Raw genomic sequence first — 56529 nt, 5'->3', positions numbered from 1 at the left:
TCGTGGCGCTGCAGAACGGCGTGGAGCACGTGGAGCGGGTCGCGCCGTACGCGAACGACGCGCACGTGCTGCCGGCCATCGTCTGGATCAGCGCCGAGCCGACCGGTCCGGGCGAGATCACGGTCCGCAACAACATCTCCTCGATGATCCAGGTCCCGGCGGGCCCGGACGGCGAGGAGTTCGCGCGGCTGCTGGAGGGGGCGCCGGCGGTCGAGATCGAGCTGGTCGCGGACTTCGCCACCGCGGCTTGGCGCAAGCTGACCACGAACGCGATCGCGGGCGTCATGGCGGCCACCGGGCGCCGGGCCGCGATCTACCAGCGCCCCGACATCAGGGAGCTGGTTCTGGCGCTGGCCCAGGAGACGCTGGCGGTGGCCCGGGCCGAGGGCGCGGCGCTGCCGGAGAGCGAGGCCGAGGCGCTGGTCGGCATCTTCGAGCGGATGGACCCGGACATCGGGTCCTCGATCCTGTTCGACCGGCTCGCGGGCCGGGAGCTGGAGTGGGACGCGCGCAACGGAGTGGTTCGCCGTCTGGGGCGGCGGCACGGGATCCCGACGCCGGTGTCCGACGTTCTGGTCCCGCTGCTCGCCGCCGCCTCAGACGGCTGACGCACCCTTCCTGGTTCCGCCCCGGCGGGCCGGTGGGGGGTTCGGCCGCCGGGTCGGTCTTGCGGCCACCCGGGTCCGGCGCCGGCGCTGACACTTGCTCACGCCGGCGGTCGGATGTGGGGTCCCGGGCTGCCTGGTCGGTACGTCAGTACCAGTCGTGGGCCTGCCAAAAGGCCCACGCGGCGCACGGCGAGCCGTAGCGGCCGGTCATGTACGACAGCGCCCACTTGATCTGGATCAGCGCGCTGTTGCGCCACTCCGAGCCCATCGAGGCCATCTTGTAGCCGGGCAGCGCCTGGCCCAGGCCGTAGGCGCCGGAGGACGGGTTGGTGGCGTGCAGGTCCCAGCTCGACTCGCGCTCGATGATGTTCGAGAAGCACATGAACTGGCTGGACGGCACGATCTGCTCGGCCATCGCCTTGGCCTGCGCCGGCGTGGCGTTGTAGCCCATGTTCGTGCCGGAGCTGGAGGAACTGGACGAGGTCGGCGTCGGCGTCGTGGTCTTCGGCGGCGTCGGCGTGGTCGTCGTGGTCTTCGTCGGCAGCGGGATCGGCGACTTGGTGGTCGTCGGCGCGGGCGGCGTGGTGGTGGTCGACGTCGAGGTGGGCGCCGGAGGCTTGCTGCTGGACGTGGCGGCCGACGTCGGCGCCTGGGACGTGCTCGGCGCGGCGGACGAGGTCTGCGTCAGACTGGGACGCGCCAGGTCGCGGTTCGCGGCCGTGCTCGACCGGGCCGCCAGCGCGTTCGCGGCGGCGATCGCGGCGGAGGTGTTCGCGTCCCCCGACGACGCGGCCTCAGCGCTGTTGCGAAGCCCGTCCTGATGCATGTGGAACGCGGTGGCGACGCCTCCGCTGACCGCCAGCACGCTCGTCACCGCGGCCGCGGTCTTGACCTTGCCCTTGGCGTGGGTCATCGCCCCGGGCTTGGCGTGGCTGGCGACGTGTCTGCCGGAGCCGGATATGCCGGACAAGAGAGGCCTTCCGCCGAACTTCGCCTCCTGTGCGCGGGGTGTGTGGGGTGTTCGTTTCGAACGCCCGCGCGAGGCCTGTCGGGAGAGCAATCTGCCGGAGGTCACGGTCCGGTCTCAATGGAGACGGCCCGAAGATGACCGGGACTTTGCCGAGTCTTGGCACTACATAGCGGAGTGGGAAGGCATGCGCAGAGTGGCCACCATAGCCTTCACCAGCAACGTCTTCGGGCCCGCGCACGCGGCGGACGCACGTGCAGACGGTCGGGCATCGGCGGGATGCAAGTGGCACGCGTGGAGGCTGAATAGGGTTTGAGAGAGGGGGTAACGCTGGCTGAAAATGTGCGTGTGTCGGTTGGACAACACGCGGCGGACGTTTCGTCGAAGAGGAAGTCGGCGAGCGGCGGCCGATCGTCAGGCAGCGCCGGAACCCAGTCCACGACGAGTAGGCGCCCCGGAGCGCGGCCGGCGCCGCCTCCGAAGAGACGACGCCGACCGGCTTGCTACCGCGCACCGCTCCCTACACCAAAGACTCCCGCCAAGCCTGGTGCAGCCCCGCGAAGCGCCCGGTCCCGGCAGCCAGCAGCGCGGCGGGTTCGCCGTCCTCGACGATGCGGCCGTCCTCCATAACCAGGACGCGGTCCGCGATCTCGACGGTCGAGAGGCGGTGCGCGATGATCAGCGCCGTGCGGTCGGCCAGGATGGTGCGGAGCGCGCGCTGGACCATGCGCTCGCTGGGGACGTCCAGGGAGCTTGTGGCCTCGTCCAGGACCAGGACTGCCGGGTCGGCGATGAAGGCTCGGGCGAAGGCGACGAGTTGGCGCTGGCCCGCGGACAGGCGTCCGCCGCGCTTCTTCACGTCCGTGTCGTAGCCGTCCGGCAGGGCCGTGATGAACTCGTGGGCTCCGATGGCCTTGGCCGCCGCCTCGATCTCCTCGCGGGTGGCGTCGGGGCGGCCGAACGCGATGTTGTCCGCGACCGAGCCGGCGAACAGGAAGTTCTCCTGCGTCACCATCACCACCGCGCGGCGGAGGTCGGCGTCGGCCAGGTCGCGCACGTCCACGCCGTCGACGCGCACGGCGCCGTCCTGCGGGTCGTAAAAGCGGCACAGCAGGCGCGCGAGCGTGGACTTGCCCGCGCCGGTCGCGCCGACCAGGGCCAGGGTCTGGCCGGCCGGGATCTGCAGGTCCAGCAGGGGCAGGATCACCTTGCCGCCGGTGCCGATGTCCTCGGCCTCGACGCTGGCCTCGACGCCGGCCTCGACGCCGGACGCCGAGGTCTCGTCCGACTCGCGTTTGGGGTAGGCGAAGGTCACGCCGTCGAACGCGACCCGGCCGGCCAGCGGCGAGGGCAGCGGCTTCGGCTCGGCCGGCTCCGGCAGTTCGTTGGCCTCCGCCAGGACGCCGGACAGCTTCTCCAGCGCGGCCGTCCCGCTCTGGAAGGAGTTGTAGAACATCGCGATGTCCTCCAGCGGGTTGAAGAACCGCCGCAGGTACAGCACGAAGCCCACCAGCACGCCGATCTGGATGTTCCCGTCCATCACCCGCAGCCCGCCGTAGACCACGACGCCCGCCGTGGTGAACGCCGCGATGGTCTTCATCCCGGGGATGAAGATCGCCAGCAGGTTCATCGCGCGCGCGTTGGCCCGGCGGTAGTCGTCGTTCAGCTGCCGGAAGATCTCCTCGTTGCGCGGCTCGCGGCGGAACGCCTTCACCGCGCGGATCCCGTTGCAGGTCTCCACGAAGTGCACGATCAGCGCCGCGATCGTCTCGCGCGTCCGGCGGTAGGCCACCGCCGAGTGCCGCGAGAACCACCGCATCAGCAGCAGCATGGCCGGGAACGCCAGCCCCACCACGAGCGCCAGCGGCACGTCCAGCACCGCCATCATGATGCCGATCGCCGACACCGTCAGCAGCGCGTCCAGCAGCCCGTCCAGGCCGTTGTCGATCAGGTCGTTCAGCGCGTCCGGGTCGGAGGTCAGCCGGCTGATCACGCGCCCGGAGGTGTAGTTCTCGTGGAACGCCAGCGGCAGCGCCTGGAACTTGGCGAACACCATGCGGCGCAGGTTCAGCAGCATGGTCTGGCCGATTCGCCCGACCTTGTTCAGGAAGATGGCGCGCAGCCCCGACGCCAGCACCGCTGAGATCACCATCAGCACGAACACCCAGACGATCGGCGTCCAGTCCCCGCGCCGCAGTGCCGGGATGCCGCGGTCGATGCCGATCGAGACCAGGTAGGGCCCGGCCATGTTGAAGACGGTCTGCACCAACACCATCCCGGTGCAGAACAACAGCTCTCTGCGATGCGGCCGGACGAGTTCGGCGAGCAGCTGCCGGCTCCGCGCCCGCAGCCGGATGCCCCGCTTGTCCGGCAGGTCGTCCTTCTTCTCGACGGCGACGCCCCGCCAGTCAGTGGTCGTCGTGGTCGTCGTGGTCGTCGTGGTCGTCGTGGTCATCGGGACACCTCCACGAGTTCGCTGTCGGAGGTGTCGGGCTCGGACTCCTCCGCCGCGTCGGACAGATCAGAGGTCTGCGAAAGAATGTCGCGATACGCGGGACATGTCTGAAGCAGCTCGTGATGTGTCCCGACGGCCGCGACGGTCGTGCCCTCCGGCCCCGCCGGCGAGAGCAGCACCACCCGGTCGGCCAGCAGCACCGTGGACGGCCGGTGCGCGACCACCAGGCCGGTGGTGCCGCGCAGCACGCTGTGCAGCGCCTCCTCGACCTTGCCCTCGGTGTGGATGTCCAGCGCGGACAGCGGGTCGTCCAGCACCAGGATCGAGGGCCGGCCCAGCACCGCGCGCGCCAGCGCGACGCGCTGCCGCTGCCCGCCGGACAGCGTCAGCCCCTGCTCCCCCACCCGCGTGTCGAGCGCCCAGGGCAGCTCGTTGACGAACTCGGCCTGCGCGACCCCCATCGCCTCGTCGATCTGCTCCCCGGTGGCGTCCGGGACGCCCATGGTGAGGTTCTCGCGCACCGAGGCGGAGAACAGCGTCGGGTCCTCGAAGGCGCACGCGACCTTGCTGCGCAGCTCGGCCAGCGGCAGGTCGCGCACGTCGACGCCGTCGACCAGCACCCGCCCGGCCGTGGTGTCGTACAGCCGCGGCACCAGCGCGGTCAGCGTGGTCTTGCCGCAGCCGGTGGGACCGACCAGCGCGACCGTCTCCCCGGGGGCGACGCGCAGGTCGAACCCGGAGATGACCGGCCGGTCGGAGTTCGGGTAGGTGAAGCTCACGTTCTCGAAGACCAGCTCGCCGGCACTGGCGGGTCGCGGGCGCTGCGTCGTCTCCGCGTCGGCGATGGCCGGCACGATGTCCAGCACTTCCAGGACCCGCTCGGCCGCGGAGTTCGCCTCCTGGCTCTGCGCCATCAGCCAGGCCATGGACTCGATCGGCCACAACAGCGTCAGGTACAGCGAGATGAAGGCGACCAGCGTGCCCAGGGACAGCACGCCGGAGGACACCGCGTAGGCGCCGATCAGCACGCACAGCGAGAGCACCAACTGCGGCTGCGACGCGAAGACCGCCCAGAGCTCCGACAGGGTCCTGATCTTCGTGAGCTCCAGCGTGCGCAGCGTCTGCGCGCGCTCGTCGAAGCGCGCGAACAGCAGGCCCTGGCGGCCGAACGCCTTGACCGCGCGGATGCCCAGAGCGGACTCCTCGACCAGGGTCGCGACGTCCCCGGCCTGGTCCTGGGCGGCCCGGGACTGCCGGTGGTAGCGGCGGTCGGCGAGCCGGCCGTAGAGGATCAAGGGGATCGACGCGGCGTAGATGATCAGGCCCATCACCGGGTGGATGACGACCAGGGCCCCGCCGACCAGCAGGAAGGTGGCGCCGTTGACCACCAGGAAGATCAGCGCGAAGCCGAAGAACCGGCGCAGGCTGTTGATGTCGCCGGACATGCGGGAGACGAGCTGACCGGACTGCCAGGAGTCGTGGAAGGCCACCGGCAGCTTCTGCAGGTGGCGGAAGAAGGCGTTCCGGATGTCGGCCTCGATGCCGAGGGCGGCGCGTTGCAGGAACCACCGGCGGAGCCAGAACAGCGTGGCCTCCGCTATGCCGAACAGGAGGACCAGGCCGCCCAGTGGCCACAGGGCTGCCTTGTCGTGGTGCGCGATCGGCCCGTCGATGAGGTCTTTGGTCAGCAGCGGCACGGCGACACCGACCAGGGTGGCCCCGAGGGCGGCCAGCGTCATCAGGATCATCCGGCCGCGGTAGGGCCGGGCGAAGGGGGCCAGGCGGCGCAGCGAGACGAACGCGCCGCGCCTTGGTTCATCGGGAAGCTCTGTACTGTCTGGAATCTTGGGTTTACTCGTGACAGGTGCTGATGGCGTCGACTCCATAGCTCGGATGGTAGAGAATGCCCGTGACACTTCTCACCTGGTTTTTAAGCGGGAATGTCAGTGGTGGAAAATCACTTGCCTATTACCGGGGGAACCTGGGATCCTAAGGCTTGGGGACGAGTGTGGGTGAGGCCCGTGAGTAGGGTGACGGCACGACGGCGCGTGGTACGCCTGGACGGCTCGGTAGAAGGCCCGATCCGCCGCCGGAGCGGCGAGGAGCACCTGGCCGCCGAGGAGCCGCTGGAGATGCGCATCGGCGGACGACCGTTCACGGTGACCATGCGCACTCCCGGCGACGACTTCGACTTGGTCGCCGGGCACCTGACGGCCGAGGGCGTGCTGGCCGCACCGGACGACGTGGTCCGCATGAAGTTCTGCTCGGCCGACAACGGCTGCTCCTCCACGGCGTACACCGACGGCGAGGCATCGCTGGCGTTCGCCGACGGCGACCCCCTGAACATCGTGGACGTCACCCTGGCCCCCGGCGTCGAACTGCCCGAGGAGCGGCTGCGCCGCTCGTCGTACGTGACCAGCGCCTGCGGGGTGTGCGGGAAGACGTCGATCGACGCGGTGCACGCCGCGGTGCGCTGGCCGGTCGCCGATGACGACGTGAAAGTCCCCGCCGCGACCCTGTTCACCCTGCCGGATCGGATGCGCGAGGCCCAGAAGATCTTCGCCAAGACCGGCGGCCTTCATGCAGCTGCCCTGTTCACCGCCGACGGCGAGCTGGTCTGCCTGCGCGAGGACGTCGGCCGGCACAACGCGGTCGACAAGGTCCTCGGCTGGGCCCAGCGCGCCGGCCGGCTGCCGCTGCGCGAGCACGTGCTGGCGGTGAGCGGCCGGGCCTCGTTCGAGCTGGTGCAGAAGGCCGTGGCCGGCGGGATCCCGGTGCTGGCCGCGGTGTCGGCGCCGTCGTCGCTGGCGGTGAGCCTGGCGGCGGAGTCGGGGCTGACGCTGGTCGGGTTCCTGCGGGGGCGGACGGCGAATGTGTATTGCGGGGCTGAGCGGATCATCGGCTGACGGCGGGCTGGGTCGGCGGTTCGGCAGTTCGGCGTGGTGGTCATTTCATAGGATCAGGGATAAACCACCCCTATCACCTTGTATACCGAACGCCACTGACACGGCAGCCGCTTGCCGCCTCCGCGCACTGCCGGGGCACGCCGCTACCGGAACACCCCGGTGTGCCCCAGTGAGTACCGACCCGGCTGCGGGTACACCGCGAGCCCGTGCGGCCCGCGGCCGACGCGGATGCGAGCCAGTAGCCGGCCGTCCGTCGTGGAGATGGCGTAGACCTCGGCGTTGTAGCGGCCGGACAGCCAGAGCACCTTGCCGTCCGCCGAGACGCCTCCTATGTCCGGCGAGCCGCCGTCCGGCAGCTGCCACTTGGCGCGGGGCTTACCGCTGGCGAAGTCGAGCAGCGTGATGCTGCCCTCGCCGCGGTTGGAGACGTACATCGTCGTCGAGTCGCGGGAGACGTACAGCCCGTGCGCGCCCTTGCCGGTGGGGATCATGCCGGTCAGCTTGAAGGCGTCGCCGTCCACGGTCCACAGGCCGTTGGCGACCATGTCCGCGATGTAGAAGACCTTGCCGTCCGGGGAGATCTTCACGTCCTGCGGCATCGAGCTCTTCTGCGGCAGGTCCAGGACGCCGAGGATCGCGCGGTTCTTCGTGTCCACCTTCAGCAGCTGGCCGGAGAACTCGCAGGACACGATGAAGTACGAGCCGTCGGGCGAGAAGTCCGCGTGGTTCACGCCCTCGCACGGGACCGGCAGCACCTTCTGCACGGCCATGGTGTGCGGTTCGCGGAAGACCAGCTGCATGTCCTTGCTGGCCATCACGACCGCGGACGCGCCGTCCGGCGTGAAGTACAGGTTGTACGGGTCGTGCACCGGGATCGGCGCGCCCGCCTTGCCCGTGAAGGGGTCGATCGGGGTCAGGCTGTTGCCCAGGTCGTTGTTGACCCACAGGGTCTTCAGGTCCCAGGACGGGACCACGTGCTGCGGTTCGTGGCCCACCTTCATCGTCTCGATGATGTGATAGTCCGACGGATCGATCACCGTGACGGTGTCGCTCTCGGTGTTCGGGACGTAGACCCGGGGCAGCGCCGCCGCGATCACCGGCGACACCATGCCCGGGCGGTCGAAGGAGTACAGGTCGGCGGGGTCGTAGGCGGGCATCCCGGACAGGGCGGCGGGTAGCAGAGTCCCGGCGCTCCGCGGTGTTCCGGCGGGGGTCTCGGCCGACGCGCCGGCGGCGTTCGGGCCGGAAGCGGGGCCCTGTCCGGCGCTCGAGTCCATCCCGGTCATGCCGGTCATGCTCGAACCGGAGCCTGAACCCGAGCCGGAACCCTGCGCGGCCGGGCTGCCGTTGTCGTTCCACACAGACCGGTCGGTGGCGAACCACACCCCGGCGCCGATCACTCCGGTCGCGATCAGCGTCGCCGCCGCCCGGCGCATCCGGATGGTGGGCTGCGACGGCCTCGCAGGCCTCGACGGCCGTGCCGACCGTGCCGACCGGGACGACCGCGACGGCTGGGAGCGGCGCCCGTGCGTGCTGCGCGTCACGAGAACAGCTCCGATGCGGTGACGGCGGCCAGGCCGCGGGACTTCAGCCCGGCGAGCACGGCCGGCAGCGCCGCCACCGTGTGCTGGTGGCCCAGGTGCATCGACACCACCGCCCCGGGGTGCACCGCGGCCAGCAGGCGCTCGGAGATCTGCGTGGCCGAGGGGTCCTCGTAGTCCAGCGGGTCGACGTCGTAGGACAGCACCGTGCGATAGCCGGCCTTGCGCGCCTGCTCGATCAGCATGGGGTTGGCGTGCTGGGTCTGCGAGGGCCGGAACCAGATGCCCGGTGAGCCGGTCAGCTTCTGCAGGCGGGCGGCGCACTGCTCGATCTCGGCGAAGGCCGCCGCCGGCGACAGCCGCGAGACGTCGACATGGTTCTCGGTGTGGTTGCCCAGCTCGTGGCCGCCGTCCAGGACCCGCCGCGCCATCTCCGGGTGCGCGCCGAGCCAGCGGCCGACGGCCAGCACGGTGAGCCGGGCCTGGCCGGCCTCGGCCTCCTTGAGCAGGGCCTGGGCCAGCTGGGGGTCGCCGTCGCCGTGGAAGGTCAGGGCGACCTGCGGACGGCCGGACGCGGCGTGGTCGACTTCGGCGAGGGCCTGGGTCCGGCTGGAAGGGGACGCGGGGGACGCGGAGCTTCCGGAGGTTGCGGCGGGCTGGGACGCGCCGAACGAGCCGGTGGCGCCTGCTGTCGAGCCGGCGGCGCCGGTGCCTGAGGCTGAGCCGGCCGAGCCAGTAGCGCCGTTCAAGCCCGCCGAGCCGCGTGCGGTGTCCGCAGCCGGCCCCGCCGCGCCGGCACCCTTCCCGTCCGAGCACGCCGCCAGGCCCGCCGACGCGGCCGAGCCCAACACGGCCAATCCCGCCCGCAGCGCGGTACGTCGGTCCGGTGCCTTCACGCCGCAAGATCCTAGGTCCGGCACCGTCCGTTTTCCGGCGTTTGGTCCGCGTGCCGCCTTAAGTGCGACCGGAGTTTCACCCGATCGGGAGTCATCAACCCTCTTGTACCGGCCGCTACCGGCGAGTAGTTTTCAACGAACCGTCCAATACTCCGTCGTCGGGATCGGGAGCAGCAGCCGTGGGACGCAAGATACTGATCCTCGCCGGAGCCGTGGCGCTGGCCGCCGAGGCGCTGGGGGCGGTGGTCGTGGCCGTCGGCTTCTACGGCTTCGTCTCCTTCGGCAACGGCGTGAAGTTCGGCCCGGCCGGGCCCGGCCTGCTCAAGATCATCGCCCTCGGCCTGAACCTGGGCCTGTTCGCGGTGCTGATGCTGGCCGCAGTCATCCTGGTCCTGGCCGCGTTCGGCATGGTGCTGAACAACTTCATGCAGGGCCTGATGATGGCCATCGCGGCGTTGCAACTGTTCGTGACGATAGTGGTCACCGGCCTGACCGGCTGGACCCAGCTGCTCATCCTCGGCGGGGTGTTCCTGCTGCTGGCCGGCGCGCTCGCGGTGACGATGGTGACGCCGGCCGCGCCCAAGCCCGAGCCCGGCCCGGTGGAGCCGGCCCCGCCGGCGGGTGGCGGCGGCCCCGGGACGCGGCCCGGCAACGGCGCCCCGACCACCGCCTGATCCACCCCCTGATCCACCGTCCGGTCGGCAGCCCGGAGGCGAAGCCTGGTCCGCAGCTGATCGATCGGCTGCTCCGAAGGCGTTCGCGGCGGCCCGGTTAGAGTCGGGGCATGTCCACAACCCCGCCGCCGGTCGTCCTGGCCTCCGCCTCCCCCGCCCGCCTGTCGCTGCTGCGCGACGCCGGCTTCGATCCCCGCGTCCTGGTCAGCGGCGTGGACGAGGACGCCGTCGAGGAAGCGCTCGGCCCGGACGCCACCCCCCGCGAGGTCGCCCTCGCGCTGGCCCAGGCCAAGACCCGCGCCGTCGCCGCGCTCCCGGAGACCGAGGGCGCCCTGGTCATCGGCTGCGACTCGGTCCTGGAGTTCGCGGGCCGGCCGCTCGGCAAGCCGGACACCCCCGAGGAGGCGGTGGCCCGCTGGTACGCCATGCGCGGCCGCTCCGGCGTCCTGCTCACCGGGCACTGGCTGGTCGACCGCGCGACCGGCAAGGAGACCGGCGAGGTCGCCGCGACCGTGGTGCACTTCGCGGAGCCCAGCGACGAGGAGATCATGGCCTACGTCGCCACCGGCGAGCCGGAGCGGGTGGCCGGGGCGTTCACCATCGACGGGCTCGGCGGCGCCTTCGTGGACTCGATCGAGGGCGACCACTCGAACGTGATCGGGCTGTCGAAGCCGTTGCTGCGCAAGCTGATGGCCGAGCTGGGGCTGAACTACACCGCGTACTGGAGCGCCGCGGCGGAATGAGACGACACGGCGGCGGGGAGCCCGTGAGGACTCCCCGCCGTCGGTACATACTCAAGCCCGCGTGCTCAGGCTCGCTCGTTCAAGCCGGTTCAGCCCAGGCCTACAGGCCGCTCCCGAACGCGGACAGCAGCTTCTGCACGTCGACGTTCGTCACGTCGCTCGGCGCGGTGACGCTGCTCGCGCTCTGGGTGAACTTCGCGTCCACCGGCAGGTGGCCGCCGCCGGTCTTGCCCGCCGGCAGGAACTGCGCGAGGTCCACCTGCAGCTCGCTGATCTGCCCGCTCTTGACCCAGATGTCGAACGTGACGTTCTCGCTGTCCGGCACGTTGTTCAGGCCCTCGCGCAGCTTGTCGATGTCGGTCTTCGACTTGCCGGGCACCGTGTTCAGCACCGGGCCGACCGCCTGCAGCACGTCCTGGCCGATGACCTTGACCTTGCCGCTGACCGCGTAGTGGCCGCTGCCCTTGTCGGTGACGTTGGCGTCCTGGGTCAGGGCCTTCATCAGCGCGGTCTCCAGGCCGGAGAGCATCTGCGAGCCGGCGCCGGTCGAGGAGGACGTCGGCGTGGAGCCGAGGTCGCCGGCGCTGCCGCCGAAGCTCTTCAGCATCTGCTCCAGACCCTTCAGGTCCGAGGCGCTGACCCCCACCCACTTGCCGGCCATCAGGGCCTGCAGCGGCGCCTGGAAGTCCGGCGGCACCTGGCCGAGCTGGCTGGTCAGCGAGGACGCGGACTTGCCGGACAGCTGCAGGAACTGCGGCACGTTCAGCTTCGCGTACAGCGCCCCGCCCACGCTGCGGACGTCGACCAGGTCGGTCCCGCCGGCGGTCAGGTCGAACTCGATGTTCGGGCTCTCGCCGGTCTTGAGGTCCTTCAGCGGCTTGTCGGAGCTGGCCGTGAACTTCACGACGATGCCGCCGTTGCTGAACAGGGTCTTGGCGATCGCCGCGGACTGCGGGTCGCTGCTGTCCTTGTTCAGGGCCGTGATCATCGCGTCGTCGGGCTTCAGCGAGAGCTGGAACGACTCCGCGTTGCCGTTGGAGATGTTGTGCACCGCGGCAGCCAGCGCCTCAGTGGGCGTCTTGCCGTTGGTGTTCCCGCTGTCGGTGCTGCCCGAGGAGGAGCACGCGGACAGCGAGAGCCCGGCGACGGCGCCGACAGCGATCGTCATCGTCAGCGCGCGGATCGAGCGGCGCTTTGTGGATATGGACGTCGTCGTTGGCATTGCTGGGTACCCCCACTTTGCGGAGCTATAACTCTTCTTCTAACGCTGTCAACTGTACTCGCCGGTCCCGACGGACCGGATGCGACTTAAGGCGGAATCTGGGAATCCCCCTACAGATGACGTGATCTTGACCGTCTACTCCCTGAGGTGTACGCCGCAGGGATACCAGAGGTCTGAAGTCAGCGCGCTTGCGGGAACGCCGAAGCCCGCCATCCGCCGGGACCGGGGTGCAGTTGCCCGCGCACGTTCCGCTCCCGCGCCATCCAACCGCTGCGCGGACCTGCCCCGCTGCCGTCGTTACTCGATCGTGACGCCGCACTTGCGACGGCCGCGGCGACGACGGCGACCACCACGGCGACTTCCTCAGGCGTGGGATCGCCGTGCAGAACTCTGACCTGTGTTGGTTCTTGAATCTGTGACGCAGCCTGCACCGCGCCGCCCTGCTCCGCGCCGCTCACAGCGGGATGTTCCCGTGCTTCTTGGGCGGCAGCGTCTCGCGCTTGGAACGCAGTGCGCGCAACGCCTTCACGACGTAGGTGCGGGTCTGCGACGGCTCGATCACCGAGTCGACGTAGCCGCGCTCGGCCGCGTCGTAGGGGTTCAGGAGCTCGCCCTCGTACTCCTGGATGAGCCGCGCGCGCTCGGCGGTGGGGTCCTCGGCGGCCGCCAACTCCTTGCGATACAGGATGTTCACCGCGCCCTGAGCGCCCATCACCGCGATCTGCGCGGTGGGCCAGGCGACGTTCAGGTCGGCGCCGAGGTGCTTGCTGCCCATGACGTCGTAGGCGCCGCCGAAGGCCTTGCGCGTGATGATGGTCAGCAGCGGCACCGTGGCCTCGGCGTAGGCGTAGATGAGCTTCGCGCCGCGGCGGATGATGCCGTTCCACTCCTGGTCGGTGCCCGGGAGGAAGCCGGGGACGTCGACGAAGGTGAGGACCGGGACGTTGAAGGCGTCGCAGGTGCGGACGAAGCGCGCGGCCTTCTCGGAGGCGTCGATGTCCAGGCAGCCGGCCAGCTGCATCGGCTGGTTGGCGACGATGCCGACGGTGCGGCCCTCGACCCGGCCGAAGCCGACGACGATGTTCGGCGCGAACAGGGACTGGACTTCCAGGAAGTCGGCGTCGTCCAGGACGTGCTCGATGACCTGGTGGATGTCGTAGGGCTGGTTCGCCGAGTCCGGGACCAGGGTGTCCAGCTCCCGGTCCTCGGGGGTGATCTCCAGGTCGGCCGGCACCTCGTACTCGGGGGCGTCCTCGAGGTTGTTGCTCGGCAGGAAGGACAGCAGGCCCTTGACGTAGTCGACGGCGTCCTTCTCGTCGGCGCCCATGTAGTGCGCGTTGCCCGACTTGGTGTTGTGGGTCCGGGCGCCGCCGAGGTCCTCCATCGAGACGTCCTCGCCGGTGACGGTCTTGATGACGTCCGGGCCGGTGATGAACATCTGCGAGGTCTGGTCGACCATCACCACGAAGTCGGTCAGCGCCGGGGAGTAGACGTGCCCGCCGGCCGCCGCGCCCATGATCAGCGAGATCTGCGGGATGACCCCGGAGGCCAGCACGTTGCGCCGGAAGATCTCCCCGTACAGCCCCAGCGAGACGACACCCTCCTGGATCCGCGCGCCGCCGCCCTCATTGATGCCCACGATCGGGCACCCGAGCTTGAGCGCCAGGTCCAGCACCTTAACGATCTTCTCGCCGTACACCTCGCCGAGCGCCCCGCCGAACAGCGTGACGTCCTGCGAGAACACGCACACCTGCCGACCGTCCACGGTCCCGAACCCGGTGACCACCCCGTCGGTGTAAGGCCGGTTCCGCTCCATACCGAAGCGCGCCGAGCGGTGCACCGCCAGCTCGTCCAGCTCCATGAAGGAGCCGTCGTCGAGCAGATACTCGATCCGCTCACGGGCCGTCATCTTCCCCTTGGCGTGCTGCTTCTCCACCGCCCGCTCGTTCCCGGCGTGAATCGCCGTGTCGAGCCGGGATCGGAGTTCCGCGAGCTTGCCCGCCGTGGTGTGGGGTGCGTCGGTTGAGGGGGCTTCGGCGTCGGTCACGTGGTCACTTTAATGCGTATCAGGCACGATGCCTCGGACGGCGGACCGTGATTCTGTCCACACACGCGGGTCGTCGGCGAGCCGGTAGTCGATCACTCGTTCGGGTTGCCGTCGCGCGAACGTTCGCCACGGTCGCGCTGGACAGCCATAACATCGACCGCATGCGGTTGCGCTACAGGTACCGCCTGTATCCGGACGCCGCGCAGCGCGATGCGCTCGCCAGAGCATTCGGGTGCGCCCGGGTCGTCTACAACGACGGCCTGCGACTGCGGCAGGCGGCGTTTTCGGCCGGGCAGGGATTCATCGACGACGGTGAGCTTCAGAAGCGGGTGATCACGCAAGGCAAACGGACACCGGAACGGGCTTGGCTGTCCGAGGTGTCGTCGGTGGTCCTCATCCAGTCGCTGCGCGACCTGAACCGCGCCTATCGGGCATTTTTCGCAGTACGGCGTGGCGAACGGCGGGCATCGGCTGTCAACCTCCCGCGGATCAAGTCCAAGCGTGACGGACGGCAGGCGATTCGGCTGACGTCGAACGGCTTCACCGTCCGAGACGACGGCAAGCTCTATCTGACAAAGGTCGGCGATGTTGAGGTCGTTTGGTCCAGGCGGCTGCCCGCCGAGCCGTCGTCCGTGACAGTCGTTCGCGACGCCGCCCATCGCTACTGGGCGTCTTTCGTGGTCGAGGTCGAGGAGCAACCGTTGCCCCGTACTGACATCGAGTGTGGCATCGACCTGGGCCTCACCCATTTCGGCGTGACATCGGGCGGAGAAAAGATCGCGGCTCCGCGATTCCTCCGACGGGCAGAGCGAAAGCTCAGACGCCTACACCGCGATTTGTCCCGTAAGCAGAAAGGCTCTGCGAACCGACAGAAGGCCAGACTGAAGCTGGCGCGACAGCACGCGAAGGTCGCCGACAGGCGCCACGACTGGCACCACCAGGAGTCCACCCGCGTCATCCGCGAGAACCAAGCGGTGTTCGTGGAGGACTTGGCCGTGGCCGCTCTCGGGCGGACCAGACTGGCGAAATCAATCCATGACGCCGGTTGGACCCGGTTCGTGGACATGCTGGAGTACAAGGCGGCGTTGTACGGACGGGAGTTCGCCAAGATCGACCGGTTCGCACCGACCACGAAAACCTGCTCGTGCTGCGGTACCCGCGTCGAGCGCATGTCGCTCCGTGTCCGCGAATGGGACTGCCCGTCGTGCGGAATGCGTCATGATCGTGATGTGAACGCCGCCCGCAACATCCTCGCCCTGGGACGCAGGGAGAGGCTAAACGCCTGTGGAGAGGGCGTAAGACCGGAACGCGTTCCGGCAGCCGTCGATGAAGCAGGAACCGACCGAAGCGAAGGAGCTCTGCCGTGACCGGCGCGGAGGATGACGGACGTCAATCGCCTTACACGGATTTGGACCGCCCACCCCTGCGCGAGCTGGCAGTGAACAAGGCGGTCGTCCGCCCCGGCGGCCTGTGGGGGCGCGTCGATGTGGTGCGGGAGACCGGGTCCACCAATGCGGACGTGGCCGAGGCGGCGCGGGCCGGAAAGCCTGAGGGGTACGTGCTCATCGCCGAGGCGCAGAGTGCCGGGCGCGGGCGGTTGGGGCGGACGTGGACGGCGCCGGCGCGGTCGGGGTTGTTCCTGTCGGTGTTACTCCGGCCGGATGACGTGCCCTCGACGCGGTGGGGTTGGTTGCCGTTGCTGGCTGGGACCGCGGTGCGGACGGCGGTGGACACGGTCAGCGAGGTTCCGGTGCGGTTGAAGTGGCCGAACGATCTGATCGTGGTGGACGACTCCGGCGGCCCCGATGAATCTGACGCCCCCGATGGATCCGACAGCCCCAATGAAACCGGCAGTAGTAATAAGGACACCGCCTACGGCGCCGCCCGGAAGCTCGGCGGCATCCTCGTCGAGCGCGTCGAGACGCCGGGCGGCCCGGCCGCGGTGGTCGGTCTGGGGCTCAACGTCTCGTTGCGGCGCGATGAGCTACCCGCCCCGCATGCGACCTCGCTGCTTCTGGAGGACGCCAAGGCCGCCGATCGCGACACGCTGCTGCGGGCGATCCTGCGCGAGCTCGAGCGCTGGTACACGGACTGGAGCGTCACCGGCGGCGATCCGATGGCCTCGGGGTTGCTCTCGGCGTACGCCGCTTCGTGTGCGACTTTCGGGCGGCGGGTGCGGGTGGAGCTGCCCGGCGGGGAGCCTGTGGTCGGGGAGGCTGTGGGGCTGGACGGGGACGGCCGGCTGCTGGTGCGGAACGCCGACGGGGAGCGTGCGTTCGGGGCGGGGGATGTCGTTCATCTCAGATGACAAGACCCTGTCACCGGCAAGTAACTGCCAAGCAGTCCTATTGTCTGCAAGTATGCGTGGCGACAGGACACCTTCGCTTCCTCACAGGGGGGAGGCGCGGAGTTGAGGGAGTAGTGACGGCAATGGGTTACCCCAAGCACCTTCTGGCGCCCGGCGAGCAGATCGACCTCGCGCTGCGTCCGCACTGGAAGGCGCTCATCCTCCCGGTGCTGAACCTGGTCGCCGCGGTCGCCGTGTTCGGCGCCGCGGCCGGGCTGACCAGCGGCAGCACGCAGAAGGTCGCAGCGATCGGAGTCGGCGCGCTGGCGCTGATCGACATCATCGTGTTCACGGTCCGGCCCTGGGTCATCTGGCTGAACAAGAACTACATCGTCACCAACAAGCGGCTGATCATCCGCGAGGGCTTCATCCACCGCGAGGGCCGCGACATGCCCCTGGTGAAGATCAACGACGTGTCGTTCAAGCACAACGGCCTGCTGGACCGCATCCTGGGCTGTGGCACGCTGGTGGTGGAGTCGGCCGGCGAGCACGGCCAGGAGCAGCTGGAGGACATCCCGCACGTGGAGTCCACGCAGCGTGAGCTGACCAACCTGATCAGCAACGTCGGCACCGACGGGACGGCCCAGCTGGCCGAGCCCGAGGAGCAGCACGGCAAGAAGAAGTAGAAGCGGCAGACGCAGCGGCAGAAGCGGCAGACGCAGGCGATTCGACGGCGACCAGGGCAGGAGCTGCGGAACACGATGGCGCGCAGGGTGCCGGGGGACGGTGGCCACGACGCGGCCGGGAAGAACGGCTGCCGGGCGCGCCGGGCCGATTCGGCTGCGTCGGCTGACTCGGCTGACTCGGCTGAGTCGGGCGACTCGGCCGGGGCCGCCCGGGCCGCCGCTTCCGATGCCAGCGCCGGCGCCATCAGAGGTGTCGGTGGCGTCGGCGGCGTGAGCGGCCCCGGCGCCGTCGCCGGAGCCAACGGCGTCTCCGGCGCCGCCAGCACCTCCAGCGCCGCCAAGCGCAAGGCCGCCAACGGCGACGAGCTGGAGGCCCTCCTGCTCGGCGGCGTCCCCCGGCACACCGCCTACGAGGTCTGCAAGGCCGCAGGCATCCCCTACGACGAGGCCCGCCGCTACTGGCGCGCGATGGGCTTCGCCGACGTCGGCCAGGCCCGCGCCTTCACCGACGCCGACGTCGACGCCCTGCTGCGGCTCGGCGGCATGCCGCGCAGCGGGCTGTTCACCGAGGACTTCGCGGTCCAGGTCGCGCGCTCCATGGGACAGACCACGGCCCGGCTCGCCGAATGGCAGGTCGACGTGCTGTTCGACGCCTTCGACACGGCCGGCGTGGGCTCGGAGGAGATGGCCGAGTTCGGCTACCGGATCGGCCGCCGGGTCCTGCCGGAGCTGGAGGAGCTGCTGGTCTACGTCTGGCGCCGGCAGCTCGCCGCGGCCGCCGGCCGGGTCCGGCAGCAGCTCCAGGAGCACGCCGAGGGCCTGCAGGCCGTCGGGTTCGCCGACCTGGTCTCCTTCACCCGGCTCTCGCGCCAGCTGACCGAGGAGGAGCTGGCCCGGCTGGTGTCGGTGTTCGAGGCCAACGCCGCCGACACCGTGGCCTACGGCGGCGGCCGGCTGATCAAGACCCTGGGCGACGAGATCATGTTCGCCGCCGACTCCCCGGCCCGGGCCGCGCGCATCGCGCTGGACCTGCTGGCGTCGATGCGGCGCACCGAGGCGGTGCCCGAGCTGCGGATCGGCGTGGCGTACGGGCACGTCGTGCAGCGCAACGGGGACATCTACGGGACCACGGTCAACCTGGCGGCGCGGCTGACGTCGCTGGCCGAGCCGGACCAGATCGTGGTGGACCCGGAGCTGGCCGACGCGCTGGCCGACGACGCGTCGTTCGCGCTGGAGCCGGTCGGGACGCGGATGGTGCGCGGGCTCGGCGAGATCGCGCTCACGGCGCTGACCGGGGACTGAGCGCGAACTGGTCGCAAGCCGACCGCAGCCCGATCACCCCGAGGTGACAGCCCTCACATTCCAGACTTTGAGACACCGCGACTAGCATCGATCCCATGACCGATATGCCGACAACGTTGTCGCTCCGGGAAGTGGGGCCGCGCGACGGCCTGCAGAACGAGGACCCGGTCTCCACCGAAACCAAGATCGAACTGATCGACCGGCTCTCCCACACCGGCGTCTCCCGCATCGAGGCGGTGTCGTTCGTGCACCCCCGCGCGATCCCGCAGATGGCCGACGCGGCCGAGGTCGCCGCGCAGATGACCCGGGCCGCCGGCATCCGCTACTCGGCCCTGGTGCCGAACCTGAAGGGCGCTGAGCGGGCCCTGGACGCCGGCTTCAACGAGATCGAGGTGGTCGTCTCCGCCTCGGACACGCACAACAAGAAGAACCTGAACCGCAGCACCGCCGAATCCCTCGACGACATCGCCGCGATCATGGACCTGGCGCACGGCCGCGGCGCCACGGTCCAGGTGATCGTCTCCACCGCCTGGGGCTGCCCGTACGAGGGCGAGGTCCCCACCGAGCGCGTGCTCTGGGTGGTCGACACGGCGGTCGCGCACGGCGCCGACTCCCTGTCCTTCGGCGACACCACCGGCATGGCCACCCCGACCCGGGTCACCCGGCTGATCGGCGAGACCCGCTCGGCGCACGCGGACAAGCCGCTGAACCTGCACTTCCACAACACGCGCGGCACCGGCCTGGCGAACGTCCTGGCCGCGCTCCAGCTCGGTGTCACCGACTTCGACGCCTCGGTCGGCGGCCTCGGCGGCTGCCCCTACGCCCCCGGCGCCTCCGGCAACATCGCCACCGAGGAGCTGGTGCACATGGTCGAGGACATGGGCATCGACACCGGCGTGGACCTGGAGGCGCTGCTGGACACGGCGGCCTACGCCGAGCGCGCGGTCGGCCGGACGCTGCCTTCGCAGGTGCTGCGGGCCGGGCCGCGGACACGGCTGGCGCAGAGCTGAGCTGAGCGGCACGGCGCGCGGCGCTACGAACTGAGCCGCGCGCAGCCGAACTCAGCCGAGCCGAGAGCCAAGCTGACCTGACCTGAGCCGAGGCGCAGCACCCGCTACTCCCGCTGCGTCGGCGGCACCGCCTCCCCCGCCTGCGCCAACGCCCGCTCCCAAGCCTCCTCGCCGCGCGTGCGGCGCAGCTGGTCGCGCACGTATTCGGACACGGACACGCCCAACTCGGCGGCCCTTGCGCGGGCGGCGGCCAGGCCGTCGCCGGCCGGGGACGTGGGGTGCTGGGCTCCGGTCACGTCGGGCCACGGTACCGACACCGGGCGTCGATCTGGCGGACCATCGCCCGGACGGGTGAAGTGGCACAGCCGCAGGACATCACCTAGCGTGGTCCCGTGATTTCGTACGGCGGACAACGCGGCCATGTCTAATACAGATCAAGCCTCGATCCGCCTGCGTGCGCTCACCGACCTGGCCCGCGCCCTGGCGCGGGTCCACGGGTTCAGCCAGGTCATCACCGTCGTCGCCGAGGAGTCCCGCAAGGCCCTGGACGCGCGGGTCGTGTCGCTGTCGGAGTACGTGCGCGCCACCGGCTAGCTGCGCGTCCTGATCAACCACGGGGAGCTGCTGCCGTTCGAGGAGCGGTTCCCGGAGGAGGAGTGGTACGCGCCGTCGGACTTCCCGCGCGTCGTCAGCGAGGAGTACCCGCGGCCGTGGACCCTGCGCAGCGACGACGCCGACGCCGACCCCCGGCGCACCGCCTCGCTGCGATTACGCGAGCGGCACAGCGCGCTGATCTCGCCGATCTTCTTCGCCGGGCAGGTCTGGGGCGAGCTGTACGCGGCCCGCACCGCCGACCAGGAGCCCTACACCGACGCCGACCTGGACTTCGCCGCCACCCTCGCGGCCCTGGTCAGTGCGGGTCTGGCGCAGGCCGACCGGCAGGAGTACCTGGAGCGGCTGGCCTACACCGACGAGCTGACCGGCCTGGCCAACCGGCGGGCCATCGAGGTGGGCCTGGACGAGGCGATGGAGCTGCACCGGCTCACCGGGCTGCCGGTGGCGCTGATCATCTGCGACGTGAACGGCCTCAAGCAGGTCAACGACACCTCCGGGCACGACACCGGGGACGCCGTCCTGGAGCAGCTGGCCGGGCACCTCTCGGCGGTGGCCGGCACCGTCAACGGCGCCCTGGCGGCCCGCATAGGCGGCGACGAGTTCAGCGTCCTGGTCGTCGGCCAGCCCTGGTCGACGGTGACCCAGCTGGCCGAGGAGCTGGCCGACCGCGCCGCGAAGCTGGAGGGCATCTCCGGCGCCGCGGTCGGGTACGCCGCCACCGACGGCCCGGCCGGCACGGTCGGCAACCGCGACACCCTCTTCCGGCTCGCGGACGCGGCCCAGTACGAGGCCAAGCGCGAAGGCATCCAGCGTCCCGTCGCCGCCACCACACGGCACGTCATCCAGGTGGAGGAGGCGGCGGCCGACGGCTCCTCAGCCTCCCGCGACCGCCGCCGAATACGCCGCGGCCGCTGACCCCGCGATCCGCATCCGCCATCCGTCATCCGTCATCCGTCAACCGTCAACCGTCAACCGTCAACCGTGATCCGCGATCAACCGGCCTGCGGCCCACAACCACGACCCACTTGACGTATCAGCCCTCGATGTCAAGCTGAAACCCATGGCCACCGACATCGACCTGTCCGACAACAGCTTCTGGTCCCAGCCCTACGACCAGCGCATGGCCGCCTTCGCCGAGCTCCGAGCGCGCCCCGCGGCCCCGCTGTTCGCCGAGCCCCGCTTCCCCCTCATCAAGCCCGGCGCCGGCTACTACGCCCTCACCCGCCACGCCGACGTCGTGGCCGCCAGCCGCCATCCGGAGCTGTTCAGCAGCGAGCCGACCTCCAACAGCATCCCGGACATGCCGCGCTACCTGGCGAGCTACTTCGGCTCGATGATCAACATGGACGATCCCCGGCACGCCCGGCTCCGCCGCATCGTCTCCCGCGCCTTCACCCCGAGGCTGGTCAACGGCCTGAAAGCGAACATCGAGGGCACCTCGACCCACATCGTCGACGACCTCATAGCCCACCGCGCCGGCGATTTCGTCGCCGAGGCGGCCGCGCGCCTGCCGATGCAGGTCATCTGCGACATGATGGGCATCCCCGAGCCCCAGCACCCGATGATCCTCGCGCACACCAACCGCATCCTGGCCGGCAGCGACGAGGAGTACACCGGAGTCCCGGAAGACGCGAGCCCGCTGCGCACCAAGCTCGTCGGTCCCCTGGCGCTCTACCGCCTGATCCGCTCCGGCCGTCAGCTCCACCGCCTGGCCGCGGCCCTGGGCCGCGAACGCCGCCGGCACCCCACCGACGACCTGACCTCCCGCCTGGTGAACGCCGACCTCGACGGCGAAGCCCTCACCGACCAGGAGTTCGGCTCGTTCTTCATCCTTCTGGTGGTAGCCGGCAACGAGACCACGCGCACGGCGCTGTCCCACGGCCTGAAGCTCCTCACCGACCATCCCGACCAGATGGAGATGCTGCGGAACGACTTCGACGGCCACATCGTCGGCGCCCTCGACGAGATCCTGCGCTACGCGACCCCGGTCACGCAGTTCCGCCGCACCCTGACCCAGGACCACGACCTGAACGGCACGCCGCTGAAGAAGGGCGACAAGGTCCTGCTCTTCTACAACGCCGCCAACCGCGACCCGGACGTCTTCGACGACCCCGACCGCTTCGACATCACCCGCTCCCCCAACCCCCACCTCAGCTTCGGCGGCCCGGGCCCGCACTTCTGCCTCGGCGCGCACCTGGCCCGGACCGAGATGACCGCGCTGCTGCGGGAGCTGTTCACGCGGGCGCCGACCATCCGCAGCGTCGGCGAGCCGGACCGGCTGACGTCCAGCTTCATCAACGGGATCAAGCGGCTCCGCTACGAGATCCAATAGCTACGAGATCCAATAGAGGAGCGCTTGTCGGCACCCCCGGCTAGTTTGTTGAAATGAGCACACTCGAAAACCGGCCGAACAAGGCCGTGCTGGTCATCGACGTCCAGAACGGCGTCGTCACCGGCAACCACGAGCGCGACGCCGTCGTGGCCAACATCGACACGGTGGTCGGCAAGGCGCGCGCGGCGGGCGTCCCGGTGGTCTGGATCCAGGACATCGGGGAGAACCGCGAGGCCGGCTCGGAGCCGTGGAAGATCGTGCCGGAACTCGACCCGCGCGAGGACGAGCCGCAGGTGCAGAAGCAGTGGGGCGACTCGTTCGAGGAGACCGGCCTGGAGTCGGTCCTGGCCGATCTCTTGGTCGGCAGCCTCGTGGTGACCGGCGCGCAGACCGACGCCTGCATCCGCTCGACCCTGCACGGCGCCATCACGCGCGGCTACGACGCCCTCCTGGTCAGCGACGCCCACACCACCGAAGACCTCAGCTCCTACGGCGCCCCGGCTCCGGGTGCGGTGATCGCGCACACCAACCTGTACTGGCAGTACCACGAGGCGCCCGGTCGGACCGCCGGAACCGTGACCGCCGCCGAGCTCAGCTTCAACCAGGGCTGAGCCGCTACCAGGGCCGACCCGTTCCGAGACCAGGTCTGACCTGCTGCGAGAACGGGTCTGACCTGCTACGAGACCGGGTCTGACCACTGTTAGGCGTGCGTGGCGCGCCGACGCCGCAGCCGCCGCGCCAGGTCCCGCCGCCGCGAGTGGTACGCGAACATCAACGCCACCGCGGCCGCGACCAGGCCGCCGAAGGCGAACACCAGGTTCGAGTAGGACAGCGGCGCGGACGGCGGCGGGGGGACGATGGTGCCGGCCCCGCGGTGGATCGGCGCCTGCGCGCCGCCGGCCGCCTCCTGGTACTCCCAGGACAGCGACGAGTAGCCGAGCACGACCCGCTCGAACTTCGCCGTCGGGGCCGGAGGCGGAGCCGGCGAGGAGGCCGGCGCCTTGGTCTTCTTGTCCTTGCCGCTGGAGGCCGGGGCGGCCGGGGTCGTCGGCGGGGCGATCGTCGGTTCGGCCGTCTGGAACAGCGAGCCGTCGGCGTTCGCGTCCTGGACGCTGGTCACCGTCGCGTCCTTGAGCGCGTACGAGAGGTATCCGTATCCGCTGCCCGGACCGCCGAACGACTCCACGTGCAGGCAGCCGAACGGCTCCCCGGCCGCCGCGGCCAGCCGCAGCTTCGGCGACACGTTCGCGTCGATCGGCTCCAGCAGCTCGAGGTTCTGATACGGGTGCCGGCCGTCTCCGAGCTGCGGCGGGATCATGCCGCTCGGGCCGACGGACACGATCGGCAGCGAGCCGGCCGCCGGCTCGGTGATCACCGTGGAGCCGTTGTTCGGCGGATGCGCCCCGACCGAGTACGCGGGTATCTGCAGGAAGCCCTTGGCGGCCGACGTCGCGTGCTGGCTCTGGGTGTCGCAGTTCCCGATCGACGTCGGGACCACCTGGCCGGCGAACGGCGGCGCGGTCCAGCCCGGGTAGGGCGTCGTCGAGTTCGACCACGAGGGCGGCGCCGTCGACGTGGGGGCCGTGGGCGTGGTCGGGGTGGTCGGGGTGGTCGGCCCGCCGGTCGTGGACGGCGTGGTGGGCGGCCCGGCGGAGACCGTGAAGGTCGCGTTCGCCGACGCGCTCTGCGCCGCGCCGCTGGCGGCCGCGCTGACCGTGTGCGCACCGGGGTTGGCTGTCGGTGGCACGGTGATCACCGCGGTGGCGGTGCACGCCTGGTCCAGCGCGCCGGAGCCCGCGGGCACGGCGTCGAAGTTGAAGGTGACCTGGCCGCCGAGGCAGCCCGCCGGGCCGTTGCGCGAGTTCATGTGGAAGCTCGCCGTGAACTGCGAGTTCGGGGCGCCGCTGTTCGGGCCCAGCGTCAGGTTCGCCGACGTCCGGGCGGCCTGGGCCGGCGTCGCGGCGAGTACTCCTACCGCCGCCGTGACCAGGCAAGCCCCCGCCACACCCGTGACGACCGACCGTGCTCCGCGTTGTATCCGCACCCCACCCACGCCTCTCGGGAATCACAACCCGAGATCGTCGAGCTCCTTCATAAGGTCCGACCGCGGGCTGCCCGGGAGACTACCGCCCTTGGCCGATTTCCGGCCACCGCCCTTGGCAGGTTGGGACAGGATCTTGGTGTCGGACAGGCCGCCGTCGCCCAGCGGCTCGCGGCCCCCGCCGCCGGCCGCCAGCGCCGCCGCGCCGCGCTCGCGCAGCAGCCAGCCGGCCAGCACGCCGCCGATCGCCCCGCCGAGGTGGCCCAGCCACGACACGTGCGGCACGCCGGGCAGCGCGGCGGTGAGCAGGTAGGCGTAGGACAGCGCCATGACACAGCCGATCAGCACGTCCACCAGGTGCCGGTCGAACAGGCCCTTCACGATGACGTAGGAGAAGTAGCCGTAGACCAGGCCGGAGGCGCCGACTGTGTTCGAGTTGCCTTGCGCGAACCAGACCATCAGACCGCTGCTGAGGGTGATGATCAGCGTCACCATCAGGAACTTGCGGACGCCCCGGTAGGCCGCCAGGAACCCGAAGACGAACAGCGGACCGCTGTTGCTCTCGATGTGCTGCCAGCTGTAGTGCAGGAAGGGGGAGGAGACGATGTCGCCGAGGTGGCCGACGTTGCGCGGGACGATGCCGAAGTGGTTGGACAGCCGGTAGTCGGTCGCCCAGTTCACCACCTGCACCGCCCAGATGAGGGCGATGAAGCCAACCATGACGTACAGCGCTTTGCGCGCCTCGTACAGGACTTCCTCGGCGCTGCGGCCGTCTCCTGGCCCGTCCATCCGGTCCCCCAATTGTGTTCGCGTTGTATCGCGTTACTCCAGGAAAAGCGTAGCGGTCGCCGTCCGAGGACGCATCCACCTTGAGAGGGAGAAAAGAGACGTCGAAAGGCGCATACGGCCGTTACGGGTGGTCCCGGGGGCCCATCGAAGTGGCGCGAACCACGTCCTCATCGTGCGGCCGGTTCACGCCCACGGCTCTAAACTGCGAAACGACTACCCACTGGGAAGGATTGCCGCCGTGCGCAAGGTTCTGATCGCCAATCGTGGCGAGATCGCGGTCCGGGTCGCCCGGGCGTGCCGGGACGCCGGTATCGGCTCCGTCGCGGTCTACGCCGACCCCGACCGGGACGCGCTGCACGTCCGGGTCGCCGATGAGGCGTACGCCCTGGGCGGCTCCACCCCCGGCGACTCGTACCTGGTCATCCCCAAGCTGCTGAAGGCCGCCGCCGACTCCGGCGCGGACGCGGTGCACCCCGGCTACGGCTTCCTGTCCGAGAACGCCGAGTTCGCGCAGGCGGTCATGGACGCCGGCCTGACCTGGATCGGCCCGCCGCCGGCGGCGATCAGCTCGCTCGGCGACAAGGTCTCGGCCCGGCACATCGCGCAGCGCGCCGGCGCCCCGCTGGTGGCCGGCACCCCGGACCCGGTGACCGGCGCCGGCGAGGTGGTGGCCTTCGCCCGCGAGCACGGCCTGCCGGTGGCGATCAAGGCGGCGTTCGGCGGCGGCGGCCGCGGCCTGAAGGTCGCGCGGACGCTGGAGGAGATCCCCGAGCTGTACGAGTCGGCGGTGCGCGAGGCGGTCACCGCCTTCGGCCGCGGCGAGTGCTTCGTCGAGCGCTACCTGGACCGGCCGCGGCACGTGGAGACCCAGTGCCTGGCCGACCAGCACGGCAACGTCGTGGTGGTGTCCACCCGCGACTGCTCGCTGCAGCGCCGGCACCAGAAGCTGGTCGAGGAGGCCCCGGCGCCGTACCTGAGCCAGGAGCAGGTCGCGGAGCTGTACCGGGCCTCCAAGGCGATCCTGAAGGAGGCCGGCTACTACGGCGCGGGGACGTGCGAGTTCCTGGTCGGCCAGGACGGCACCATCTCCTTCCTGGAGGTGAACACCCGCCTGCAGGTCGAGCACCCGGTCAGCGAGGAGGTCACCGGCCTGGACCTGGTCCGCGAGATGTTCCGGATCGCCGACGGCGAGGAGCTGGGCTACGGCGACCCGGAGGTCCGCGGTCACTCGTTCGAGTTCCGGATCAACGGCGAGGACCCGGGCCGCAACTTCCTGCCGGCCCCCGGCGTGGTCACCACCTGGCGGCCGCCGTCGGGCCCGGGCGTGCGCCTGGACTCCGGCATCGAGCAGGGCGCGGAGATCGGCCAGAACTTCGACTCGCTGCTGGCCAAGCTGATCGTCTCGGGCCGGGACCGCAAGCAGGCCGTGGAACGCGCGCGCCGGGCGCTGGCCGAGTTCGAGATCGACGGGATGCCCACCGCGCTGCCGTTCCACGTCGCGGTGATGGACGACCCGGCCTTCACGCCGGAGGAGGGCCCGTTCCACGTCCACACGCGGTGGATCGAGACGGAGTTCGACAACACGATCCCGGCTTATGCGGGGACGCCCGGCGAGGCCGCCGAGGCCGGTGAGCGCACGACGGTGGTCGTCGAGGTCGGCGGCAAGCGCCTGGAGGTGACGCTGCCGGCCGAGCTCGGGGTGTCGGCCACCGGCGGCGGGGCTGGGGCTGGGGCCCGCGGCGGTCGCGCCGGCGGCAAGGCTGCGCCGAAGCGGTCCGGCAAGGCCTCCGGCGGGGCGGCGGTCTCCGGGGACTCGCTGACCGCGCCGATGCAGGGCACGATCGTCAAGGTCGCGGTCGGGGACGGCCAGGAGGTCGCGGCCGGGGACCTGATCGTGGTGCTGGAGGCGATGAAGATGGAGCAGCCGATCAACGCGCACAAGGCCGGGACGGTGACGTCGATCGCGGCCGAGGTCGGGGCGACGGTCACGGCGGGCACGGTGCTCTGCGAGATCAAGGACTGAATTTCAGCGTGGCCGGTCGGGCCCGTCGCACGCGATCGTGTGCGGCGGGCCTTCGCCATGGCGATCGGCTAGCCTCGGGGAATGGAACACCTTCTTGCCCGCCGGGGAAGGAGGGCGTCCGCCGTCCTCCTTGCGGGCTTCGCTCTTCTGCTCTCTGTCTTCTTCTGGAGCGGCGGCTCGGCTCGGGCCGCCGACTCGACGATCGACTCGGTCGCCTCCGCGCTCAAGGACAAGCCGGTCTATGTGGATCCGAGCGCGCCGGTCCAGCTGAGCTCGGCGCAGATCGACTCCGTGGTATCGCAGATCCACGGGATGCACTCCGGGACCGCGGTATTCATCGCGATCCTGCCGAACAATGCGACGTTCCATCAGAGCACGCTGCTTCAGCAGTTGCGGAACAAGGTCGGTTTGCCGGGCGTCTACGCCGCGAGCGTCGATCGCAGCTTCCACGCACTGGACTTCTCGGGATCGCTGCGCACGAATCAAGCCAACAATCTGGCCATCGCGGCGGCACAGGGCAGCGGCGGGAACCTTGACACGGTGCTGACGATGTTCGTGTCGTCGGTCGACTCCGCGGTGACCGCTGACGGTCGCGGGACCTCCGGTGGGAAGTCGTCTTCTTCTTCCAAATCCGGAGCGGGCGCACTCATCCTGATCGTGGTGCTGGTGGTCATCGCCGGCGGCACGTACTTTGCGGTGGCCAGCCGGAAGAAGCGGCGCGCGAAGCAGCGGCGGGCCATCGAGCTGGACGGGCTGAAGCGCGCGGTGGACGAGGACATCACCGCCTACGGCGAGGTGCTGGACCGGCTGGACTTCTCCCCCGGCGACCCGACCGCGACCGACGAGATGCGCGCCGACTACAGCAAGGCCCTGGACCAGTACGAGGCGGCGAAGAACGCGGCCGCGGCGGCGCAGCGTCCGGAGGACATGAAGAACGTCACCGAGGCACTGGATGAGGGCCGCTTCGCCCTGGCCACCCTGGACGCCCGACGCAAGGGAGCGCCGCTGCCGCAGCGGCGTCCGCCGTGCTTCTTCGACCCGCGCCACGGCCCGTCGGTGGGCGAGGTGACGTGGGCGCCCCCGGGCGGCGCGCCGCGTCCCGTGCCGGCGTGCGCCGCGGACATGACGCGCGTGGACACCGGGCAGCAGCCGCAGGTACGGCAGGTGGAGACGGCGTACGGCCCGCAGCCGTACTACAACGCAGGACCGGCCTACGCACCATGGGCCGGCGGCTACTTCGGCGGCGGGGTGCTCCCGGCGCTGATGATCGGCACGGTGATGGGCTCGATGTTCAGCGGCCCCGACGCCTACATCGAGAACAACTACTACGACAACGGCGGCGGAGGCTGGGGCGACGGCGGCTCAGGCGGCGGAGGCGGCGACAACGGCGGCAGCTGGGGCGACTCCGGCGGCTCCTCGGACTGGGGCGGCAGCGACTGGGGCGGCGGAGGCGACTCCGGCGGCGGCTCGGACTGGGGCGGAGGCGGGGACTGGTGACCGCGAACTGAGCTGACAGCGAGCGGCGGCTGGCTGAACATCGGCCGCCGCTTTCGCTTGCCCGGCAATAGTTTTCGCCAACGGCCGCCGACCAGCCAGCCAGCCCGCGCCGCCGCCGCACCAGCCGCCCGAGCGCCGCTTCGCCCGCTGCTTTCTGAAGCGCCGCTTCAGCCTGCGCAGCCGCACCAGCCCGCCGCCCGAGCACTGCTCTGCTTGCTGTTTCTGAGGCCCTGCCTCAGCTGGCCCGCCACTCCGGCAGCCCCGGCAGCACCTTCGCCGCCACCGCCCGCTCCAGCCGCCCGGCGTCGCTCTGCGCCATCGCCGAGCCGTCGGCCATCATCACGTCCACCGCGTAGATCCCCGCCCCGCCGCCGGCGGCGGTCCACGCCACCTCCAGCCGGTTCACTTGATGCCCGCCCGACGTTCCCGACAGCAGCGCTGCGGGGTGCGCGGCGAGTTGCTCGGTCGGCTTCACTGTCACGCTCTTGCTCGTCGAGAGGAGCACCGCGTACTGGCCCACGATCCACTCGACGTGGACCTCCTGGTAGTCCGTCGGGGTGCTGCTCGGGACCGCCATCTGGCCGCCGTACGCGGTCTGCGCCTTCGGCACGCCCAGCAGCGCCGGCAGGCCCGCCTTCTCCAGCGCCGTGCACAGCTTCGCGCCGTCCTGGGCCGCAGAGCTCTGTGACGCCGCCTGGCACGGGTCCGGTTTGGGGTCCTTCCAGGTTGTGGTCAGCACCACCGCCCCGGCCACCACGACGCCGCCGAGCGCCAGTGCGGCCGTGATCTGGAAGCGGGTGCTGCGATGCGAGTCCTTCACGAATGTCGCCCCCTGTCGCCCCTGTCGCTACCGGCCGGTAACCTTCCCGGGGGCGACCATCCTGGCAGCGGTGTCGGAGCTCAGACAACCCCCGCGGCGCGACCGGGCCGAAAGCGACCGGGACGCCAGACGGAGCCTCAGTCCTCGTCCTTCACGTCCGCGTGCAGCCGGCGCGCGGCCTCGGCGATCGAGCCGGACAGCGACGGGTACACCGTGAACACCGACGCGACCTGGTCCACCGTCAGGTGCAGGTCCACCGCCATGGTGATCGGGTGGATCAGCTCGCTGGCGCGCGGGGCGACGACCACGCCGCCGACGATCGTGTCCGAGCCCTTGCGGGAGAACAGCTTCACGAAGCCGTCCTTGAACCCCAGCATCTTCGCGCGCGGGTTGGAGTCCAGCGCCAGCTTGTACTCGTTGAAGCCGGGCGAGTCGTGGTGCGCGTTGACGTTCGTCTGCCCGACCGTGGCGACCTCGGGGCTGGTGAAGATGTTGGACGACACCCGCTTGAGGTTGATCGGCCACACCGCCTCGCCGAGCGCGTGGTACATCGCGATCCGGCCCTGCATCGCGGCCACCGAGGCCAGCAGCAGCACGCCGGTCACGTCGCCGGCCGCGTAGACGCCGGACACCGAGGTGCGCGAGACGCGGTCCACCTCGATGTGGCCGCTCTTCGTCAGCTCGACGCCCGCCTCCTCCAGGCCCATGCCCCCGGTGTTCGGCAGCGAGCCGACGGCCACCAGCACGTGCGAGCCCTCGACCGTGCGGCCGTCCTCCAAGGTCACGATCACGCGGTCCCCGTCGCGCACCGCCGAAGCCATGCGCGAGCGCGAGAGCACCCGCATGCCGCGGCGGCGGAAGACGCTCTCCAGCACCTCGGCGGCGTCGGCGTCCTCGCCGGGCAGGACCCGGTCGCGGGAGGAGACCAAAGTCACAGCCGAACCCAGCGCCTGATAGGCGCCGGCGAACTCGGCCCCGGTGACGCCTGAGCCGACCACGATCAGCTCCGGTGGGAGCTCCTTGAGGTTGTAGACCTGCTTCCAGTTCAGGATGCGCTCGCCGTCCGGCATCGCCTCGGGCACCTCGCGCGGACGCACGCCGGTCGCCAGCAGCACCACGTCGGCGTGGTAGACCGCCACCGTGCCGTCCGCGAGGTCCACCTCGACCTGCCGGTCCGAGGTCAGCCGGCCGCGGCCCTTGACGATCTGCACCCCGGCCTTGCTCAACGACTCGGCGATGTCCACCGACTGCGCCGAGGCCAGGTCCTTCACCCGGCGGTTGACCTTCTCCAGGTTCACGCCGGTCACGCAGCTGCCGTGCACAGAGACCCCACCGATACGGATCCCCAGCTCCTCGGCCGACTCGAAGGAGGACATCACGTCCGCCGTCGCGATCAGCGTCTTGGACGGCACGCAGTCGGTGAGCACCGAAGCCCCGCCGACGCCTTCGCGCTCGACGAGCACGACCTCCGCGCCGAGTCGGGAGGCCACCAGCGCCGCCTCGTAGCCGCCAGGTCCGCCGCCGATGATCACGATCCGAGTCACGTGGACCATTGTCTCGCATGAAAACCGGTTGGCGTCACCGGATAGCCTGGACCGGCTAGCAACTAGTCGGAAACCAGGTAGATAACCGTGAGCAACCCCGCCCAGGACTTCGCGGCGGACGCGCCCATCAGCCAGGAAGCGGAATCGCCGTCTCTGAAGGAGACCGTCCGCGAATCCCTCACCGTTCTGCGGATCAGCCAGTTCCGGCTGGTCCTGCTGGAGCGCCTGCTGTCCACGTCAGCGACCGGCATCTCGTCCGTGGCGCTGTCCTTCGCCGTGCTCGCCGTCACCAAGTCCGCCGCACACCCGGACGGGAACGCCGCCGCGGTCTCCTTCGTGCTGGCCGCGCAGCTGGCCCCGATGCTGGTCTTCACCCTGGTCGGCGGGGTGCTCGCGGACCGGTTCCGGCCGCAGCGGGTGATGATGGCCGCCAACCTCTCGGCCGCCGCCGGCGAGGGCCTGGCCGCGGTGCTCATGCTCAGCCATGCCGCGAACACCTGGAACCTGCTCGTCGCCGCCCTGCTCATGGGTACCGGCGGCGCGCTGTTCTACCCCTCGTCGCAGTCGCTGATCCCGCGGCTGGTGCCAGAAGACCGGATGCAGGGCGCCTCGTCGTTATCCCGGCTCGCCCAGTCCTCGATGCTGATGCTCGGCGCGGCCGTCGGCGGCGTCCTGGTCACGGCCTTCGGGCCGGGCGAGGCGATGGGCCTGGACGCGGTCCTGCTGCTGCTCGGCACGTTCCCGCTGTTCCGGATCACGGTCGCGGCGCTGGAGCGGACCGCCGAGAAGGCGCCGGGCATGCTGCACGAGCTGCGCGAGGGCTGGATCGAGGTCCGCTCGCGCACCTGGCTGTGGGCGGTCATCGCCTGCTACGCGGCGGTGCTGGCCGGCTGGTTCGGCGGCTTCTCGGTGCTGGGCCCGGAGGTGGCCAAGGCCCGGCTCGGCGGCGCCGGGGCCTGGGCGCTGATCATCAGCTGCGACGGCCTGGGCATCCTGCTCGGCGGCGTCGCCGGGCTGGTGTACCAGGTGAAGCGGCCGATGTTCGTCGGCACGATCCTCACCTTCGCCTTCGCGCTGCCGCCGATCGTCATGGGCCTGGGCGGGCCGCTCTGGGCGATCTCCGCGGTCTCGGTGCTGGCCGGGTTCTCCGGCGAGTACTTCATGATCCTGTGGACCGTGGCGCTGACCCGGCACATCCCGCAGGACAAACTCGCACGGGTTTACTCCTACGACGCGCTGGGCTCGCTGAGCGCGTCCCCGCTGGGGTCGCTGGTCGCCGGGCCCGCCGCGAACGCGTTCGGGACCAGGGCGGTCCAGCTCGGCGCCGGGGCGGTGATCGTCGGCGCGACCGGGCTGACGTTCATGTCCTCGCAAGTCCGGCACCTGCGCGCGGACGCGCCGGTGATGTCGAACCTGACCGCGCCGCTCGGCGAGGAGCCGGCTCCGGGGTTCGTGGCGGTCTGAAGCACCACCTGAGCCCCGTCTGAGCCCGACTGAGCCCGACTGAGCCCGGCTGCGCCCCGCCCGAGCCCACCTGAGCCGCGCCGGCGCCGCCGGGCTCCGGGCCGCCGCCCGCGAACCCCGCGCTGTACGCTCACCAGGTGACGAACAGCGCTGACCCGACCCAGGACCCCTACCAGCTCGCCGAGACCGCCGCCGCCAGCCTCACCGAGCTCGCCGGGCGGCACGACGTCGCCGTGGTCATGGGCTCCGGCTGGGCCGAGGCCGCCGACGCGCTCGGCACCCCGGACTGGGAGTCCCCGGTCGACGCCCTGCCCGGCTTCGCCGCGTCCACCGTCATCGGGCACGCCGGCAAGGTGCGCTCGGTGTCCGTCGGCGGCAACAAGGTCCTGGTCTTCCTGGGCCGCACGCACCTGTACGAGGGCCGCGGCGTCGCCTCGGTCGCGCACGGCGTGCGCACCGCGGTGGCCAACGGCGTGAAGACCGTCGTGCTCACCAACGGCTGCGGCGGCCTGCGCTCGGACATGCACGCCGGCCAGCCGGTCCTGATCAGCGACCACCTGAACCTGCAGAACGAGTCGCCGATCGTCGGCGCCCGCTTCGTGGACCTCACCGACCTGTACTCCGCACGGCTGCGCGAGCTCGCGCGCACCGTCGACCCGAGCCTGGCCGAGGGCGTCTACCTGGCGCTGCGCGGCCCGCACTTCGAGACCCCGGCCGAGATCCGCATGTTCCGCGGCTGGGGCGCCGACCTGGTCGGCATGTCCACCGCGCTGGAGGCGATCGCGGCGCGTGAGGCGGGGGCCGAAGTCATGGGTATCTCCCTGGTGACGAACCTCGCCGCCGGCATGACCGGCGAGCCGCTGTCGCACACCGAGGTCATGGAGACCGGTGCGGCGTCGGCTGCGTCCCTGGGCACGCTGCTCCAGGGCATCGTCGAGAAGATCTGACCGGCCCGGAAGGGGACGCGATGACGCAGAGGACTGAGCTCGGCACCGGCACCGCGATCAGCGAGGCGCTGTTCGCCGCCGCCCGCGCCTGGCTGGCCGAGGATCCCGATCCGACGACCCGCACGGAGCTCGCCGACCTGCTGGAGGGCGCCGAGTCCGGCGACGCGGTGGCGTACGGCTACCTGGAGGACCGCTTCGACGGCCGCCTGCAGTTCGGCACCGCCGGCCTGCGCGGCGAGCTCGGCGCGGGCCCGAACCGGATGAACCGCGTGACGGTGCTCCGCGCCGCCGCCGGGCTGGCCGCGTTCGTCACCGGGCAGCACGGCATCGGGCAGGTCGTGGCGATCGGCTACGACGCCCGGCACAACTCGCGCCGCTTCGCCGAGGACACCGCCGAGGTGATGCTCGGCGCCGGACACCGGCCGTACCTGATGCCGCGCGAGCTGCCCACGCCGATGCTGGCGTACAGCGTGCTGGCGCTCGGGGCGCAGGCCGGCGTGATGGTCACCGCGAGCCACAACCCCGCGCGGGACAACGGCTACAAGGTCTACCTCGGCGACGGCTCGCAGATCACGGAGCCGAACGACGCGCTGATCGCCGCGAAGATCGACGCGGTCGGCGCCCTGGCGGACGTGCCGCTGGGCCGGGTCGAGAACGCGGAGGCCGTGCCGGAGAGCGTGATCGAGTCCTATGTGGCGCGCTCTGCCGAGCTGATGCCGGACTCCCCCGAGCTGGACCTCACGTACGTCTACACGGCCATGCACGGAGTCGGCTACGAACTCGCTCGCAGGGTCCTGACGAACGCCGGATTCCCCGAGCCGATCAGCGTTCCGGAGCAGCAGAAGCCCGACCCGGACTTCCCGACGGTCTCGTTCCCGAACCCGGAGGAGCCCGGCACGCTGGACCTGGCATTCGCCCTCGCCGCCGAGCACAACGCCGACCTCATCATCGCCAACGACCCCGACGCCGACCGCATGGCGCTGGCCGTGCCGGACAAGGCCGCGCCGGGCGGCTGGCGCCGGCTCTCGGGCGACGACGTCGGCCTGATGCTCGGCCACTACCTGGCGACCGCGGGCCGCCGGGGAACCTTCGCGACCTCGATCGTGTCCTCCGAGGGCCTGGCCGCGATCGCCGCCGACGCGAAGGTCGACTACGCGCGCACGCTGACCGGCTTCAAGTGGCTGTCCAAGGTCCCGAACCTGGCCTTCGGCTACGAGGAAGCGATCGGCTACTGCGTCGACCCCGCGCATGTGAAGGACAAGGACGGCGTCACCGCCGCGCTGACCGCCGCCGTGCTGGTCGCCGCACTCAAGGCGAACGGCCGGACGCTGCTGGACTATCTGGCCGAAGTCGACAAGATCACCGGCAACCTGGTCACCACGCAGCTGTCGATCCGCAGCAACGACCCCGAGCAGATCCAGACGATGATGCGCACCCTGCGCAGGAACCCGCCGGCCGCGCTCGGCGGGGTCGCGGTCGCCGAGGTCGGCGACCTGTCCGCCAACGGCATCGCGCTCCCGCCGGAGCAGGGGCTGCGGCTGGCCCTGGACGGCGGCTGGATCGCGGTGCGTCCGAGCGGGACCGAGCCGAAGCTGAAGTGCTACATCGAGCTCGGCGACCACGCGGCCGCCGACCGGTCGCCGGTCGTGGCGCGGATCGCCGCGGTACGCGCCGAGCTTGAGGAGTGGTTCGCGCAGTTCGCCTAGTAGGCAATTCGCGGAGCAAGCAAGGAGCAAGCAAAAGGGCGGCCGATCACTCGATCGGCCGCCCTTCTTGCATCTTCGTCCGCTTAGAACGCCCCGGCGATCGCCGCCACCAGCAGCGCCACACTCACCACGAACGGCGCCAGCGTGTACCACGTCCAGGTCACGGTCGTCGGCGCCGCGTTCTCCGCCGACATCGTGCACACGCGCTGCCGGTCCCGCATCTCCGAGACGGCCTGGTCGGCCAGCGCCATGTGCTCCAGCGGGTCCTCGCGCAGCGACCTGGGGCGGCCGTACCCGGCGGCGCCCATCGCGCTTCCGGCGATGTCGCCGGCGCCGGCGGCCTGCCGGGCGGACTCGGCGCGGGCCGCACGGGCCTGCTTCGCCACCGTGCGGTCGGACTTGCGGCGCTCGTGCATCGAGACCGGGACGGACCAGATCGTGTACTTGTGCGCCTTGCCCTCCTCCGCGACCGTCTCGACCACCAGGGACAGCTTGGCCGAGACGGACTCGACGCGCGGCCAACTGATGTCGATACGGCGGAAGGGGTTGCGGATGCTGAGGTGGTCCGCATGGCTGAAGGCGGCCGGGTAGATGCCGCCGACCACGCCGCTGACCAGCATCACCAGACCGACCATGGAGCCGACCGGGTGCTTCTCGGAACTCAGGCCGAACGCGAACAGGAACAGCGCGCCGAAGACCACCAGCACGGCGCCGGTCCCGAGGGATCCGACCGTGCGGTAGGAGGTGGGCTTCTCCGCCGGCGACACGGTGGTGTCGTCCGTCGAGGCCGGGGATTTGAGTCGCATACTCCCGATTCTGCCATCAGCCGTCCCACGCTCCGAGACCGAGAACCGATTGTGACTAACTAGTGATCGGCAAGACCTGCCATTTCTCCACGTAGAGCGCACCGTCTACCGTGGTCCCGTGACCGCACAACTCGCCCTCGACGACGCGGGCCTGCGCCGCCTCCTCCACGGCCTCCCGCCGGTGGACCAGGTGGGCGCCGACGCCCGTGCCGCCAAGCTGGGGACCCGATCGATCAAGACCACCGCGAAGGCCGAGGCGCTGGACCTGGCCGTGCGCATGGTCGACCTCACTACGCTGGAGGGCGCCGACACCCCGGGCAAGGTCCGGGCGCTGTGCGCGAAGGGCATCCACCCGGAGCCCGAGCAGTATCAGAGCGCGGCAGGGCGCGGGCAAGCATCAGTTTGCCCCAGCGTGGCCGCGATCTGCGTCTACGGCGACATGGTGGAGACCGCCAAGGCGGCGCTGGCCGGCTCCGGCGTCAAGGTGGCCGCCGTGGCGACCGCGTTCCCCAGCGGCCGGGCGCCGCTGGCGGTGAAGCTGGCCGACACCGCCGCCGCGGTCGAGGCCGGGGCGGACGAGATCGACATGGTGATCGACCGCGGCGCCTTCCTGGCCGGCCGCTACGGGGCCGTCGCCGAGGAGATCGCCGCCGTCAAGGAAGCCTGCAAGACCGGCGGGCACGACGCCCACCTGAAGGTGATCCTGGAGACCGGCGAGCTGGCCACCTACGACAACGTCAAGCGGGCCTCCTGGCTGGCGATGCTGTCCGGCGCCGACTTCATCAAGACCTCCACCGGCAAGGTGAGCCCGGCCGCCACGCTGCCGGTGACGCTGCTGATGCTGGAGTCGGTGCGCGACTTCCGCGCGCAGACCGGACGGCAGGTCGGCGTGAAGCCGGCCGGCGGCATCCGGACCGCCAAGGACGCCATCAAGTACCTGGTGACGGTGAACGAGACCGCGGGCCCGGACTGGCTGGACCCGGACTGGTTCCGGTTCGGCGCCTCCAGCCTGCTCAACGACCTGCTGTTGCAGCGCCGCAAGCTCGCCACCGGGGTGTACTCCGGCCCTGACTACGTGACGGTGGACTGATTCATGGCGAAGACAGAGGTCATGGCGAAGACAAGCAACGCGGGCATCTTCGAATACGCCCCGACCCCCGAGTCCCGCTCGGTCGTGGATCTGAAGCCGTCCTACGGTCTGTTCATCGGCGGCGAGTTCGTCGAGGGCTCCGGCGGCGCCTTCAAGTCGGTCAACCCGGCCACCGAGGAGGTGCTGGCCGAGGTCGCGATGGCCGATGCCGCGGACGTGGATCGCGCGGTCGCGGTCGCGCGCAAGGCCTACGACGAGGTGTGGTCGCGGATGCCCGGCGCCGAGCGCGCCAAGTACATCTACCGGATCGCGCGCATCATCCAGGAGCGGGCCCGCGAGCTGGCCGTGCTGGAGTCGCTGGACAACGGCAAGCCGATCCGGGAGTCCCGCGACGTCGACATCCCGCTGGCCGCCGCGCACTTCTTCTACTACGCGGGGTGGGCCGACAAGCTCGGCTACGCGAACCTCGGTCCGGACCCGAAGCCGCTCGGCGTGGCCGGCCAGGTGATCCCGTGGAACTTCCCGCTGCTGATGCTGGCGTGGAAGGTGGCGCCGGCGCTGGCCTGCGGCAACACCGTGGTCCTCAAGCCGGCCGAGACCACGCCGCTGACCGCGCTGCTGTTCGCCGAGATCTGCCAGCAGGCCGACCTGCCCCCCGGCGTGGTGAACATCCTGACCGGCGCCGGGGCCACCGGCGCGGCCGTGGTCGCGCACCCCGGGGTCGACAAAGTGGCGTTCACCGGGTCCACCGACGTCGGCCGGATGATCGCCAAGCAGGTCGCCGGGACCTCCAAGAAGGTGACGCTGGAGCTCGGCGGCAAGGCGGCGAACCTGGTCTTCGACGACGCGCCGCTGGAGCAGGCCATCGAGGGCATCGTCGACGGGATCTTCTTCAACCAGGGGCACGTCTGCTGCGCCGGGTCGCGGCTGCTGGTGCAGGAGTCGGTGGCCGAGGAGGTCGTGGACCGGCTGCGCGAGCGGATGAAGACGCTGCGCGTCGGGGACCCGCTGGACAAGAACACCGACATCGGCGCGATCAACTCCGCCGAGCAGCTGGCCCGGATCCGGACGCTGACCGAGGCCGGCGAGGCCGAGGGCGCGACCCGCTGGTCGCCGCCGTGCGAGCTGCCCGAGCGCGGGTTCTTCTTCGCCCCGACCATCTTCACCGGCGTCTCGCAGGCGCACCGGATCGCCCGCGAGGAGATCTTCGGGCCGGTGCTGTCCGTGCTGACGTTCCGGACCCCGGCCGAGGCCGTGGAGAAGGCCAACAACACCGCCTACGGCCTGTCCGCGGGCGTGTGGACCGACAAGGGTTCGCGGATCCTGTGGCTGGCGCAGCGGATGCGCGCCGGCGTGGTGTGGGCGAACACGTTCAACCGCTTCGACCCCACCTCGCCCTTCGGCGGGTACAAGGAGTCCGGGTACGGCCGCGAGGGCGGGCGCCACGGTCTGGAGGCTTACCTCGATGTCTGAGACCAAGAAGAAGGCCGCGAAGGCGGCCAAGCCCGCGAAGGCCGCGACGACCGTCAAGGCGATGAAGTCCACAGAAGCCCAGACGACGGTCAAAGCCGCAGGCGCGAAGGCCGCCGTCTCTGAGGAGATCGCACCGGAGATCGCGCCGGAGGCCGTGCCGGAGATCGTGTCCGAGGAGATCGTGCCGCAGGCCGTGTCTCCGGCGGCGCCGCGCTCCTCGGTGCGCAAGACCTACAAGCTCTACATCGGCGGCGCCTTCCCGCGGTCGGAAAGTGGACGGAGCTACGCCGTGACGGCGAGCAGCGGCGAGTTCATCGCCAACGCGGCGCAGGCGTCGCGCAAGGACGCGCGGGACGCGGTGCGCGCGGCGCGGGCGGCACAGCCCGGCTGGTCCAAGGCGACCGCCTACAACCGCGGCCAGATCCTGTACCGGATCGCCGAGATGCTGGAGGAGCGGCGCGACCAGTTCGCGCAGCAGATCGCCGGCGTCGAGGGCGTCGCGTCCGCCGCGGCCTACGCGCAGGTGGACGCCGCGGTCGACCGCTGGGTCTGGTACGCGGGCTGGTCGGACAAGCTCGCGCAGGTGCTCGGCTCGGCCAACCCGGTCGCCGGACCGTACTGGAACGTCTCCTCGCCGGAGCCGACCGGTGTGGTCGCGCTGCTGGCCCCGGCCGCGCCGACGCTGCTCGGCCTGACCTCCGTGATCGCCCCGGCGATCGTCGGCGGGAACGCGGTCGTGGTGGTCGCGCCGGACGCCTCGGCGGTGCCCGCGGTGACGCTCGGTGAAGTGATGGCGACCTCCGACCTGCCCGGCGGCGTCGTCAACATCCTGACCGGCGGCACGGCCGAGCTGGCGCCGTGGCTGGCCTCGCACCTGGACGTGAACGCGCTGGACCTGGCCGGCGTGCCGGCCGGTTCGGACCTGGCGCGGGATCTGGAGGTCGCGGCCGCGGAGAACCTGAAGCGGGTCGTGCGGCCGAAGGCCGGCTACGACTGGAGCGCGGACCCGGGGCTGGCGCGGATCAAGCCGTTCCTGGAGACGAAGACGGTCTGGCACCCGATCGGAATCTGAAGACTGTCACGTTCAGACTGTCACGCTAAGACACCGCTGGGTGTCCCGTCGTAACGGCGGGGCACCCAGTGTCGTTGGAGCAGACATGTCCAAGAACCCCCACTCCGCCGCCCGGCGCGTCCTCGGCCTCGCCGCGCTGTCCGGCCTCGGCCTGGCCGCGGCTCCGGCCGCGCACGCCGCCACCCAGAACGACGACATCACCGGCGCTGAGGCCGGCACCCACCAGGCCACCGCCGCGCTCGGCGCCACGCCGCTGTACCCGCTCGCGCACACCCCGCTGGACCTGCTGTCGAACAACTTCCGGGTGCCGGTCAGCGGCATGGACCTGTCCACGTTCCCGCTCACCGCGCCGTTCAAGGACGGGCTTCCGCTGCGCGAGGTGCCGGTCGTGGGCACCGTGCTGCCCTGAGGCGCGAGCAGGGTCCTGACACAGTTCGGGTACAGATTCCGGGGCGCCTCCCGGCGCATTTCGCAGCAGATTGCCCGGCGGATTGCCCGGCACAGTCCCGGGCACGTGAAAGGGCCGGCCCGAAGGCCGGCCCTTTCACCTCCCGCTGAGGCCGTGCTGTCACCCCGTCGTCACAGCCGTCACAGCCGTCACTCCGAGGTCCAGTTGCCGATCGGCAGTCCGCCGTCCTGCTGGGGCGGCTGCTGCTGGCCCTGCGGCGCCGGCGGCACCGTCGGGATGGCCTGCGTCATCATCGCGTCGGCGTCGTGCTGCGGCTGCGGCTGACCCCACTGGGGCTGCGGCGGCTGCTGCTGCGGAACCGGCTGCTGCGGCGCCTGCTGGTGGGGCGGGGGCGGACCCCACGGCTGACCCTGCGGCGCCTGCTGCTGGGGCGGCTGCTGCTGCCACTGCTGCTGGGGCGGCTGCGGGCCGGGACCCCACTGCTGCTGCGGCTGCTGGAAGCCACCGACCGGCTGGGCCGGCTTGGCCGGCTGGTGCTGCTGGAACCAGCTGAACACCAGCCAGGAGCCGATACCGGCGACGGCCAGCTCGCCCGCCGAGACGAAGAACATCTGGGTCTTGCCCCAACCGGTGCCGAACAGGGCGCCGTTGGCGTCGAAGGCGCCGGCCTGGTTGGCGCCGAAGGAGGAGAACAGCGCGACCACGCCGAACAGGTCCATCACGCCGAAGGCGATCAGCGCGACCAGAGTGATGAGCTTGGCGTTCTTCAGCTGGCTCTGCGCGTGGGCCAGCCACACCGCGCCGACCAGGGCGACGGTCACCTCGACACTCAGGATCGCCATGACCTCGAGGGCAGCCCGGTCCGAGAAGGACACGCCGCCGCCGAGACCGCTACCGCCCTCGCCCGGTCCGAACAGGAACGTGATGGTGTGGAACAGCGTGCTTAGCGCGCCGAAAGCGAGCAGCACAAAGGCCGCCGGTTCGCGAAGGCGCTGAGCTATCGGAGGCATGACCTCTAGCCCCTAACTGTGAGTCGGTCAGTCTTCGCCGAACAGCCTTCCACACAACCCGTGGCGCGGGAACACGAAACGTTCAGGTCATCGCGTTATCTATGGATTGACGACGGTTTGCCTTTACCAAAGAAATACAAGACTCTGCGGTACTGCGGGTCCCAAAGGCGTGACAGGGCGTCGTCAGGGAGTCGTCAGGCGGCCACCAGGTCGGCGTGCAGAGTTCGCACGGCGCCGTTCTCGCGCAGTTTCCTCAACGCCCGCCACAAGGTCGACTTCACCGTGCCGACCGACATCCCGAGCCGCTCGGCGATCTCGGAGTCCGTGTACGAGCCGTAATAACGCAGTGCCAGAACCTGCCGGTCGCGGTGCGGGAGCGCGGCCAGCGCGCGATGCAGGACCGTGCGCAACTCGACACGCTCCGTGTCCAGATCCCACACCGCGGAGTCGGGCAGCTCGTCGGAGGCCGGGTACTCCTCGACGCGGTGCCGGCGCCACTGGGATATCTGGTGGTTGGACATGGTGCGCCGCACGTAGGCGTGCGCCACCCGCTTGTCGGCGATGCGGTGCCACGCCCCGTACACCTTGACCAGGCCTTCCTGCAGCAGGTCCTCGGCGTCGGCGGGGTTGGCGGTGAGCTGGCAGGCCGCGCGCAGCAGCGTCGAACGGCGCGCGGCGACGTATTCCGTGAAGTCTTCGCGCGAGCCGTTTACGTGGGGAGCATGGTCCGTCATACCCAGAAGGCTCGCCGCCGCCCTTCCGTGCTTCGTCGCCGACGTGTCACAGGAGTGCAACAGCCCCCACCTGAAGACTTCCTGAGAGCGGCCCAGGTCAAGGCAGAATGTCAGCCATGCCGTCCCTGCTCCTGGTCGAAGACGACGCCGCGATCCGCACGGCGCTCCAGCTCGCGCTGACCCGCCAGGGTCACCAGGTCGCGGTCGCGGCCAGCGGCGAGGAGGCACTGGCCACGTACAAGAGCGTGCGCCCCGATCTGATCGTGCTGGACGTGATGCTGCCCGGCGTGGACGGGTTCGAGGTCTGCCGCCAGATCCGCCGCACCGAGCAGCTCCCGATCATCCTGCTCACCGCGCGCAGCGACGACATCGACGTGGTCGTCGGCCTGGAGTCCGGCGCGGACGACTACGTCGTGAAGCCGGTCCAGCCCCGCGTCCTGGACGCCCGCATCCGCGCAGTCCTGCGCCGCGGCGAACGCGAGACCAGCGACATAGCCGTCTACGGCGACCTGACCGTGGACCGCTCGGCGATGACGGTGAGCAAGCGCGGCGTCGCGATCCCGCTGACCCCGACGGAACTGAAGCTGGTGATGGAACTGTCCCGGCACGCCGGCCAGGCCCTGTCCCGCCAGCAACTGCTGCGCCTGGTCTGGGAGCACGACTACCTCGGCGACTCCCGCCTCGTCGACGCGTGCGTCCAGCGCCTGCGCGCGAAGGTCGAGGACGTCCCCGCCGAACCCACGCTGATCAAGACGGTGCGCGGCGTCGGCTACCGGCTGGACCCGCCGCGATGAGCGCGGACACGAGTGCGGCTGAGATGAGTGTGCCCCGTGCTTAGGGAGAAGCCGAAGGGCGGCAAGGTGGCCAAGACAGCCAAGGCCCCGAAGGTCCAGGAGCTGCCGCGCCGCGCCGACCGGGAGCGCCGGCGGCACAAGCGCCCGCTGCGGCTGACCGGCCTGCGGATGCGGCTGCTGGCGGCTTTCGCGGCGGTGGCGCTTCTGACGTCGGTGGCGGTGACCGGGGTTTCCTATGTGCTGACACGGCAGTCGTTGATGAACCGCATGAACCAGACCTCGGTCCAGCAGTTCAGGGCGGCCGTGACCCCGAACCAGCAGCAGCTGGAGGACGCCAAGCCCACGGCGAACCCGCCGCCCTCGCTGACCAACCTGAGCTTCAAGCTCCAGGCCGCGAGCGGCTCCGACTGGGTGCTGCACCGCACCGGGATGGGCGACGGCGCGACCCAGAACTACCTCAGCTACGACTCGGTCCCGCCGGAGCTGCGCGCCGCGGCGCAGAGGAGCATCGCCTGGCAGCGGGTGCGCGTGGGCGGTGTGCCGTACCTGATCATCGGCAGCTCGGTCCAGCCGAACGGGATCGAGGTCTACAGCTTCGTCAGCCTGGAACCCCAGCAGGTGGACCTGGACCGGCTGGCGCAGAACTCCGCGATCGCGGCGGCCGTCGCGATAGCGATAGCGCTGCTGCTGGGTCTGCTCGCCTCGCGTGGCGTGCTGCTCCCCTTGCGGCGCCTGGGCATCGCGGCGCGGCGGCTGGGGGCCGGGAAGCTGGACACCCGGGTCGAGGTGCGGGGCAACGACGAGGTCGCGGACGTGTCGCGGACCTTCAACGAGACCGCCGAGGCCCTGGAGCGCTCGATCGCCGAACTGCGCTCTCTGGAAGCCTCCTCACGGCGTTTCGTCGCCGACGTCTCGCATGAGCTGCGCACGCCGCTCACCGCGATGACCGCGGTCACCGACATGCTCGAGGAGGCGACCGACGTCGGCGACGAGAGCGCGCCGGCCGCGCAGCTCATCGTGACTGAAACAAGACGGCTGGCCCGACTCGTCGAAGACTTGATGGAGATCTCACGATTCGACGCCGGCACCGCACAGCTGCGCCGCGAGGAAGTCGACCTGGTGGCGCTGGTGAGCGGCTGCCTGGACGCCCGCGGCTGGACCGGGCGCGTCACCCTCACCGTGCCGCCGGGCCTGGTCGTGGCCGTGGACCAGCGCAGGATCGACGTGATCGTCGCGAACATGGTCGGCAACGCGATAAAGCACGGCGGGGAGGGTCCGGTGGAGCTGTCGATCGGCGCGTTCGGGCCGAACCTGGTACTGCAGGTGCGCGACCACGGACCGGGTATCCCGCCGGACGCCCTGGAGCACATCTTCGAGCGCTTCTACAAGGCGGACAAGGCCCGCGGCCGCTCCGAGGGCAGCGGCCTGGGGCTGTCGATCGCCTACGAGAACGCCCACATCCACGGCGGGGAGCTGACCGGCGGGAACCATCCGGGCGGCGGTGCCGTCTTCACCCTGCGGCTGCCGCTGGAGGCGACCATCCCGGCGCCGGAGGTGCGGGCATGAGGCGCACGGGGCGCGCAGAGCGTACGGGGCACACAGAGCGCATGGGGCGCCGGTGGGCGATCGCCGCCGGCGCGGCCGTCGCCGTCCTGGCCGTGGGCGGCTGCGGCGTTCAGCCGACCGGGGTGAACGTGGCGCGGGTCGAGCCGTTCGGCGCGTCCCCGTCGAGCAGCCCGGAGACGGCCTCACCGTCGCAGTACCCCTACACGGTGTCGCTGTTCATGTTCTCGACCATCAACAAGGGCCCGGGAACGATGATCAGCCGCTCGGTCCCGAACGCACCGGGCCCCATGAGCCTGCCGGACGAACTCGCCACGCTGTCCGCCGACGAACAGGCCGACCAGTACACGACCTACGTACCGCCGGGCATCACCCTGAAGCCGGCGGACCTGGCGCACGAGTACTACGTGTTCAGCCCGACGCCGCTGGGCCCGCTGGCCCTGCAACAGCTGACCTGCACCTTCGACCAGTGGTGGATCCAGCACCCCGATCCCAACCCGCAGATCCGCGCGACCACCAGGCTCATCGAACGGAGCACCGGGGCTGACACCCTCTGGCAGGACTGCCCGGAGGGGGTCGTGCCACCCAACCTGGGCGGCGCGGCGGCCAAACCGACGGCGGCCGGCGTGCTCGACAAGAGCACCGGCCAGGGCTGACCGGGCGGCGGAAACGCTCGGTGGCCGCCCCGTTCACGGAGCGGCCACCGGCCAAGAATCAACTATCTGAACCGGCTGTTCCGCCGGGTTGGGTCCGTGCCCTGATCGCACGGATGGCATCCGGGCCGACGGTCTTCACTGTCGGCCGGCCCGGGTTCGGGGTCGAGAAGGCTTTGTCCGCGCGGGGTTCCCGCGGCGGTGGTACGGGGCCGGCGGCCGGTTGGTCGCGACCCGGGTGGGTTCGCGCCCGTGGCGGCCGGACTGGTTTCGGGGATGTGGGTCGCGGTTGCGGTGCGGTTCGGGGTCGCGGTCCGGGTCGCGGTTGCGGTCCGGGCTTGCGGTCCGAGTCGGAGGCGGGTTCGCGGTCGAGGTCGCTCTGGCCGAGTGTCGCCAGGGTTCTGATTCGCCCCGGCGACCGCCCGCCGCTTTCGACTGTCCGTCGACAGCTATCCGCTATCCGCTATCCGCTATCGCTTTCCGCTTGTCCGCCATCCGCCGACGGATGCCCGCCGAGCGGATCGGGAGACCTGAACCTCAGCCGCCGAAGTTCGACAGCCCGCCGGCCAGGCCGGTCAGCCCGCCCAGCGGTGAGCCGCCGCCGGTGAGCCCGCCGACCACCGGGAGGCTGCCGCCGGGGCCCGCGAGCTGGCCCGCGATCGGCAGGCCGTGCAGGGCGTTGGTGACGTTGTCCAGCGGGCCGGCCTTCGCCGCCGCGGCCTGGGCCGGCGGGAGCTGGGTCGGGGCCTGGGCGGGCGCCTGCGGCATCGGGGCGGCGGCCGGCGCGGCAGCCGGGCCCTGGGCCGGTGCGGCCGGAGCCGGAGCGCTGGTCGCGGGGTCGGCGTGGACCGTGTGCGTAGTGCGGACCGCGGCGTGCTGCGGGACGTACGCCGCACGCTGCGCCTCGGCCACCCGACTGCGGGTCACCGGGAGCTCACCGAGGTCCGCGTAGCCCAGGCCCGGGAGCGCGTCCGAGGCCGGCGAGGCGTCGTCCGCGATCCCCGGCAGCTCGCTCAGCACCGGCAGGCCGGACAGCGGGATCCCGGCGATGGTGCCGTGGTTGTGCGCCACGGCCCCGAAGACCGCGGGCACGGCGTTGGTGGACACGGGCAGCCCGCCGCCGGCGAGCCCCGACACACCGGACGCGGCGCTGGCCTGGCCGGCCATGGCCGCCGCCCCGACGGCGGCCAGGCCGACGGTGCCGGCGGCGACGCTCAGACCGCGGAGCGCGCTGGGGGTGACCTTCGACATCGGTGATACCTCGCGGATTGCATAGGGGACCGCCATCGCGGTGTGCGATGCGGCGAATACGCAAGGTACAGACAACGGTCGGGTGGATCCAACACGTCGTCCGCCGAAAAGGTGAGTTCACCGGCCTCATAACAGAACGCCTCAGCCGGTTTCCTCACCCGTCCGCGGATCTTAGGCAGGAGGCGGGGAATCCTCCGCGCGCAGCTGCTCATAGGCTGGCTTCACATACCCGTTGATCAGCTCCAACCGCTGGTCAAAGGGAAGAAACGCGGACTTCAGAGCGTTTATCGTAAACCACTGCATGTCCTCCAGCTCGTAGCCGAAAGCCTTGTGCAGTTCGCTGAACTCACGCGTCATCGAGGTCGAACTCATCAGCCGGTTGTCGGTGTTCACCGTCACCCGAAAGTGCAGTTCTCGAAGCAACCCGATCGGGTGCGATTCGTAGGAGCGCGCGGCCCCGGTCTGGAGGTTCGAGGTGGGGCACATCTCCAGTGGAATCCGCTTGTCCCGCACATACGCCGCGAGGCGCCCCAGCGTCACCTTGCCGTCGGCGTCCACCAGGATGTCGTCCATGATGGCGTTGCCGTGCCCCAGCCGATCCGCACCGCACCACTGCAGCGCCTCCCAGATCGACGGCAGCCCGAAGGCCTCCCCGGCGTGGATCGTGAAGTGGAAGTTCTCCCGGCGCAGGTACTCGAAGGCGTCCAGGTGCCGGGTGGGCGGATACCCGGCCTCGGCCCCGGCGATGTCGAACCCTGACACACCCCGGTCCCTATGCCGCACCGCCAACTCGGCGATCTCCGAGGAGCGCGCGGCGTGCCGCATCGCGGTCAACAGCGTTCCGACCTGGATCCGGTTCCCCGCCGCGGCGGCGCGCCGCTCCCCCTCCCGGAACCCGGCGTCCACGGCCTCGACGACCTCGTCAAGGCTGAGCCCCGCTTCGAGGTGCTGCTCAGGCGCGTACCGCGACTCGGCGTACACCACACCATCGGCAGCCAGGTCCTCAGCGCACTCGGCAGCCACCCGGAACAGCGCCTCGGCGTGCTGCATCACCCCGACCGTGTGCTCGAACGTCTCCAGATACCGCGGCAGCGACCCGGAATCAGCCGCCTCGGCGAACCACCGGCCGAGCCCCTCGGCGGTGCCGTCGTACTCCGGCAGGCCCGTGTAGCCGTACTGCTCGGCCAGTTCGATGACCGTCTGCGGGCGCAGACCACCGTCGAGGTGGTCGTGGAGCAGGGCCTTCGGAGCCCTGCGAATCAGCTCTTCATCCATGGACAGACATTACCGGTTCGAAGCGGCGACTCGGTCCAAAACAAGCGGCGACCGCGTGAACTCCGTCCCCGGAGCGGCGAAATCGCAAGCGCCGGCCAGGCTTTCCAGCGCGGTGTCGAACGTCTCCGGAGTGTCGGTGTGCAGCGTGAACAACGGCTGTCCCGCCCGCACCGTGTCGCCGGGGACCACGTGCCACTGCACGCCGGCGCCGGCTTGGACGGCGTCCTCCTTGCGGGCGCGGCCCGCGCCGAGGCGCCAGGCGGCCACGCCGACCTTGAAGGAGTCCATGCCGACCAGGACGCCGTCGGTGTCGGCGGTGACCACGTGGGTCTCCTTCGCCAGCGGCAGGTCGGCGTCGGGGTCGCCGCCCTGGGCGCGGATCATGCGCTTCCAGGAGTCCAGAGCCGAGCCGTCGTCGAGCTTGTCCGCCGGATCGACGGCGTCCAGGCCGGCCGCGGCGAGCATCTCGCGGGCCAGCGCCAGTGTCAGTTCCCTGACGTCCGAAGGGCCGCCGCCGGACAGCACCTCGACCGACTCGCGCACTTCCAGGGCGTTGCCCGCGGTGCGGCCCAGCGGGTTGTCCATCGCGGTGATCAGCGCGGTGGTGGCCACGCCGTGGTCGGTGCCGAGCGCGACCATCGTCTCGGCGAGTTCGCGGGCGTTCGCGAAGTCCTTCATGAAGGCGCCGCTGCCGCACTTCACGTCCAGCACCAGGGCGCTGGTGCCCTCCGCGATCTTCTTGGACATGATCGAGGACGCGATCAGCGGGATCGACTCGACCGTCCCGGTGACGTCGCGCAGCGCGTACAGCTTGCGGTCGGCCGGGGCCAGGCCGTCGCCGGCCGCGCAGACCACCGCGCCGGCGTCGGCCAGCACCGCCAGCATCTCGGCGTTCGACAGGGACGCCCGCCAGCCGGGGATCGACTCCAGCTTGTCCAGCGTGCCGCCGGTGTGGCCCAGGCCCCGGCCGGACAGCTGCGGGACCGCCGCGCCGCAGGCCGCCACCAGCGGGGCCAGCGGCAGCGTGATCTTGTCGCCGACGCCGCCGGTGGAGTGCTTGTCCACGGTCGGCCGGGTGAGCGCGGAGAAGTCCATGCGCTCGCCGGAGGAGATCATCGCCTGCGTCCAGCGCGCGATCTCGCGCCGGTTCATGCCGTTGAGCAGGATCGCCATCGCCAGCGCGGACATCTGCTCGTCGGCCACCCGGCCGTCGGTGTAGGCCGCGAGGATCCAGTCGATCTGCTCGTCGGTGAGCTCCGCGCGGTCGCGCTTGGCCCGGATGACGGTGATGGCGTCCATGAGCTGTTCCCTAGCTGTGATTGCCGAGATTGCCGAGATTGCCGAGATTCTCCGGGCCGAAAGCGCGGGGCAGGAGCTCCGCCATCGTGGTCGGAGCGCTGTCAGGGCCCAGATCCACCAACAGATCAGTGCCGCCGAACTCGAAGAGCAGCTGCCGGCAGCGGCCGCAGGGCATCAGGGCCGCGCCCGCGCCGTCGACGCAGGCGAAGGCGACCAGGCGGCCGCCGCCGGAGGCGTGCAGCGCCGACACCAGCCCGCACTCGGCGCACAGCGTCAGGCCGTACGAGGCGTTCTCCACGTTGCACCCGCTGACGATCCGGCCGTCGCCGACCAGGGCCGCCGCGCCCACCGGGAACTTCGAGTACGGCACGTACGCGTGCGCCATCGCCTCTCGCGCCGCGGTGCGCAGGGCGGCCCAGTCGATCTCGGTCTGCATCAGATCAGGTTAGCCCTTGATGTACGGCTTGCCGTCGGCCGCGGGAGCCCGCACCCGGCCGATCAGACCGGCCACCGCGAACAGCGTCGCCACATACGGCAGCGTGGTCAGCAGGTCCGAGGGGATCGGCAGCTGCAGCGACGAGGTCTGGTTGGCCAGCGCGTCGGTGAAGCCGAACAGCGCCGCCGCGGCCAGCGCCCCGAACGGCGACCAGCGCCCGAAGATCACCGCGGCCAGCGCGATGAAGCCCTTGCCGTTGGTCATCGACTCGGTGAAGTTGCCGACGTCGCCGACCAGCCACGCCCCGCCGAGCCCGGCCAGCGCGCCGCCGAGCGCCACGTTGCGGTAGCGCAGACGCAGCACCTTGATACCGACGGTGTCGGCGGCGGCCGGGTGCTCGCCGACCGCCCGGGTCCGCAGGCCCCACCGGGTGTGGAACAGGCCCACGTGCACCGCCACCACCAGGAACACCGTGATGTAGACGATCAGCGGCTGGTCGAACAGCACCGGGCCGACGACCCACAGCGAGGCCAGGCCCGGGATCCGGACCGAGGTGAACGGCGTCAGGTTGTTGTACGAGTTCTGGTTCGTCTGCATCAGCGACTTGAACAGGAACCCGGTGACGCCCAGCGCCAGCAGGTTCAGCACCACGCCGAGCACGACCTGCTCGATCAGGTACCGGATGGCCAGCACCGCGAGCAGCAGGCCCATCAGCGCCCCGGCCAGCACCCCGGCGAGCACGCCGATCCACAGGCTGTGCGCGGCCGTGCCGACCAGCGCGGTCATGAAGCCGCCGAACAGCAGCTGCCCCTCGATCGCCACGTTCACCACGCCGGAGCGCTCGCCGATGACGCCGCCGAGCGCGCCGAGCACCAGCGGCACCGCCGCGATCACCATCGAGTCCAGCACGGACGGGATGACCAGCCGCTCGCCGCCCTTGGGGTCCGCGGCGCTCCAGGCCATGAACGCGAAGGTGAAGCAGAACAGGACCACCGAGGTCCCGATCAGCCGCCAGCGCCGCGGCAGCTGGACCGCCAGCCGCGCCACCCCGATCGCGATGACGACCACGGCCAGCGCCACGATCACCGGCCGCGCCGGGAACGCCCAGTCCGGGACGTGCGTGCCCTGCTTGGAGACCAGGGTCAGGCCGAAGGTCGTGCTGCCGCCGTGCGCGGTGCGGGTGCCCAGGCCGAAGCCGAACAGCGTGACCAGGCCCATCAGGATCTGCGTGACGCCGGCGGAGTACCGCCGGGCGTCCGCCTCGGTGCCGCCGGCCACGACGGCCGGTGCCGGGGCGATCGTCGCTACGGCCATCAGGAGCCCTCCACCTTCGAGGCCGCCTGGGCCGATTCGGGAACGTACGTCGACAGAGCGCGCATCACACCGCCTCCGCCGCGGAGTCGACCGCCGTGGCCGGCGCGACCGACGGGGCAGACGGGGCCGACGGGGCGGCGCCGGGGCCCTCGCGTCGGACCTCGCGCAGCCGGAAGATCTCCTTCACCAGCATGGGAGCGGCGACGAAGACCACGATCACGGCCTGCACCACGGTCCCCACGTCGTGCGGGATCGTCGGCGTCGTGGCGGCCTCCATGGCCACGCCGCCCGCGGTCAGCGCGCCGAACAGCAGCGCCGCCAGCGCCACGCCGACCGGCTTGCCGCGGCCCAGCAACGCCACCGTGATGCCGGTGAAGCCGAAGCCGTTGTCCAGCGAGTTGGTCATCGCGTGCGAGGCCGACAGCGTGCCGCTGACCTGCGTCACGGCCACCAGCCCCATCAGGCCGCCGGCCAGCACCATCGCGTAGACCTGGTTGCGCGACACCGCGATGCCGGCGGTGCGCGCGGCGTCCGGGTTCGAGCCCAGGGCGCGCAGCCGGAAACCGAGCGTGGAGCGGGTCATCAGCCACCAGACCAGCAGCACGGCCAGGATCGCCAGCACCGTGGAGAGGTTCAGCTCGGGGCTGCTGCCGGACACGGCGGGCAGCAGCGCGGAGTTCTTGACCGGCTTGCTGATCGCGTCCTGGCGGTTCGGGTCGTGGAACGCCTTGGTCTTGATCACCCAGGCCAGCACGCCGAGCGCGATGTTGTTCAGCATGATCGAGCTGATCACCTCGTGCGCGCCGAACCGGGCCTTGAGCAGACCAGTCGCGCCGCCGACGAGGGCGCCGCCGACGATGCCGGCCAGGATCACCAGCAGGACGGTCAGCGGCATCGGGGCCGAGACCGTGAAGCCGACCCAGGTGGCGAAGATCGCGCCGACGATCAGCTGGCTCTGGCCCCCGATGTTGAACAGGCCGGCGCGGAACGGCAGCGCGACCGCGAGGCCGGCGAAGACCAGCGGGGTGGCCTCGACGATCGTGTTCTCGATCGGCCGCAGCGCCTGCTTGGCGTGCGGGTCGTAGACCGCGCCGTGGAACATCGCGGTGTAGCCGCTGGCGACCTTGTGCCAGGAGTCGGTCGGCGCGTCGCTCCAGTTGTTGCTGAAGACGTAGCCCCACTCGGACAGCAGGTGCTGGTCGGACAGGATCATCAGGATCCCGCCGAGCACCACCGACAGGACGAAGGCCAGCACGGTCACGGTGACGCTGTTCGCCGAGCCGATGGCGGCGAGTGTGCGCTTCAGCCGGTCACTCATCGGCGGTCTCACTGCTCTCTTCGGCGGCCTCGGTCTTCGCGGCCTCAGTCTTCGCGGGCGCAGTCTGCTCGGCGGGCTCGATCGGCTCGGCCTCGGCAGCCTCGGCAGCCTCGGCGAGCTCGGCTTCGACCTCGGCGGCAACCGGCTCGGTTTCCTCGGTCGCAGCGCTCTTGGTCGCGGCGTTCTCAGTCGCCGCTTCCTCGGTCGCAGGCTCCACGGCCACGGCCTCGTCGGCAGCAGGCTCGTCGGCCACATCGTCCAACGGCCCCCGCGCCGCCGGAACAGCGTCGACCGCCGCCGCGGCGTCCTCCTCCGCCGACCCGCCGGCCATCAGCAGGCCCAGCTCCTCGTTCGTGGTGTCCGGCGGCACGATCCCGACGATCCGGCCCCGGTACATCACCGCGATCCGGTCCGCCAGCGCGGTGATCTCGTCCAGCTCGGTGGAGACGATCAGCACCGCCTTGCCGGCGTCGCGCTGCTCGACGATCCGCTTGTGGATGAACTCCATCGCGCCGACGTCGACGCCGCGGGTCGGCTGCGAGGCGATCAGCAGGCTGGGATCGCGCTGCAGCGCGCGGGCCACGACCACCTTCTGCTGGTTGCCGCCGGACAGCTCGCCGGCCGGGGTCCGCTCCGACTCGGCCCGGATGTCGAACTCGGCCAGCCGCTCGGCGCCGTTCTTCTCGATCGCCTCCAGGTCCAGCCGGAACAGGCCGCCGAAGGGCTTGCTGTCGTACTGGTCCAGCACCAGGTTCTCGGCGATGGAGAAGTCCGGGACCAGGCCGTCGTGCTGCCGGTCCTCCGGGACGTGCCCGAGGCCCTGGTGCAGCACCGAGCGCGGCGAGGCGCCGACCAGCTGCCGGCCGAACAGCTCCGCGGAGCCGGTCGCGGCCCGCAGGCCGGTGATCGCCTCGACGAGCTCGGTCTGGCCGTTGCCCTGGACCCCGGCGACGCCGAGCACCTCCCCGGCGTGCAGGTCGAAGGAGACGTCGTCGACGGCCAGGAAGCCGCGGTCGTCCATCACGTTCAGGTTCTTCACGCTCAGCGCGACCTCGCCGGCCTCGCGCGGCTCCTTCTCCACGACCAGCCGCACGTCGCGGCCGACCATGAGCGAGGCCAGCTCGCGCGCCGTGGCCGTGGGCTCGGCGCTGCCGACCACCGCGCCGCGCCGGATCACCGTGATCCGGTCGGCGATCGCCCGGACCTCGTTGAGCTTGTGGGTGATGAAGACGACGGACTTGCCGGCCGCCTTCAGCCCGCGCATGACCGTGAACAGCTCCTCGGTCTCCTGCGGGGTGAGCACCGCGGTGGGCTCGTCGAGGATCAGCACCTCGGCGTCCCGCATCAGGGCCTTGACGATCTCGACCCGCTGCTGCACGCCCACCGGCAGGTCCTCGACCAGCGCGTCGGGGTCCACCGGCAGGCCGTAGCGCGCCGAGATCTCCAGGACGTCGGCCTTGGCCCGGCGGCGGTCCAGCCAGCCGAGCGGGCCGCCGCGGGCCTCCTCGTGGCCGAGCATCAGGTTGTCGGCGACGGTGAACACCGGGACCAGCATGAAGTGCTGGTGCACCATGCCGATCCCGGCGGCGATCGCGTCACCGGGCGACGTGAACTCGCGCGTCTCCCCATCCACCACGATCTGACCGGAATCCGGCGTCAGCAGACCGTAGAGGATGTTCATCAGGGTCGATTTTCCGGCCCCGTTCTCGCCCAGCAGGCAGTGGATCTCACCGGGTTCGACGGTCAGGTCGATGGCGGAGTTCGCCGCCACCGACCCGAACGTCTTGGTGATGCCACGGAGTTCCAGTCGCATCGATGTTGATCGCTTCTCGAAAGGGTTCTGCTTACTTCGGCTGGGACGGCGACTTGATCTTGATCGCGCCACTGGTGATCTGCGACTTCAGGTTCGTGATCTCGGTCTGCAGGCCGGACGGGATCGAGGAGCCCAGCGTCGCGCCGTAGACCAGGTCGGTGCCGCCGCTGGACAGGTCCAGGATGTCCTGGGTGCCGCCCTTGAAGTTGCCGGCCGCGGCGTCCTCGACGGTCTTCTTCACCGCGTTCTCGATGCCCTTGGTCACCGAGGCCAGGAACACCGAGCAGTCCTCGTTGTCCGAGACGCAGCCGTCGGTGTCGACCCAGATGACCTTCGCCTTGCCGCCCTTGGCCGAGGCGGTCGCACCGCGCCCGGCGCCGCCGGCGACCGGGAAGACGATGTCGGCGCCCTGGTTGATGAAGCCGTCGGTGATGGACTTGCCCTTGTTGGTGTCCGTGAAGGAGTTCGAGAAGGTGCCGCTGCTGGGGTTGGTCTCGTCCCAGCCCAGAACCTTGACGCTCTTGCTCTTGGCCGTGTTGTAGTACTGGACGCCTTCCCAGAAGCCGTCCATGTAGATGGTCACCGGCGGGATGTTCAGACCGCCCCAGGTGGCCACCACACCGGACTTGGAGGACGCGGCGGCCAGGTAGCCGGCCAGGAAGCCGCCCTGCGCGGTGTTGAACTCCATGCCGTGCACGTTCGGCACCGGCTTGTTGGTCTTGCTGTCCGCCGCGCCGTTGTCGACGATCGCGAAGTTCTGCCCGGGCTTGGCCGCGGCCTGGCTGTCGGTCGCGTCGGCCATCAGGCCGCCGACGGTGACGATCAGGTTGCAGTTCTGCGCCTCGAGGCTGGTGATGTTCGTGACGTAGTCGTTCTCGGTGGCCGACTGCACGTACTTGACCTTGGCCTTGCCGTCGGACTGCGCGTCCTGCATGCCCTTCCAGGCCGAGGCGTTGAACGAGCGGTCGTCGATGCCGCCGGTGTCGGTCACCATGCACGCCTGGAAGTTGGCGTTCGAGGCGGAGCCGCCGGACGACGACGTGGACGCGGACGACGCCGAGGTCCCGGTCGAGCTCGACGAGCCCGTCGGGCCCGACGAAGCGGTCGACTTCGAGCCGCAGCCCGCGGCGGCCAGGGCCACCACGGCGGCGGTGGCGGCGATCCTGGTCATGTTGGTGGTGCGCACGGCTCCCCCTCCAGAAGTTTTCGAAAACACAGCCACGATGTGGACGACGGTAGACAGACTAAGCAGGGCGTACCTATTGGTCAGTCAGTTCAGCGCTTGCGGAGCCACATCGCAATACACCTGTGATCCCGGAACGTGCGATCTTTTTCGGCATGATCGCACGACGCCGCCGGGGGATTACGGGGCGCACGCACCAAGGACCGACGAAGCGTCGGGAAAAGGGCATTGACCGCAAAGGAGTGGTCGCCGACCGGCCGTCGCGGTGTCGGCGGGGTGTTTTCAGGCCACTTGGGCGTTGAGGTCCCGTTAAGTCCGCGTCGTGCGGTGTTCGCTTGAGGGTCTTCGCGGCCGGCACCGGGCGCTGAGCGACCGGCGACTGGCAACCGGCGACGGCCGGCGGTCAGCGGTCAGCGGTCAACGGTCAACGGTCAACGGTCAACGGTCAACGGCCGGAGGTCAGCGGCCGGCGGTCAGCTGATCCAGTCGCACAGCGCGGCGGTGGCGAGCATCCGGACCCCGGCCGCGATCGCGCCCTCGTCGGCCAGGAACGTCCCCTGGTGCAGATCGCGCACGGCCTTGTCGCCGGGGGTGCGCACGCCCAGCCGGGCCATCGCGCCGGGCACCCGCTGCAGGTACCAGGCGAAGTCCTCGCCGCCGAGCGACTGCGGGGTGCTGCGGACCGCCTCGGCCCCCAGGGCCCGGGTGGCCGCCGTGCGCAGCAGCGCCACCGACTCGGCCTCGTTCACCACCGGCGGCACGCCCTGCACGTAGTCCAGGGTGTGCTTGACGCCGAACTTCGCGGCGATCGCGTCGATGAGCTCGTGCACCACGTCCGGGGCCTGGTTCCAGGCGTCCTGGTCCAGGGTGCGGATGGTGCCCCGGGCCGAGCCGTGGCCGGGGATCGCGTTCGGCGCGCTGCCGGCCGCGATCTGGCCCCAGACCAGCGACAGGCCGGCCCGCGGGTCGATGCGCCGGGACAGCGCCGCCGGCACCTCGGCCACGATCGCGGCCAGCGCGTAGACCAGGTCGGCGGTCAGGTGCGGCCGGGAGGTGTGGCCGCCGGGGCCGTCCAGGGTGAGCGAGACCAGGTCGCAGGCCGCGGTCAGCGCCCCGGTGCGCAGGCCCACCTGGCCGGCGTCCAGCTTCGGATCGCAGTGCACGGACAGGATCTTGCTGACCCCGTAGAGCGCGCCGTCGGCCACCATGTCCAGCGCCCCGCCGGGCATGACCTCCTCGGCGGGCTGGAAGATCAGCCGCACCGGCCGGGCCAGCCGGCCCTCGCGGGCCAGCTCGGCCAGGGTCAGCCCGGCGCCGAGCACCACGGCGGTGTGCACGTCGTGGCCGCAGGCGTGCATCACCCCGGGCACCCGCGAGCGGAAGTCGAGCTCGTTGCCCTCCTCGATCGGCAGCGCGTCGATGTCGGCCCGGAACGCCAGGAACGGCAGCTTCTCGCTGCCTGCCGGCACGATGTCGCAGACCAGCCCGGTCCCCACCCCGCGCACCCGGGGGGCGAGCCCGGCCCGCTCCAGCCGCGCGGCGATAGCGGCGGTGGTACGGAATTCGGCACGGCTCAGCTCGGGGTTGGCGTGCAGGTCTCGGCGGAAAAGGACCAGCTCGGGCACGAGGTGCCCCGCGACGTCGAGGACGTGCGTGTACTGATCCGATGCCGGAGCCGAGTCGCTGGCGACCGGCACTTCGTGAGCCTGGTCCATTGCCCAAGGGTAGGCCCCGGGCACCGGACTGTGGGGCCACTCGGTCAAATGATGCGCTGATCGGGTGAAGAAGATCGCGACTTTCTGACCCGATAGGAGGATTGCGCCATGGCCCACATGGGTAGGACAGCGTTTCCTCGACCTGGTCATGTCAGGGTGACGGATTGTGAAGACCCGCAGGCCCGCCCGACTCCCCAAC

At 70.8% G+C, this 56529-nt stretch carries 52 protein-coding genes (1 of these 52 only partly in view); 26 read left to right on the top strand and 26 right to left on the bottom strand.

Annotation, left to right across the window (positions count from 1 at the left end; translation table 11 throughout):
* A protein-coding gene (locus GWK61_RS10475; RefSeq protein ID WP_194907768.1) for a 2-dehydropantoate 2-reductase crosses the window boundary here: on the top strand, positions 1–608 show its 3' portion. Its footprint begins 286 nt before the window's first position; only the last 608 of its 894 coding nucleotides appear in the window; its start codon lies off the left edge, out of view; the stop codon is at positions 606–608.
* Between the two features lie 145 nt (positions 609–753).
* Here GWK61_RS10475 and GWK61_RS10470 read toward each other — a convergent pair whose 3' ends face one another.
* The 3 genes from GWK61_RS10470 to GWK61_RS10460 form a co-directional block, all read right to left on the bottom strand.
* The gene (locus GWK61_RS10470) at positions 754–1578 is read right to left on the bottom strand and encodes an aggregation-promoting factor C-terminal-like domain-containing protein (RefSeq protein ID WP_194907767.1); all 825 of its coding nucleotides are present in this window, start codon (positions 1576–1578) and stop codon (positions 754–756) included.
* A gap of 517 nt (positions 1579–2095) precedes the next feature.
* Positions 2096–4030 (bottom strand): ABC transporter ATP-binding protein, encoded by a 1935-nt coding sequence (locus tag GWK61_RS10465; protein ID WP_194907764.1) that lies wholly within the window; start codon positions 4028–4030, stop codon positions 2096–2098.
* On the bottom strand, positions 4027–5916 hold the full coding sequence (locus GWK61_RS10460; RefSeq protein WP_194907762.1) for an ABC transporter ATP-binding protein: 1890 nt from the start codon (positions 5914–5916) through the stop codon (positions 4027–4029). Before GWK61_RS10460 ends, GWK61_RS10465 begins: the two co-directional genes overlap by 4 nt.
* A 135-nt stretch (positions 5917–6051) precedes the next feature.
* On the opposite strand from GWK61_RS10460, the gene fdhD reads away from it, so the two are divergent.
* Positions 6052–6936, top strand: coding sequence for a formate dehydrogenase accessory sulfurtransferase FdhD (gene fdhD / locus GWK61_RS10455; RefSeq protein WP_194907760.1), 885 nt, complete (start codon positions 6052–6054; stop codon positions 6934–6936).
* 143 nt (positions 6937–7079) lie between these two features.
* On the opposite strand, the gene GWK61_RS10450 is transcribed toward fdhD, so the two are convergent.
* Complete coding sequence (locus tag GWK61_RS10450) at positions 7080–8222, bottom strand: YncE family protein (RefSeq protein ID WP_228562055.1); 1143 nt, start codon at positions 8220–8222, stop codon at positions 7080–7082.
* Between the two features lie 7 nt (positions 8223–8229).
* On the opposite strand from GWK61_RS10450, the gene GWK61_RS10445 reads away from it, so the two are divergent.
* Positions 8230–8502, top strand: a complete 273-nt coding sequence (locus GWK61_RS10445; protein WP_194907756.1) for a hypothetical protein — start codon at positions 8230–8232, stop codon at positions 8500–8502.
* Here GWK61_RS10445 and GWK61_RS56215 read toward each other — a convergent pair.
* Positions 8477–9373 carry a polysaccharide deacetylase family protein gene (locus tag GWK61_RS56215; RefSeq protein ID WP_194907754.1) on the bottom strand — a complete coding sequence of 299 codons (897 nt, stop codon included), beginning with the start codon at positions 9371–9373 and terminating at the stop codon, positions 8477–8479. The genes GWK61_RS10445 and GWK61_RS56215 overlap by 26 nt on opposite strands.
* A 179-nt stretch (positions 9374–9552) precedes the next feature.
* Here GWK61_RS56215 and GWK61_RS10435 point away from each other — a divergent pair, with 179 nt between their 5' ends.
* Positions 9553–10047: a hypothetical protein gene (locus GWK61_RS10435; protein ID WP_194907752.1), complete on the top strand. Its 495-nt coding sequence runs from the start codon at positions 9553–9555 to the stop codon at positions 10045–10047.
* A 110-nt stretch (positions 10048–10157) separates the two neighbouring features.
* Complete coding sequence (locus GWK61_RS10430; RefSeq protein ID WP_194907751.1) at positions 10158–10790, top strand: Maf family protein; 633 nt, start codon at positions 10158–10160, stop codon at positions 10788–10790.
* Between the two features lie 100 nt (positions 10791–10890).
* Here the strand turns inward: GWK61_RS10430 and GWK61_RS10425 are convergent, their stop codons facing one another.
* The 3 genes from GWK61_RS10425 to GWK61_RS10415 all read right to left on the bottom strand — a co-directional run bounded on the left by GWK61_RS10425 (position 10891) and on the right by GWK61_RS10415 (position 14059).
* Entirely contained in the window at positions 10891–12012 is a 1122-nt protein-coding gene (locus GWK61_RS10425; RefSeq protein ID WP_194907749.1) for a hypothetical protein, read from the bottom strand.
* Positions 12013–12191: 179 nt separating this feature from the next.
* Positions 12192–12443 carry an acyl-CoA carboxylase epsilon subunit gene (locus GWK61_RS60660; protein ID WP_369125575.1) on the bottom strand — a complete coding sequence of 84 codons (252 nt, stop codon included), beginning with the start codon at positions 12441–12443 and terminating at the stop codon, positions 12192–12194.
* Positions 12444–12466: 23 nt separating this feature from the next.
* The gene (locus tag GWK61_RS10415; protein ID WP_194907747.1) at positions 12467–14059 is read right to left on the bottom strand and encodes an acyl-CoA carboxylase subunit beta; all 1593 of its coding nucleotides are present in this window, start codon (positions 14057–14059) and stop codon (positions 12467–12469) included.
* A 161-nt stretch (positions 14060–14220) separates the two neighbouring features.
* Here GWK61_RS10415 and GWK61_RS10410 point away from each other — a divergent pair, with 161 nt between their 5' ends.
* The 5 genes from GWK61_RS10410 to GWK61_RS10390 all read left to right on the top strand — a co-directional run bounded on the left by GWK61_RS10410 (position 14221) and on the right by GWK61_RS10390 (position 19344).
* Positions 14221–15426 carry an RNA-guided endonuclease InsQ/TnpB family protein gene (locus tag GWK61_RS10410; RefSeq protein WP_194907745.1) on the top strand — a complete coding sequence of 402 codons (1206 nt, stop codon included), beginning with the start codon at positions 14221–14223 and terminating at the stop codon, positions 15424–15426.
* Entirely contained in the window at positions 15423–16367 is a 945-nt protein-coding gene (locus GWK61_RS10405; RefSeq protein WP_194907743.1) for a biotin--[acetyl-CoA-carboxylase] ligase, read from the top strand. Before GWK61_RS10410 ends, GWK61_RS10405 begins: the two co-directional genes overlap by 4 nt.
* 122 nt (positions 16368–16489) lie before the next feature.
* On the top strand, positions 16490–17032 hold the full coding sequence (locus GWK61_RS10400) for a PH domain-containing protein (RefSeq protein ID WP_194907733.1): 543 nt from the start codon (positions 16490–16492) through the stop codon (positions 17030–17032).
* A gap of 75 nt (positions 17033–17107) precedes the next feature.
* Entirely contained in the window at positions 17108–18334 is a 1227-nt protein-coding gene (locus GWK61_RS10395) for an adenylate/guanylate cyclase domain-containing protein (protein ID WP_194907730.1), read from the top strand.
* Positions 18335–18429: 95 nt separating this feature from the next.
* Positions 18430–19344, top strand: coding sequence for a hydroxymethylglutaryl-CoA lyase (locus GWK61_RS10390; protein ID WP_194907729.1), 915 nt, complete (start codon positions 18430–18432; stop codon positions 19342–19344).
* A 104-nt stretch (positions 19345–19448) separates the two neighbouring features.
* On the opposite strand, the gene GWK61_RS10385 is transcribed toward GWK61_RS10390, so the two are convergent.
* On the bottom strand, positions 19449–19640 hold the full coding sequence (locus GWK61_RS10385) for a hypothetical protein (RefSeq protein ID WP_194907728.1): 192 nt from the start codon (positions 19638–19640) through the stop codon (positions 19449–19451).
* A 124-nt stretch (positions 19641–19764) separates the two neighbouring features.
* Between GWK61_RS10385 and GWK61_RS10380 the strand changes: the two genes are divergently transcribed.
* On the top strand, positions 19765–19938 hold the full coding sequence (locus GWK61_RS10380) for a hypothetical protein (protein WP_194907727.1): 174 nt from the start codon (positions 19765–19767) through the stop codon (positions 19936–19938).
* Here GWK61_RS10380 and GWK61_RS10375 read toward each other — a convergent pair.
* Complete coding sequence (locus GWK61_RS10375) at positions 19935–20192, bottom strand: hypothetical protein (protein ID WP_194907726.1); 258 nt, start codon at positions 20190–20192, stop codon at positions 19935–19937. The two genes, GWK61_RS10380 and GWK61_RS10375, sit on opposite strands and share 4 nt — an antisense overlap.
* Between GWK61_RS10375 and GWK61_RS10370 the strand changes: the two genes are divergently transcribed.
* The 3 genes from GWK61_RS10370 to GWK61_RS10360 all read left to right on the top strand — a co-directional run bounded on the left by GWK61_RS10370 (position 20107) and on the right by GWK61_RS10360 (position 22902).
* A complete protein-coding gene (locus GWK61_RS10370; RefSeq protein ID WP_323747489.1) occupies positions 20107–20874 on the top strand; it encodes a sensor domain-containing diguanylate cyclase in 768 nt (255 codons plus the stop codon). The two genes, GWK61_RS10375 and GWK61_RS10370, sit on opposite strands and share 86 nt — an antisense overlap.
* Before the next feature lie 145 nt (positions 20875–21019).
* Positions 21020–22291: a cytochrome P450 gene (locus tag GWK61_RS10365; protein ID WP_194907725.1), complete on the top strand. Its 1272-nt coding sequence runs from the start codon at positions 21020–21022 to the stop codon at positions 22289–22291.
* Between the two features lie 53 nt (positions 22292–22344).
* Positions 22345–22902, top strand: a complete 558-nt coding sequence (locus tag GWK61_RS10360) for an isochorismatase family protein (protein WP_194907724.1) — start codon at positions 22345–22347, stop codon at positions 22900–22902.
* 89 nt (positions 22903–22991) lie between these two features.
* Here GWK61_RS10360 and GWK61_RS10355 read toward each other — a convergent pair whose 3' ends face one another.
* Positions 22992–24296 carry a hypothetical protein gene (locus GWK61_RS10355; protein WP_194907715.1) on the bottom strand — a complete coding sequence of 435 codons (1305 nt, stop codon included), beginning with the start codon at positions 24294–24296 and terminating at the stop codon, positions 22992–22994.
* A 60-nt stretch (positions 24297–24356) separates the two neighbouring features.
* Positions 24357–25121 carry a rhomboid family intramembrane serine protease gene (locus GWK61_RS10350; protein WP_194907713.1) on the bottom strand — a complete coding sequence of 255 codons (765 nt, stop codon included), beginning with the start codon at positions 25119–25121 and terminating at the stop codon, positions 24357–24359.
* 238 nt (positions 25122–25359) lie between these two features.
* Here GWK61_RS10350 and GWK61_RS58440 point away from each other — a divergent pair, with 238 nt between their 5' ends.
* A complete protein-coding gene (locus tag GWK61_RS58440) occupies positions 25360–27144 on the top strand; it encodes an acetyl/propionyl/methylcrotonyl-CoA carboxylase subunit alpha (protein WP_194907711.1) in 1785 nt (594 codons plus the stop codon).
* A gap of 81 nt (positions 27145–27225) precedes the next feature.
* Positions 27226–28641 (top strand): hypothetical protein, encoded by a 1416-nt coding sequence (locus GWK61_RS10340; protein WP_194907709.1) that lies wholly within the window; start codon positions 27226–27228, stop codon positions 28639–28641.
* Between the two features lie 235 nt (positions 28642–28876).
* Here GWK61_RS10340 and GWK61_RS10335 read toward each other — a convergent pair whose 3' ends face one another.
* Positions 28877–29461, bottom strand: coding sequence for a DUF6215 domain-containing protein (locus GWK61_RS10335; RefSeq protein WP_194907707.1), 585 nt, complete (start codon positions 29459–29461; stop codon positions 28877–28879).
* A gap of 137 nt (positions 29462–29598) precedes the next feature.
* Positions 29599–31014 carry an NAD(P)H-quinone dehydrogenase gene (locus GWK61_RS10330; protein WP_194907705.1) on the bottom strand — a complete coding sequence of 472 codons (1416 nt, stop codon included), beginning with the start codon at positions 31012–31014 and terminating at the stop codon, positions 29599–29601.
* 78 nt (positions 31015–31092) lie between these two features.
* Here GWK61_RS10330 and GWK61_RS10325 point away from each other — a divergent pair, with 78 nt between their 5' ends.
* The 3 genes from GWK61_RS10325 to GWK61_RS10315 all read left to right on the top strand — a co-directional run bounded on the left by GWK61_RS10325 (position 31093) and on the right by GWK61_RS10315 (position 35122).
* The gene (locus GWK61_RS10325; protein ID WP_194907703.1) at positions 31093–32469 is read left to right on the top strand and encodes an MFS transporter; all 1377 of its coding nucleotides are present in this window, start codon (positions 31093–31095) and stop codon (positions 32467–32469) included.
* A gap of 137 nt (positions 32470–32606) precedes the next feature.
* Complete coding sequence (locus GWK61_RS10320; RefSeq protein ID WP_194907700.1) at positions 32607–33416, top strand: purine-nucleoside phosphorylase; 810 nt, start codon at positions 32607–32609, stop codon at positions 33414–33416.
* A gap of 20 nt (positions 33417–33436) precedes the next feature.
* Entirely contained in the window at positions 33437–35122 is a 1686-nt protein-coding gene (locus GWK61_RS10315) for a phospho-sugar mutase (protein WP_194907698.1), read from the top strand.
* Between the two features lie 83 nt (positions 35123–35205).
* Here GWK61_RS10315 and GWK61_RS10310 read toward each other — a convergent pair whose 3' ends face one another.
* On the bottom strand, positions 35206–35928 hold the full coding sequence (locus GWK61_RS10310; protein WP_194907696.1) for a hypothetical protein: 723 nt from the start codon (positions 35926–35928) through the stop codon (positions 35206–35208).
* A 118-nt stretch (positions 35929–36046) separates the two neighbouring features.
* Between GWK61_RS10310 and deoC the strand changes: the two genes are divergently transcribed.
* The 4 genes from deoC (at position 36047) to GWK61_RS10290 (ending at position 39972) form a co-directional block, all read left to right on the top strand.
* A complete protein-coding gene (gene deoC / locus GWK61_RS10305; protein ID WP_194907694.1) occupies positions 36047–37018 on the top strand; it encodes a deoxyribose-phosphate aldolase in 972 nt (323 codons plus the stop codon).
* Positions 37019–37063: 45 nt separating this feature from the next.
* Complete coding sequence (locus GWK61_RS10300; protein WP_194907799.1) at positions 37064–38491, top strand: aldehyde dehydrogenase family protein; 1428 nt, start codon at positions 37064–37066, stop codon at positions 38489–38491.
* On the top strand, positions 38484–39563 hold the full coding sequence (locus GWK61_RS10295) for an aldehyde dehydrogenase family protein (RefSeq protein WP_228562053.1): 1080 nt from the start codon (positions 38484–38486) through the stop codon (positions 39561–39563). The genes GWK61_RS10300 and GWK61_RS10295 overlap by 8 nt, the downstream gene beginning before the upstream one ends.
* 85 nt (positions 39564–39648) lie before the next feature.
* Entirely contained in the window at positions 39649–39972 is a 324-nt protein-coding gene (locus tag GWK61_RS10290) for a hypothetical protein (RefSeq protein WP_194907692.1), read from the top strand.
* Positions 39973–40160: 188 nt separating this feature from the next.
* Here the strand turns inward: GWK61_RS10290 and GWK61_RS10285 are convergent, their stop codons facing one another.
* Both GWK61_RS10285 and GWK61_RS10280 read right to left on the bottom strand, forming a co-directional pair.
* Positions 40161–40982: a hypothetical protein gene (locus GWK61_RS10285; RefSeq protein WP_194907690.1), complete on the bottom strand. Its 822-nt coding sequence runs from the start codon at positions 40980–40982 to the stop codon at positions 40161–40163.
* A 194-nt stretch (positions 40983–41176) separates the two neighbouring features.
* Positions 41177–41716, bottom strand: a complete 540-nt coding sequence (locus tag GWK61_RS10280) for a SigE family RNA polymerase sigma factor (protein ID WP_194907689.1) — start codon at positions 41714–41716, stop codon at positions 41177–41179.
* A 116-nt stretch (positions 41717–41832) separates the two neighbouring features.
* Between GWK61_RS10280 and GWK61_RS10275 the strand changes: the two genes are divergently transcribed.
* Genes GWK61_RS10275 through GWK61_RS10265 form a run of 3 tightly spaced genes read left to right on the top strand, consistent with a single transcriptional unit; the run spans position 41833 to position 44729 of the window.
* The gene (locus GWK61_RS10275; RefSeq protein ID WP_194907687.1) at positions 41833–42510 is read left to right on the top strand and encodes a response regulator; all 678 of its coding nucleotides are present in this window, start codon (positions 41833–41835) and stop codon (positions 42508–42510) included.
* Between the two features lie 36 nt (positions 42511–42546).
* Positions 42547–44076, top strand: a complete 1530-nt coding sequence (locus GWK61_RS10270; RefSeq protein ID WP_194907685.1) for an ATP-binding protein — start codon at positions 42547–42549, stop codon at positions 44074–44076.
* 41 nt (positions 44077–44117) lie between these two features.
* On the top strand, positions 44118–44729 hold the full coding sequence (locus GWK61_RS10265) for a hypothetical protein (protein ID WP_194907683.1): 612 nt from the start codon (positions 44118–44120) through the stop codon (positions 44727–44729).
* 534 nt (positions 44730–45263) lie between these two features.
* Here GWK61_RS10265 and GWK61_RS10260 read toward each other — a convergent pair.
* From GWK61_RS10260 to GWK61_RS10220, 9 genes are all read right to left on the bottom strand, one after another.
* Positions 45264–45977 (bottom strand): hypothetical protein, encoded by a 714-nt coding sequence (locus GWK61_RS10260; protein WP_194907681.1) that lies wholly within the window; start codon positions 45975–45977, stop codon positions 45264–45266.
* Between the two features lie 171 nt (positions 45978–46148).
* Positions 46149–47252 (bottom strand): adenosine deaminase, encoded by a 1104-nt coding sequence (locus tag GWK61_RS10255; RefSeq protein WP_194907679.1) that lies wholly within the window; start codon positions 47250–47252, stop codon positions 46149–46151.
* A gap of 9 nt (positions 47253–47261) precedes the next feature.
* Positions 47262–48551: a thymidine phosphorylase gene (locus GWK61_RS10250; RefSeq protein ID WP_194907677.1), complete on the bottom strand. Its 1290-nt coding sequence runs from the start codon at positions 48549–48551 to the stop codon at positions 47262–47264.
* A gap of 10 nt (positions 48552–48561) precedes the next feature.
* A complete protein-coding gene (locus GWK61_RS10245) occupies positions 48562–48987 on the bottom strand; it encodes a cytidine deaminase (RefSeq protein ID WP_194907675.1) in 426 nt (141 codons plus the stop codon).
* 9 nt (positions 48988–48996) lie between these two features.
* The gene (locus tag GWK61_RS10240; protein ID WP_194907672.1) at positions 48997–50301 is read right to left on the bottom strand and encodes an ABC transporter permease; all 1305 of its coding nucleotides are present in this window, start codon (positions 50299–50301) and stop codon (positions 48997–48999) included.
* A 64-nt stretch (positions 50302–50365) separates the two neighbouring features.
* On the bottom strand, positions 50366–51619 hold the full coding sequence (locus GWK61_RS10235) for an ABC transporter permease (RefSeq protein WP_194907671.1): 1254 nt from the start codon (positions 51617–51619) through the stop codon (positions 50366–50368).
* A complete protein-coding gene (locus tag GWK61_RS10230; protein WP_194907669.1) occupies positions 51612–53432 on the bottom strand; it encodes an ABC transporter ATP-binding protein in 1821 nt (606 codons plus the stop codon). Before GWK61_RS10230 ends, GWK61_RS10235 begins: the two co-directional genes overlap by 8 nt.
* A gap of 31 nt (positions 53433–53463) precedes the next feature.
* Complete coding sequence (locus GWK61_RS10225) at positions 53464–54618, bottom strand: BMP family lipoprotein (protein ID WP_194907667.1); 1155 nt, start codon at positions 54616–54618, stop codon at positions 53464–53466.
* Between the two features lie 470 nt (positions 54619–55088).
* The gene (locus GWK61_RS10220) at positions 55089–56330 is read right to left on the bottom strand and encodes an amidohydrolase (RefSeq protein WP_194907665.1); all 1242 of its coding nucleotides are present in this window, start codon (positions 56328–56330) and stop codon (positions 55089–55091) included.
* Positions 56331–56529: the final 199 nt, after the last annotated feature.

The organism is Catenulispora rubra (assembly GCF_015356825.1).
In the GTDB taxonomy this organism is placed as follows: domain Bacteria; phylum Actinomycetota; class Actinomycetes; order Streptomycetales; family Catenulisporaceae; genus Catenulispora; species Catenulispora rubra.
The sequence above is the reverse complement of the archived record's forward strand: the minus strand, read 5'-3'. Positions and strand labels throughout refer to the sequence as shown.

Bases quoted from the DNA above. Each gene is read 5' to 3' on its own strand.
- GWK61_RS10465 (WP_194907764.1), bottom strand. From the start codon at position 4,030: ATGACCACGACGACCACGACGACCACGACGACCACGACGACCACTGAC.
- GWK61_RS10460 (WP_194907762.1), bottom strand. From the start codon at position 5,916: ATGGAGTCGACGCCATCAGCACCTGTCACGAGTAAACCCAAGATTCCA.
- GWK61_RS10450 (WP_228562055.1), bottom strand. From the start codon at position 8,222: ATGACCGGGATGGACTCGAGCGCCGGACAGGGCCCCGCTTCCGGCCCG.
- GWK61_RS10445 (WP_194907756.1), top strand. From the start codon at position 8,230: ATGCTCGAACCGGAGCCTGAACCCGAGCCGGAACCCTGCGCGGCCGGG.
- GWK61_RS10430 (WP_194907751.1), top strand. From the start codon at position 10,158: ATGTCCACAACCCCGCCGCCGGTCGTCCTGGCCTCCGCCTCCCCCGCC.
- GWK61_RS10425 (WP_194907749.1), bottom strand. From the start codon at position 12,012: ATGCCAACGACGACGTCCATATCCACAAAGCGCCGCTCGATCCGCGCG.
- GWK61_RS10410 (WP_194907745.1), top strand. From the start codon at position 14,221: ATGCGGTTGCGCTACAGGTACCGCCTGTATCCGGACGCCGCGCAGCGC.
- GWK61_RS10400 (WP_194907733.1), top strand. From the start codon at position 16,490: ATGGGTTACCCCAAGCACCTTCTGGCGCCCGGCGAGCAGATCGACCTC.
- GWK61_RS10395 (WP_194907730.1), top strand. From the start codon at position 17,108: ATGGCGCGCAGGGTGCCGGGGGACGGTGGCCACGACGCGGCCGGGAAG.
- GWK61_RS10390 (WP_194907729.1), top strand. From the start codon at position 18,430: ATGACCGATATGCCGACAACGTTGTCGCTCCGGGAAGTGGGGCCGCGC.
- GWK61_RS10380 (WP_194907727.1), top strand. From the start codon at position 19,765: ATGTCTAATACAGATCAAGCCTCGATCCGCCTGCGTGCGCTCACCGAC.
- GWK61_RS10365 (WP_194907725.1), top strand. From the start codon at position 21,020: ATGGCCACCGACATCGACCTGTCCGACAACAGCTTCTGGTCCCAGCCC.
- GWK61_RS10360 (WP_194907724.1), top strand. From the start codon at position 22,345: ATGAGCACACTCGAAAACCGGCCGAACAAGGCCGTGCTGGTCATCGAC.
- GWK61_RS10350 (WP_194907713.1), bottom strand. From the start codon at position 25,121: ATGGACGGGCCAGGAGACGGCCGCAGCGCCGAGGAAGTCCTGTACGAG.
- GWK61_RS10340 (WP_194907709.1), top strand. From the start codon at position 27,226: ATGGAACACCTTCTTGCCCGCCGGGGAAGGAGGGCGTCCGCCGTCCTC.
- GWK61_RS10330 (WP_194907705.1), bottom strand. From the start codon at position 31,014: ATGGTCCACGTGACTCGGATCGTGATCATCGGCGGCGGACCTGGCGGC.
- GWK61_RS10315 (WP_194907698.1), top strand. From the start codon at position 33,437: ATGACGCAGAGGACTGAGCTCGGCACCGGCACCGCGATCAGCGAGGCG.
- GWK61_RS10310 (WP_194907696.1), bottom strand. From the start codon at position 35,928: ATGCGACTCAAATCCCCGGCCTCGACGGACGACACCACCGTGTCGCCG.
- GWK61_RS10295 (WP_228562053.1), top strand. From the start codon at position 38,484: ATGTCTGAGACCAAGAAGAAGGCCGCGAAGGCGGCCAAGCCCGCGAAG.
- GWK61_RS10290 (WP_194907692.1), top strand. From the start codon at position 39,649: ATGTCCAAGAACCCCCACTCCGCCGCCCGGCGCGTCCTCGGCCTCGCC.
- GWK61_RS10285 (WP_194907690.1), bottom strand. From the start codon at position 40,982: ATGCCTCCGATAGCTCAGCGCCTTCGCGAACCGGCGGCCTTTGTGCTG.
- GWK61_RS10280 (WP_194907689.1), bottom strand. From the start codon at position 41,716: ATGACGGACCATGCTCCCCACGTAAACGGCTCGCGCGAAGACTTCACG.
- GWK61_RS10275 (WP_194907687.1), top strand. From the start codon at position 41,833: ATGCCGTCCCTGCTCCTGGTCGAAGACGACGCCGCGATCCGCACGGCG.
- GWK61_RS10265 (WP_194907683.1), top strand. From the start codon at position 44,118: ATGGGGCGCCGGTGGGCGATCGCCGCCGGCGCGGCCGTCGCCGTCCTG.
- GWK61_RS10260 (WP_194907681.1), bottom strand. From the start codon at position 45,977: ATGTCGAAGGTCACCCCCAGCGCGCTCCGCGGTCTGAGCGTCGCCGCC.
- GWK61_RS10255 (WP_194907679.1), bottom strand. From the start codon at position 47,252: ATGGATGAAGAGCTGATTCGCAGGGCTCCGAAGGCCCTGCTCCACGAC.
- GWK61_RS10250 (WP_194907677.1), bottom strand. From the start codon at position 48,551: ATGGACGCCATCACCGTCATCCGGGCCAAGCGCGACCGCGCGGAGCTC.
- GWK61_RS10245 (WP_194907675.1), bottom strand. From the start codon at position 48,987: ATGCAGACCGAGATCGACTGGGCCGCCCTGCGCACCGCGGCGCGAGAG.
- GWK61_RS10240 (WP_194907672.1), bottom strand. From the start codon at position 50,301: ATGGCCGTAGCGACGATCGCCCCGGCACCGGCCGTCGTGGCCGGCGGC.
- GWK61_RS10235 (WP_194907671.1), bottom strand. From the start codon at position 51,619: ATGAGTGACCGGCTGAAGCGCACACTCGCCGCCATCGGCTCGGCGAAC.
- GWK61_RS10230 (WP_194907669.1), bottom strand. From the start codon at position 53,432: ATGCGACTGGAACTCCGTGGCATCACCAAGACGTTCGGGTCGGTGGCG.
- GWK61_RS10220 (WP_194907665.1), bottom strand. From the start codon at position 56,330: ATGGACCAGGCTCACGAAGTGCCGGTCGCCAGCGACTCGGCTCCGGCA.